This is a genomic window from Enterobacter sp. LM3 (genome assembly GCF_046622475.1).
Taxonomy (GTDB): Bacteria; Pseudomonadota; Gammaproteobacteria; order Enterobacterales; family Enterobacteriaceae; genus Enterobacter; species Enterobacter cloacae_P.
Map to the genome: position 1 here is coordinate 1 of NZ_JBJURN010000026.1, position 41,618 is coordinate 41,618.

General features: G+C 51.9%; 36 protein-coding genes, 2 tRNA genes and 3 pseudogenes. 14 read left to right on the forward strand and 27 right to left on the reverse strand.

The annotated features are described in order from the left end of the window. On the forward strand, window positions 1–246 hold a 246-nt coding region (locus ACJ9N4_RS19550; protein WP_411500728.1), incomplete at its 5' end, for an integrase core domain-containing protein. Between the two features lie 12 nt (window positions 247–258). On the opposite strand, the pseudogene ACJ9N4_RS19555 reads toward ACJ9N4_RS19550, so the two are convergent. The 4 genes and pseudogenes from ACJ9N4_RS19555 to proB all read right to left on the reverse strand — a co-directional run. Further along, a pseudogene (locus tag ACJ9N4_RS19555) lies at window positions 259–1,275 on the reverse strand (tyrosine-type recombinase/integrase); the annotation flags it as partial. A gap of 169 nt (window positions 1,276–1,444) precedes the next feature. Continuing rightward, window positions 1,445–1,520 (reverse strand) — tRNA-Thr (locus ACJ9N4_RS19560). Window positions 1,521–1,631: 111 nt separating this feature from the next. Continuing rightward, window positions 1,632–2,885: a glutamate-5-semialdehyde dehydrogenase gene (gene proA, locus ACJ9N4_RS19565; protein WP_182919452.1), complete on the reverse strand. Its 1,254-nt coding sequence runs from the start codon at window positions 2,883–2,885 to the stop codon at window positions 1,632–1,634. A gap of 11 nt (window positions 2,886–2,896) precedes the next feature. After that, a complete protein-coding gene (gene proB / locus ACJ9N4_RS19570) occupies window positions 2,897–4,000 on the reverse strand; it encodes a glutamate 5-kinase (RefSeq protein WP_182273867.1) in 1,104 nt (367 codons plus the stop codon). Window positions 4,001–4,303: 303 nt separating this feature from the next. Here proB and phoE point away from each other — a divergent pair, with 303 nt between their 5' ends. Next, window positions 4,304–5,356, forward strand: a complete 1,053-nt coding sequence (phoE, locus tag ACJ9N4_RS19575) for a phosphoporin PhoE (protein WP_182273866.1) — start codon at window positions 4,304–4,306, stop codon at window positions 5,354–5,356. Window positions 5,357–5,467: 111 nt separating this feature from the next. Here the strand turns inward: phoE and crl are convergent, their stop codons facing one another. The 3 genes from crl to gpt all read right to left on the reverse strand — a co-directional run bounded on the left by crl (window position 5,468) and on the right by gpt (window position 7,736). Continuing rightward, window positions 5,468–5,869 (reverse strand): sigma factor-binding protein Crl, encoded by a 402-nt coding sequence (crl, locus tag ACJ9N4_RS19580; protein ID WP_182273865.1) that lies wholly within the window; start codon window positions 5,867–5,869, stop codon window positions 5,468–5,470. A 57-nt stretch (window positions 5,870–5,926) separates the two neighbouring features. Then, window positions 5,927–7,171, reverse strand: coding sequence for an esterase FrsA (gene frsA / locus ACJ9N4_RS19585; RefSeq protein ID WP_182273864.1), 1,245 nt, complete (start codon window positions 7,169–7,171; stop codon window positions 5,927–5,929). A gap of 106 nt (window positions 7,172–7,277) precedes the next feature. Beyond that, window positions 7,278–7,736, reverse strand: coding sequence for a xanthine phosphoribosyltransferase (gene gpt / locus ACJ9N4_RS19590; RefSeq protein ID WP_182273863.1), 459 nt, complete (start codon window positions 7,734–7,736; stop codon window positions 7,278–7,280). Between the two features lie 260 nt (window positions 7,737–7,996). Here gpt and pepD point away from each other — a divergent pair, with 260 nt between their 5' ends. Further along, the gene (gene pepD, locus ACJ9N4_RS19595) at window positions 7,997–9,454 is read left to right on the forward strand and encodes a cytosol nonspecific dipeptidase (protein ID WP_182273862.1); all 1,458 of its coding nucleotides are present in this window, start codon (window positions 7,997–7,999) and stop codon (window positions 9,452–9,454) included. A 77-nt stretch (window positions 9,455–9,531) separates the two neighbouring features. On the opposite strand, the gene dinB is transcribed toward pepD, so the two are convergent. Further along, window positions 9,532–10,590, reverse strand: a complete 1,059-nt coding sequence (gene dinB / locus ACJ9N4_RS19600; protein WP_182273861.1) for a DNA polymerase IV — start codon at window positions 10,588–10,590, stop codon at window positions 9,532–9,534. Window positions 10,591–10,807: 217 nt separating this feature from the next. Between dinB and ACJ9N4_RS19605 the strand changes: the two genes are divergently transcribed. Further along, entirely contained in the window at window positions 10,808–12,547 is a 1,740-nt protein-coding gene (locus tag ACJ9N4_RS19605; RefSeq protein ID WP_182919451.1) for an ABC transporter permease, read from the forward strand. Between the two features lie 12 nt (window positions 12,548–12,559). Then, window positions 12,560–13,870: an AAA-associated domain-containing protein gene (locus ACJ9N4_RS19610; protein ID WP_182273859.1), complete on the forward strand. Its 1,311-nt coding sequence runs from the start codon at window positions 12,560–12,562 to the stop codon at window positions 13,868–13,870. Between the two features lie 271 nt (window positions 13,871–14,141). On the opposite strand, the gene nqrM is transcribed toward ACJ9N4_RS19610, so the two are convergent. From nqrM to ACJ9N4_RS19645, 7 genes are read right to left on the reverse strand one after another with little or no spacing between them, the layout of a single operon-like run. Then, complete coding sequence (nqrM, locus tag ACJ9N4_RS19615; protein ID WP_182273857.1) at window positions 14,142–14,342, reverse strand: (Na+)-NQR maturation NqrM; 201 nt, start codon at window positions 14,340–14,342, stop codon at window positions 14,142–14,144. Window positions 14,343–14,344: 2 nt separating this feature from the next. After that, complete coding sequence (gene nqrF / locus ACJ9N4_RS19620) at window positions 14,345–15,568, reverse strand: NADH:ubiquinone reductase (Na(+)-transporting) subunit F (protein ID WP_182273856.1); 1,224 nt, start codon at window positions 15,566–15,568, stop codon at window positions 14,345–14,347. Between the two features lie 10 nt (window positions 15,569–15,578). Then, complete coding sequence (gene nqrE, locus ACJ9N4_RS19625; protein WP_182273855.1) at window positions 15,579–16,175, reverse strand: NADH:ubiquinone reductase (Na(+)-transporting) subunit E; 597 nt, start codon at window positions 16,173–16,175, stop codon at window positions 15,579–15,581. Between the two features lie 6 nt (window positions 16,176–16,181). Beyond that, window positions 16,182–16,820, reverse strand: a complete 639-nt coding sequence (locus ACJ9N4_RS19630) for an NADH:ubiquinone reductase (Na(+)-transporting) subunit D (protein ID WP_014069019.1) — start codon at window positions 16,818–16,820, stop codon at window positions 16,182–16,184. Further along, window positions 16,813–17,607: a Na(+)-translocating NADH-quinone reductase subunit C gene (locus tag ACJ9N4_RS19635; protein WP_182273854.1), complete on the reverse strand. Its 795-nt coding sequence runs from the start codon at window positions 17,605–17,607 to the stop codon at window positions 16,813–16,815. Before ACJ9N4_RS19635 ends, ACJ9N4_RS19630 begins: the two co-directional genes overlap by 8 nt. Beyond that, on the reverse strand, window positions 17,600–18,835 hold the full coding sequence (locus ACJ9N4_RS19640) for an NADH:ubiquinone reductase (Na(+)-transporting) subunit B (RefSeq protein WP_182273853.1): 1,236 nt from the start codon (window positions 18,833–18,835) through the stop codon (window positions 17,600–17,602). The genes ACJ9N4_RS19635 and ACJ9N4_RS19640 overlap by 8 nt, the downstream gene beginning before the upstream one ends. A 3-nt stretch (window positions 18,836–18,838) precedes the next feature. Further along, on the reverse strand, window positions 18,839–20,182 hold the full coding sequence (locus ACJ9N4_RS19645) for a Na(+)-translocating NADH-quinone reductase subunit A (RefSeq protein WP_182919450.1): 1,344 nt from the start codon (window positions 20,180–20,182) through the stop codon (window positions 18,839–18,841). A gap of 298 nt (window positions 20,183–20,480) precedes the next feature. On the opposite strand from ACJ9N4_RS19645, the gene dpaA reads away from it, so the two are divergent. Continuing rightward, complete coding sequence (gene dpaA, locus ACJ9N4_RS19650; protein ID WP_182273851.1) at window positions 20,481–21,221, forward strand: peptidoglycan meso-diaminopimelic acid protein amidase; 741 nt, start codon at window positions 20,481–20,483, stop codon at window positions 21,219–21,221. Here the strand turns inward: dpaA and ACJ9N4_RS19655 are convergent. Together ACJ9N4_RS19655 and lpcA are read right to left on the reverse strand one after the other, a co-directional pair. Beyond that, window positions 21,192–21,959 carry a class II glutamine amidotransferase gene (locus ACJ9N4_RS19655; RefSeq protein ID WP_182273850.1) on the reverse strand — a complete coding sequence of 256 codons (768 nt, stop codon included), beginning with the start codon at window positions 21,957–21,959 and terminating at the stop codon, window positions 21,192–21,194. The two genes, dpaA and ACJ9N4_RS19655, sit on opposite strands and share 30 nt — an antisense overlap. A 46-nt stretch (window positions 21,960–22,005) precedes the next feature. After that, a complete protein-coding gene (gene lpcA, locus ACJ9N4_RS19660) occupies window positions 22,006–22,584 on the reverse strand; it encodes a D-sedoheptulose 7-phosphate isomerase (protein ID WP_028017728.1) in 579 nt (192 codons plus the stop codon). A gap of 239 nt (window positions 22,585–22,823) precedes the next feature. Here lpcA and fadE point away from each other — a divergent pair, with 239 nt between their 5' ends. Beyond that, window positions 22,824–25,268 carry an acyl-CoA dehydrogenase FadE gene (gene fadE / locus ACJ9N4_RS19665; RefSeq protein WP_182919449.1) on the forward strand — a complete coding sequence of 815 codons (2,445 nt, stop codon included), beginning with the start codon at window positions 22,824–22,826 and terminating at the stop codon, window positions 25,266–25,268. A 108-nt stretch (window positions 25,269–25,376) separates the two neighbouring features. Continuing rightward, window positions 25,377–26,147, forward strand: coding sequence for an amidohydrolase (locus ACJ9N4_RS19670; RefSeq protein ID WP_182273848.1), 771 nt, complete (start codon window positions 25,377–25,379; stop codon window positions 26,145–26,147). A 209-nt stretch (window positions 26,148–26,356) separates the two neighbouring features. Here ACJ9N4_RS19670 and ACJ9N4_RS19675 read toward each other — a convergent pair whose 3' ends face one another. The 3 genes from ACJ9N4_RS19675 to ACJ9N4_RS19685 all read right to left on the reverse strand — a co-directional run bounded on the left by ACJ9N4_RS19675 (window position 26,357) and on the right by ACJ9N4_RS19685 (window position 30,695). Further along, window positions 26,357–26,710, reverse strand: a complete 354-nt coding sequence (locus ACJ9N4_RS19675; protein ID WP_411500729.1) for a YcgJ family protein — start codon at window positions 26,708–26,710, stop codon at window positions 26,357–26,359. A 53-nt stretch (window positions 26,711–26,763) separates the two neighbouring features. Beyond that, a complete protein-coding gene (locus ACJ9N4_RS19680) occupies window positions 26,764–29,778 on the reverse strand; it encodes an autotransporter outer membrane beta-barrel domain-containing protein (protein WP_232105440.1) in 3,015 nt (1,004 codons plus the stop codon). A gap of 272 nt (window positions 29,779–30,050) precedes the next feature. Continuing rightward, the gene (locus ACJ9N4_RS19685; RefSeq protein ID WP_182273845.1) at window positions 30,051–30,695 is read right to left on the reverse strand and encodes a helix-turn-helix domain-containing protein; all 645 of its coding nucleotides are present in this window, start codon (window positions 30,693–30,695) and stop codon (window positions 30,051–30,053) included. Between the two features lie 104 nt (window positions 30,696–30,799). Between ACJ9N4_RS19685 and ACJ9N4_RS19690 the strand changes: the two are divergent. After that, a pseudogene (locus tag ACJ9N4_RS19690) lies at window positions 30,800–31,279 on the forward strand (IS1 family transposase). 494 nt (window positions 31,280–31,773) lie between these two features. Further along, window positions 31,774–32,027: pseudogene (locus tag ACJ9N4_RS19695) on the forward strand (DUF4942 domain-containing protein); the annotation flags it as partial. Window positions 32,028–32,111: 84 nt separating this feature from the next. On the opposite strand, the gene ACJ9N4_RS19700 reads toward ACJ9N4_RS19695, so the two are convergent. Beyond that, window positions 32,112–32,188: transfer RNA gene (locus tag ACJ9N4_RS19700), tRNA-Asp, on the reverse strand. 131 nt (window positions 32,189–32,319) lie between these two features. Continuing rightward, the gene (gene dnaQ, locus ACJ9N4_RS19705) at window positions 32,320–33,051 is read right to left on the reverse strand and encodes a DNA polymerase III subunit epsilon (protein WP_196390842.1); all 732 of its coding nucleotides are present in this window, start codon (window positions 33,049–33,051) and stop codon (window positions 32,320–32,322) included. Between the two features lie 64 nt (window positions 33,052–33,115). Here dnaQ and rnhA point away from each other — a divergent pair, with 64 nt between their 5' ends. Then, window positions 33,116–33,583: a ribonuclease HI gene (rnhA, locus tag ACJ9N4_RS19710; protein ID WP_182273843.1), complete on the forward strand. Its 468-nt coding sequence runs from the start codon at window positions 33,116–33,118 to the stop codon at window positions 33,581–33,583. Here rnhA and ACJ9N4_RS19715 read toward each other — a convergent pair whose 3' ends face one another. After that, the gene (locus ACJ9N4_RS19715) at window positions 33,584–34,300 is read right to left on the reverse strand and encodes a class I SAM-dependent methyltransferase (RefSeq protein ID WP_182919446.1); all 717 of its coding nucleotides are present in this window, start codon (window positions 34,298–34,300) and stop codon (window positions 33,584–33,586) included. Window positions 34,301–34,332: 32 nt separating this feature from the next. On the opposite strand from ACJ9N4_RS19715, the gene gloB reads away from it, so the two are divergent. After that, window positions 34,333–35,091 (forward strand): hydroxyacylglutathione hydrolase, encoded by a 759-nt coding sequence (gene gloB / locus ACJ9N4_RS19720; RefSeq protein ID WP_182919445.1) that lies wholly within the window; start codon window positions 34,333–34,335, stop codon window positions 35,089–35,091. A 68-nt stretch (window positions 35,092–35,159) separates the two neighbouring features. Continuing rightward, window positions 35,160–36,524, forward strand: a complete 1,365-nt coding sequence (mltD, locus tag ACJ9N4_RS19725) for a murein transglycosylase D (protein WP_182273840.1) — start codon at window positions 35,160–35,162, stop codon at window positions 36,522–36,524. Window positions 36,525–36,577: 53 nt separating this feature from the next. Here mltD and ACJ9N4_RS19730 read toward each other — a convergent pair whose 3' ends face one another. From ACJ9N4_RS19730 to ACJ9N4_RS19740, 3 genes are all read right to left on the reverse strand, one after another. Next, on the reverse strand, window positions 36,578–37,351 hold the full coding sequence (locus ACJ9N4_RS19730) for a class I SAM-dependent methyltransferase (protein WP_182273839.1): 774 nt from the start codon (window positions 37,349–37,351) through the stop codon (window positions 36,578–36,580). 77 nt (window positions 37,352–37,428) lie between these two features. Further along, the gene (locus ACJ9N4_RS19735; RefSeq protein ID WP_182273838.1) at window positions 37,429–38,229 is read right to left on the reverse strand and encodes an endonuclease/exonuclease/phosphatase family protein; all 801 of its coding nucleotides are present in this window, start codon (window positions 38,227–38,229) and stop codon (window positions 37,429–37,431) included. 137 nt (window positions 38,230–38,366) lie between these two features. Beyond that, the gene (locus ACJ9N4_RS19740) at window positions 38,367–39,542 is read right to left on the reverse strand and encodes an MFS transporter (RefSeq protein WP_182273837.1); all 1,176 of its coding nucleotides are present in this window, start codon (window positions 39,540–39,542) and stop codon (window positions 38,367–38,369) included. Between the two features lie 104 nt (window positions 39,543–39,646). Here ACJ9N4_RS19740 and yafC point away from each other — a divergent pair, with 104 nt between their 5' ends. Next, entirely contained in the window at window positions 39,647–40,552 is a 906-nt protein-coding gene (yafC, locus tag ACJ9N4_RS19745; RefSeq protein ID WP_182273836.1) for a DNA-binding transcriptional regulator YafC, read from the forward strand. 28 nt (window positions 40,553–40,580) lie between these two features. Here the strand turns inward: yafC and dkgB are convergent, their stop codons facing one another. Then, entirely contained in the window at window positions 40,581–41,384 is an 804-nt protein-coding gene (gene dkgB, locus ACJ9N4_RS19750) for a 2,5-didehydrogluconate reductase DkgB (RefSeq protein WP_182919444.1), read from the reverse strand. Window positions 41,385–41,618 lie beyond the last annotated feature (234 nt).

Here is a 41,618-nt window from a genome sequence, read left to right on the forward strand (position 1 = left end):
CTCGAATTTATCAAGCCGGGTAAACCAACACAGAATGCTTTTATCGAACGGTTCAACCGGACATACCGGACAGAAATTCTGGATTTTTACCTGTTCAGAACACTGAATGAAGCACGGGAAATTACCGAGCGCTGGCTGATGGAATATAACAACGAGCGGCCTCATGAATCCCTGAACAACCTTACTCCGGAAGAGTACCGGCTGATGGCTGAAAAACCGGAAATCTCAAAAAGTGCGTGGAACTAAAACAGGTGTGCTTACAGTACTCATCGTGCGGCGGAAACCATGCCCCGTTACCTTCCCCGTATATCCAATCCGCTTGAACACCTGATTTATACTCGCTTCGCTCATCGTTTTACGGGGGTCATTCCTTCCAGGAAACACAAGAGGATATTGCCCAGACATCACTTTGAGCAGCTGTACGATCTCCAGCGCTTGGGTAGAGAGGGGAACAAGGTGAGGCCGTTTCATCTTCATTCGCTCGGCAGGAATTTCCCACACCGCTTTTTCAAGATCAAACTCACTCCAGAAAGCACCTCGAAGCTCGCCGGTGCGAGCTCCCGTAAGGATCAGCAAACGTGCGGCAAGTACAACTAACGGGCTTCCTGTATAGCCTGTGAGAGCTTTAAAGAAGTCTGGTAACTCCTCTACAGTAAGGAAGGGATAATGCTTCGATTCATGCCCTGACATCGCGCTGGTTAGATCCGCGGCAGGATTATATTCCGCGCGGCCGGTAACGATGGCATAACGAAAAACTTCGCTGCAGCGCTGGCGAACCTTCTTGGCCTTCTCTGTCGCGCCACGGCTTTCCATTCGACGTAGCACATTCAGCAGAACCAAAGGCTTGATGTCATTCACCGGCAGTTGGCCAATATAAGGGAAAATATCTTTGTTGAAGGCTTCGATAATGTCGGAGGCATAACCTTCTGACCACCGGCTTACCTTCGTTTCGTGCCATTCAAGTGCCACAGCCTAAAACGTATTATTGAGCTGCACATCGCGAACCAACTTTTCTTCTTTCTTGGCAAACGATGGATCGATGCCTTCGACCAGCTTTTTCTTGGCTTCATCACGTAGTGCCCTCACTTGTGCAAGGGACACTGCCGGATAGACACCAAAAGCCATACGTTTCTCTTTTCCATTGAAGCGATATTTCATCCGCCAGTATCGAGAACCAGAAGGAACAACTTCAAGATACAAGCCTGCACCATCTGCTAGCTTGTAGGCTTTCTCTCTGGGTTTAGCAGCATCTACCTGTCGTGCATTAAGCTTCATTGGGGGCATCTCCCTGGACCGAACACAGAATGCCCCCACTTATGCCCCCAACTGCGACTTGATTTCGGTTGAGTCCAGTTGATAACAGGAGATAGGATGCGGGTTAAAAAAACACAGTATACACACGGGCTTTAAGTTGGGTTTCGGTAGACCAGGGAAGAGTTTGAAATGGTGCCGATAATAGGAGTCGAACCTACGACCTTCGCATTACGAATGCGCTGCTCTACCAACTGAGCTATATCGGCCCTGAGAGGCCGGTTACGAATGTAACCACGGGGCAGAAGGTTAGATCTAACCGGGTGATGCGTCAATGCCCTTTTGAATCAAACGGCTATTTTTGCATCACCCATGTTTATTTACGCACGAATCGTATCATCGCCGAAGCCGATCCACTTGTAGGTGGTCAGCGCTTCAAGACCCATCGGGCCACGCGCGTGCAGCTTCTGAGTGCTGACAGCCACTTCCGCGCCCAGGCCGAACTGGCCGCCGTCGGTGAAGCGCGTTGAAGCATTCACATACACGGCTGAAGAATCCACCTCATTCACAAAACGATCTGCGTTGCGCAGGGTACGCGTCAGGATTGCATCGGAATGCTGCGTACCATGCTCACGAATATGAGCGATGGCATCGTCGAGATCCGCCACAATCTTCACGTTCAGATCCAGAGAAAGGAACTCGTCGTCATACTGTTCTGCTTTTACTGGTACCACGGTAGCCGGGCCATCTTTCAATAACGCCAGGGCGTTAGCCTCAGCATGCAGCGTAACGCCGCTTTTCGCCATCTGTTTGCTCAGCGCAGGCAGGAAAGTGTTCGCGATACCCTGATGTACAAGCAGCGTTTCCACTGTGTTACAGGTGCTTGGACGCTGGGTTTTGGCATTAACGATGATCTTCAGCGCCGGTTCAATCTCGGCGCTGTCATCGACAACAATATGACACACGCCAATACCACCGGTGATCACCGGGATAGTCGACTGCTCACGACACAGCTTGTGCAGACCCGCGCCACCGCGTGGGATCAGCATGTCGATGTATTTATCCATGCGCAGCATCTCGTTCACCAGCGCGCGATCGGGGCTTTCAATCGCCTGCACGGCACCCGCCGGTAAGCCGCACTCTTCCAGCGCCTGCTGGATGACTTTTACCGTTGCACCGTTGGTGCGCCAGGTCTCTTTTCCGCCGCGCAGAATAGCCGCATTGCCGGTTTTCAGGCACAGAGACGCGACATCGACCGTCACGTTAGGACGGGCTTCATAAATCACGCCGATCACACCGAGCGGTACGCGGCGACGCTCAAGACGTAAACCGCTGTCGAGCAGTCCACCGTCAATCACCTGCCCGACAGGATCAGCCAGATTACACACCTGGCGAACATCGTCGGCGATACCTTTCAGACGTGCTGGCGTCAGCGCCAGGCGGTCGAGCATTGCTTCGCTCAGGCCGTTTTCACGCGCTTCAGCTAAGTCTTGTTCATTGGCACGCAAAATCTCAGCGGATTGCGATTCCAGATAATCAGCGATTTTTTCCAGCACGCGGTTTTTCTCGCGGCTGGAAAGGAGCGCCAGTTTGTAAGAGGCGGCCTTTGCGGCTGCACCCATTTGTTCCAGCATTTTCTGGCTCCTTAACGAATAATCATATCATCGCGATGCACGGCGACCGGGCCATATTCATAGCCCAGGATGGCGTCGATCTGCTGCGAGTGGTGACCCGCAATCCGGCGCAGAGCATCACTGTTATAACGGCTCACGCCGTGGGCGATGTCGCGACCTGCGAGGTTACGGATACGAATCACTTCACCACGAGAGAAGTTGCCTGTCACGCTTTTAATTCCTTTTGGAAGTAATGAACTCCCTCTTTCCAGAATAGCGGCAGTAGCCCCTTCATCGACGGTAATTTCACCTGCAGGCGGCGCACCGAAAATCCAGCGTTTGCGGTTTTCCAGTGGGGATTCCTGCGCATGGAAACGCGTGCCCACAGAGAGACCTTCCATGACATCGCCAATCACGCCAGGGCGGCTACCCGCAGCAATGATGGTGTCGATACCGGCACGGCACGCCACGTCCGCTGCCTGTAGCTTGGTACCCATTCCGCCCGTTCCCAGGCCAGAAACGCTATCACCCGCGATGGCGCGCAGCGCATCATCAATGCCGTAAACATCTTTAATCAGTTCAGCGTCCGGGTTGGAACGCGGATCGGCGGTGAACAGCCCCGGCTGATCGGTCAGGAGCAGTAATTTATCAGCACCGGCCAGAATCGCGGCCAGCGCAGAGAGGTTATCGTTATCGCCCACTTTGATTTCAGCGGTCGCCACGGCGTCGTTTTCGTTAATGACGGGGACGATATTGTTGTCCAGCAGCGCACGCAGCGTATCACGCGCATTCAGGAAACGTTCTCTGTCTTCCATATCCGCACGCGTCAGCAGCATCTGCCCGACATGAATGCCATAGATAGAAAACAGCTGTTCCCAGAGTTGAATCAGTCGGCTTTGTCCCACGGCGGCCAGCAACTGTTTAGAGGCTATCGTCGCGGGGAGTTCGGGGTAACCCAGGTGTTCACGCCCGGCGGCAATCGCCCCGGAAGTCACAATAACGATACGATGCCCTGCGGCATGCAGCTGAGCGCACTGACGTACAAGCTCAACAATGTGGGCGCGATTTAGGCGGCGCGATCCGCCTGTTAACACACTGGTACCGAGTTTTACCACCAGCGTCTGGCTATCACTCATGATTCTCTGCCGTTCAACGATAAGGGGAAATGATGTCAAACGAACGTTTTAGCAGGACTCAGCCCCGTTGCCAACTGCCTTAGCACATCACTAAACACTTTGTTGCGCCGGATCAGGGAGCGTAGTGGCAAATTTTGACAATTTTATTACAGAAATAATAAATCACAGTTTTTTAAAATTATTCTTATTTTGTCATAAAAGTTTAATTCCAGAACGTTAAAACCCTTCCTGTTTTTTCACGGGACTTAGGCATGAGCTTATCGTCCAGCGAATTTTAGCGCGTTTATAAAATCAGGATCGAAAATGAAAAAGAGCACACTGGCATTAGTGGTTATGGGCGTAGTTGCTTCTGCATCTGTACACGCGGCCGAAGTCTATAATAAAGATGGCAATAAACTGGACGTGTACGGCAAAGTAAAAGCAATGCACTACATCAGTGATGATGCCTCTAAAGACGGTGACCAGACCTACGTACGTTTCGGTTTTAAAGGTGAAACACAGATTAACGATCAGCTGACGGGCTATGGCCGTTGGGAATCCGAATTTGCCGGTAACAAAGCAGAGAGCGACTCCTCTCAGAAAACCCGTCTGGCATTCGCTGGCCTGAAACTGAAAAACATTGGTTCTCTGGATTACGGTCGTAACCTGGGTGCCCTGTATGACGTCGAAGCATGGACCGATATGTTCCCTGAGTTCGGCGGCGACTCTTCCGCGCAGACTGATAACTTCATGACCAAGCGTGCTACCGGTCTTGCCACCTACCGTAACACCGACTTCTTCGGCATGGTTGACGGCCTGGACATGACGCTGCAATACCAGGGTAAAAACGAAAACCGCGACGCCAAGAAACAGAACGGCGACGGTTTTGGTACTTCTCTGGCTTATGACTTCGGCGGCAGCCCTTTCGCTGTTAGCGGCGCATACACCAGCTCTGACCGTACCAATGCTCAGAACCTGCTGGCTCGCGGCCAGGGCGACAAAGCTGAAGCATGGGCAACCGGTCTGAAATATGACGCGAACAATATCTATCTGGCAACGATGTATTCTGAAACACGCAATATGACCCCAATTTCTGGTGGTTTTGCGAATAAAGCACAGAACTTTGAAGTCGTGGCGCAATATCAGTTCGATTTCGGTCTGCGTCCGTCCCTGGGCTATGTACAGTCTAAAGGCAAGGATATCGAAGGTATCGGTGATGCTGATATCGTGAAATACATTGATGTGGGCGCGACCTATTATTTCAACAAAAATATGTCCACGTTTGTTGATTATAAAATCAACCAGATTGATGACAAAAACAAACTGGGTGTCAGCAGCGATGACATCGTTGCACTGGGTATGACTTACCAGTTCTGATCACGCTGTTATAAAAAATCCCGGCCTGTGTGCCGGGATTTTTTTGTCGGGGATTCATGCGGTCTGATGCCCTCACCCCGGGCCCTCGCCCACAGGGAGAGAGAGAAACCATCAGGCCGTCAGCTTGACCGCTTCGCTGGAAAAGTCATCCGCAGGCTCCAGCTTCAGATCCAGAGTCGCCAGCAAAGCACGCGCCTTGTCGTGGAACTCTTTCAGCGTATATTCCAGACGGTCGATCACTTCCTGATCTTTAATAGCCGCCACCTGCCAGTTTCCGTCTTTATTAAACAGGCCAAACTGGTAGCTGTAAGTAAAACGCTTTTCTTGTGCTTCCATTTCCATCCACCAGCCCCAGAACTCACGTTTTTCGGGTGCAGGCTTCACGTTGACGCAAACAGCCAGGCAGTCGAAAAAAAAGCGATTATCTTCACACTGCTCCTCTCGAATATACGGGCCGAGAGCCATGAACTTCTTAATCAGTCTACTTTTCGGGTGTCCACTCGGTAACGTCATTGCGATCTCCTTTTGTGAAGTCACTGTTTTACCAAACCATCAAAATTTAGCAATCTATTAACACAATCTCTGATAGATCCAACCCGTAATCTCTTTTAACGCTTTGTCGAAGTTCTGATAGACCGGGCTGAACGGTACTTCAAGTAGTTTGCCATCTGCAGATGACGACGTGATTAAGCGAGATTCTTCTTCCGGGCTGAAAGGATCATTTTTCCAGAAACCTGACAGCATCGGCGTTGGGCACCGGCGTCCCAGCAAACCTTGCGTTTTTAACGAATAGCGATTGAGTTCAACACGCAGTGCTTCGTCTGATGCATCATGCATGCCAAGACGGCTGGCCAGTACATCAAGGTACATCTCCGGTACGCTGCTCTGCCGGGCAGGCTCGCTGAGCAACGCGTGAACCACCGGGCCAAGACAGGCCACGGCTCTCAGGCGTGGGGATTCAAGATAAGCCAGACGCACTGCAACGTTCGCCCCAAAGCGGAAACCAAATGCCGCCACACGCGTATGGTCAACCCACGGGACATTTTCAAGTGTTTTCAAAGCATGCTGGTGCAGCTGACTTGAATCCTGAGTGAGTTTCCATTTCGACGAGAAGCCGATCGAAGGCATATCGAGGGTCAGCATCGCGATCCCTTTTGGTGCAAAATAGCGCTCAAAAAGGTTGTAATAGTCGATTTGCAGCGAATCCAGACCGCCGCACATAAGCACCGTCGGGAACGGGCCTTCGCCTTCAGGCATATGCAGGAACCCGGTAACCGGCGCGCCGCCGGGGATCGTGAACTCAAGCTCACGCATCCGGCCAGGCAGACGTTGAGCAGCTTCTTCATAGGCACGATTCGCCAGCGCCTGAGCCTGCTCTGCCAGTTCATCCCCTTTAAGATGCGGGTATGCCGCAATGGCGTAAAGATTAGCCGCGTGCAGCCAGTGCTTGCCGCTCAGTGCAGCATCTTCTTCCTGCGTGGCCTTTTGCTGCCAGAGCATCGCCTGTTTAGACCATTCGTAGATCCAGTTACCACCACGGTAGCCCACCACCGTATCGTAGAGTTCGCTGTCGGTACGCTCGGACTCACTCATTACGATACGTGACTGCACGTCGAGGATTTCACGGGGATCAATACCACGCCAGATCCACATTAAACGATTGAGCATGCGATACCAGTGAGGCACATTTTTACCGTCTAACGCAGACTGCACTGAAGGCTGGGTACCTGGATTAAAACGACGCACCAGCGTCGACGTTTCTGGGTGTTTGAAACGGGGTTTGAAAAGAGTTTCGGTGAGATTCGCCTGCGTCATGACATAGCCTCCGTGAATACGTCGTATAAAGACTATTGTAACGCGCCGCAGACTAAAAAAAACAACGCCCGGTATCACCGGGCGTTAAAATAATTGCAGAACGGAATTAACGACCAGAAATTGGCGGTACAAATACCACGCCCATATCCCACGGTTGTTCAATCCAGGTCTCCTGCGGAATATCAATCACATAATCATCAACCAGCGGACGGCCGGCAGGTTTAGCGAAAATAGTGACGAAGTGTGCTTTTGGGTACATTTCGCGGATTGCCACCGCGGTACCACCGGTATCCACCAGGTCATCAATAACGATGAAGCCTTCACCGTCGCCTTCAGCGCGTTTCAGCACGGTCAGCTCACGCTGGTTGTCATGGTCATAGCTGGAGATGCATACGGTATCGACATGGCGAATACCCAGCTCACGAGCCAGCAGCGCCCCCGGTACCAGACCGCCACGACTAACGGCAATAATGCCTTTCCACTGCTCGGAAGGCATCAGACGCGCAGCCAGTTTGCGTGCGTGAATCTGCAACATGTCCCAGGTGACGACGTATTTTTCGCTCATGTGAAGTGTCCCAGCCTGTTTATATACGGCTTAAAAAGTGTTCAAGGGGGAAATAGGTTGCGCGAGATTATAGAGATCTGACGCACTAAAAACCAGTGTTTAGCGCCCTGAGCCAGGGTTTTTACATGCTTTATGCTACCAGCAACCAGAGAAAGTGGTATTCTCAGTTGCATCTCGCAAGCCTGACTTGTGGTAACTATTAACCTGCTAACCCTGTAACCTGCATCATTGTTTGCAGAGCATCGACAAGGAGACTTATCGTGTCTGAACTGTCTCAATTATCTCCACAGCCGCTGTGGGATATTTTTGCCAAAATCTGTTCCATTCCACACCCTTCCTATCATGAAGAACAGCTTGCCGAACATATTATGGGCTGGGCGAAGGAAAAAGGTCTGCACGTTGAGCGCGACCAGGTTGGCAATATTCTGATCCGTAAAGCGGCGACCGCAGGCATGGAAAACCGTAAACCGGTTGTGCTACAAGCTCACCTGGATATGGTTCCACAGAAAAACAACGACACCGTTCACGACTTCACCAAAGATCCTATCCAGCCTTACATTGATGGCGACTGGGTAAAAGCGCGCGGCACAACGCTGGGTGCAGATAACGGTATCGGTATGGCCTCTGCGCTGTCCGTACTGGCGGACGACAGCGTTGAGCATGGCCCGCTGGAAGTGCTGCTGACCATGACCGAAGAAGCGGGTATGGACGGTGCATTCGGTCTGCAGGCGAACTGGCTGCAGGCAGACATTCTGATCAACACCGACTCCGAAGAAGAGGGTGAGATCTACATGGGCTGCGCGGGCGGGATTGATTTCATCTCTACCCTGCCGTTGTCCCGTGAAGCGGTACCCGCTGGCTTCCAGACCTTCAAGCTGACGCTGAAAGGGCTGAAAGGTGGCCACTCCGGTGGTGATATTCACTTAGGTTTGGGTAACGCCAACAAACTGCTGGCGCGTTTCCTCGCGGGGCACGCGGCTGAGCTGGATCTGCGTCTGGTGGATTTCAACGGTGGTACACTGCGCAACGCCATTCCACGTGAAGCGTTCGCAACCGTGGCAGTGCCTGCAGCAAAAGCTGATGAGCTGAAAAAACTCTCCGGCATTTATCTGGATATCCTGAAAAACGAACTGTCTGCCAAAGAGAAGAACCTGACTGTAGTGCTGGAATCCTTCTCCACGGATAAAGCAGCGCTGACCGCGCAGTCTCGTGACAGCTTTGTTCAACTGCTGAACGCGACGCCAAACGGCGTGATCCGCAACTCTGACGTTGCGAAAGGCGTGGTAGAAACCTCACTGAACGTGGGCGTGGTCACCATGAGCGACGACAGCGCAGAGATCATCTGCCTGATCCGTTCGCTTATCGACAGCGGTAAAGAGTACGTGGTCAGCATGCTGGAATCTCTGGGTACCCTGGCGGGTGCGAAAACCTCCGCTAAAGGTAGCTACCCTGGCTGGCAGCCAGACGCCAGCTCTCCAGTAATGGCGCTGGTGCGTGAGACTTACCAGCGTCTGTTCAACAGCACGCCGAATATTCAGGTGATCCACGCGGGTCTGGAATGTGGTCTGTTCAAGAAACCGTATCCAAACATGGACATGGTCTCCATCGGGCCAACCATTACCGGGCCACACTCACCGGATGAGCAGGTTCATATCGAAAGCGTGGGCCATTACTGGACCCTGCTGACTGAACTGCTGAAGGCAATTCCTGTTAAGTAACGCCCTCACCCCAACCCTCTCCCACAGGGAGAGGGTGAAAAACGCAGGCCTGGTAAGCGAAGCGCTACCGGGCTTTTTTACAACCCCAACACCAGCTGACGTTCCAGTTGCGGATCCAGCAACGTTACGTGCAATCCCACCAGCCTGACTCCTCGCCCACCCCGTCGCTCTTCCCATGCCTTTTTCGCGGTAGCGATAAGATCCTCTTTATTCAGGCGCGGCCAGACGTGCTCCTGCGTCGTCTGCTGAAAGTCATTGAACTTTAATTTCACGCCCTGACGAGCAATCAGCAGATCCGGTTTCACTTTCGCTAACCTCCGCTCCAGCTCAGGATAAAGTTGTTCAGTGATAATGATTTCGCACTCAGGCCACTCATGAATATCTTCAATCAGCGTGCGTTCCACCCCAACGGATTTACGCAGGCGCTCGTTATTCACACCGCGCTCATCAATCCCCTGACTGCGCTCCCACAGCACGCGACCAAACTTGCCAAAGCGCTTAAGCAGCATTGCCAGGTCGCTTCGTTGCACATCTTCACACGTTCGTAATCCCATGCTTTCAAGCTTTGCTGCAGAGACTTTCCCCACCCCGGGAATTTTGCCGAGCGGCAACGTTTTTAAAAACGCCGGAACCTCTTCCGGGGTGATAACAAACTGGCCGTCCGGCTTATTTAAATCTGAGGCTATTTTGGCGAGGAATTTCACCGGGGCGACCCCCGCCGATGCGGTCAGATTAAGCTCGTGATAAATGGTCTGGCGGATCTCCTGCGCCATCAATGTGGCAGAGCCGTGGCAGTGAACGCTGTCGGTCACATCCAGATAGGCTTCGTCCAGCGACAGGGGCTCTATGAGCGAGGTATAGCGGGAGAAAATCTCCCGGATATGCAATGAGGCCTCTTTGTACGCCTCAAACCGACCAGGCAGAAGTGTGAGATGAGGACAAAGCTTTAACGCCATCGCGGTGGGCATCGCACTACGCACGCCAAATTTGCGCGCAGGGTAGTTGGCGGTACTGATCACGCCACGCTGGATGCGGCTGCCGCCAATAGCGATGGGGATATCCCGTAGCGCAGGATTGTCACGCATCTCCACTGCGGCAAAAAAGCAGTCCATATCAACATGGATTATTTTGCGCATAGTAAGCCCTCACTCATTACTGGATAAGTATACAGTAATAACGTAAGGATTGAGAAGCGTGAGAGGAAAAGGAGCAGGTCTGGCGAGCGGCTGCCGGTGCTTTTCCCCCGTTGCGTCATAAAATTTTCTTCAAAGATACCCGGCGTTTAAATGAAGTCACCCATAATAGAGGTATTAAAAAAACTGGCAGATTTTTTAGCATTCAGGGAGCAGTGTTATGAACCTGCATCTTTCGGCAAGCAATGCGTACCGACAACTCAAACCCAACGGCTGGGATGTTGTCGCTTTTCCTTTAATTCTCTGTCTGATAGCCCTGTTCGTCACCGGCTTTCATCAAACCCTGCAGCCCATCGCCAGCCTGAAAACCGAGGTTATCTCGCTGGATCCGATAATGCTGCCGGAATATGCCCTGCGTACCACGCTGCGAATGCTGGTCGCCATGCTCGCGGCACTACTGTTTACCCTGGTTTACGGTACGCTGGCTGCCCGCAGTCGACGGGCAGAAAAAATCCTCATCCCGGTGCTCGATATCCTGCAATCCGTGCCGGTACTGGGTTATATCGCTTTTACCGTAACGTTCTTTATCGCGCTGTTTCCGGGGCAGGTATTGGGTGTGGAGCTGGCGGCCATTTTTGCCATTTTTACCAGCCAGGCGTGGAATATGACCTTCAGCTTCTACCAGTCTCTGCGCACGGTGCCACGGGATCTGCTGGAAGTGTCCTGCGGATTTCATCTGACACCCTGGCAGCGTTTCTGGAAGCTGGACGTTCCGTTTTCAATGCCCGGACTTTTATGGAATATGATGATGTCGATGTCCGGCGGCTGGTTTTTCATCGTGGCTTCCGAAGCCATTACCGTTGGCAACAATACCTATACGCTGCCCGGTATCGGTGCCTATCTTGCTCAGGCCATTTTGCACAAAGATTTGCACGCAGTGGGCTGGGTCTTGCTGGCGATGACGCTGGTGATCCTGGCCTACGATCAGCTGCTGTTCAGGCCGTTGATCGCCTGGGCCGATAAATTCCGCATGGAGACCACGCAGTCTGGTAAAACACCCACGTCCTGGGTGCTAAATCTGATGCGCCGCACCCGGCTAATTCACAAGCTTCTGGCCCCCTTTGGCCTGCTATTGTCCGTGCTGGCACGTCTGCCTTTGCGTGTACCTACGCTACGCACCAGGCCCGTTCCAGCGAAGTTATCGCGGCAGATTTCCCGTACGATAGACATTATCTGGGGGGCTTTACTGGTTCTGCTGACGTTGTACATTGCCTGGCGGGTGGTCAGCTATGTGAAAACGGGCATCACCCTGGATGAAGTGGGGCATGTTTTGCTGCTGGGTGTGTTCACTCTGCTACGCGTGACGCTTCTGATCCTCATCTCTTCGGTTATCTGGGTACCTCTGGGGGTCATGATTGGGATGCGGCCTGCGCTTGCCGGAAAAATTCAGCCGATTGCGCAGTTTCTTGCCGCTTTCCCGGCGAATCTGATGTTCCCGATCTTCGTGATTACCATCGTTCATTACCATCTTAACCCGGATATCTGGCTCTCTCCGCTGATTGTGCTGGGTACGCAGTGGTACATCCTGTTTAACGTGATTGCGGGAACCGCCGCATTCCCGAATGACTATCGCGAAGCGGCCACAAATTTCCGTATCCGTGGCTGGCAGTGGTGGCGTCAGATCATGCTGCCGGGCATTTTTCCTTACTATATCACCGGTGCGATTACGGCATCGGGGGGAGCCTGGAACGCCAGTATCGTGGCTGAGTTTGTGCAATGGGGGAATATCCAGGTGACGGCGCACGGGCTGGGGGCCTATGTTGCACAGAACACGGCCGCGGGCGATTTTCCCAAAATTATTCTTGGTGTGGCGGTCATGTCGCTGTTCGTCACCGTGTTTAACCGCCTGCTGTGGCGGCCAATGTATGCTTATGCCGAATCCCGGTATCGTATTGATTAAAGGATTGCTCTCATGCAGCAAAGATATCGCACAGTGAAAACCGGTCAGGAAGTGTTAACGGTGAAACAGGTCAGCCATGGTTTTGACAAGGCGCATGGTGCAATACAGATCCTTGATAACGTTAACCTGACCTTATCCGAAGGGGAGATAGTCGGGCTGCTTGGACGTTCGGGTTCAGGAAAATCGACTCTGCTGCGGATCATCTCCGGCCTGATCACACCCACGTCCGGAGCGGTTAACTACAAAGGTACCCCGCTCAGTGGCCCCGCAGAGGGTATTGCGATGGTCTTTCAGACCTTTGCGCTCTTTCCGTGGCTGACTGTACTCCAGAATGTGGAAGCAGGACTGGAGGCGCTTGGTGTTGCCGCTTCGACACGCCGTACCAGAGCGCTCGCGGCAATCGATCTTATCGGGCTCGACGGCTTTGAGAACGCCTATCCTCGTGAGCTTTCCGGCGGTATGCGCCAGCGGGTGGGGTTTGCCCGCGCGCTGGTCGTCGACCCGACGCTGTTGCTGATGGATGAACCATTTTCCGCTCTCGACGTATTAACCGCTGAAACCCTGCGTACGGATCTGCTCGACCTGTGGAACGACGGTAAAATGCCGATCAAATCGATTCTGATTGTGACACATAACATTGAAGAAGCTGTTTTTATGTGCGATCGCATTCTGGTGCTCTCTTCCAATCCTGGCCGGGTGGTTGCCGAAATTAAAGTGCCGTTTTCCCATCCCCGCGATCGTCTCGATCCTGATTTCCGTCAGTTGGTTGACGATGTTTATGCCAGAATGACCGCGCGTCCGGTGAGTGAACACGTCAGAAAAACGCTGAAGGCAGGCACGCGGCTGCCGCAGGTTTCTATCAACCTGATTGCAGGGCTTATCGAGACGCTGGCGGCGGCACCTTATGAGGGACGGGCCGACATGCCGGACATTGCACATTCCCTGCATCTGGAGGTGGATGACCTGTTCCCGATTGCAGAGGTACTGCAGCTGATGGGGTTTGCCGATATTCGCGAAGGGGATATCTTCTTAACCCCAGCGGCAATAGCCTTTGCTCAGGCCGATACGCAACCACGAAAAGTGATGTTTGCCGAGCATCTTCTGCGCTTTATCCCGCTGGCGGCATTAATTAAAAATGTGCTTGATGAGAGGGTGGATCACCGTGCACCCCGCGTGCGCTTTGAACAGGAGCTGGAAGACACGCTCTCTGACAGCGCCGCCAAAGAGACGCTGGATACGGTCATTCACTGGGGACGCTACGCCGAGATATTCTCCTATAACGACCAGACGGCACTGTTCAGCCTGGAAGATGTGGAGTTTTAAACACCATAAACGCAGGTGTGAGTCTTTGCTTACGCCAAAACCGATCGGGATCCGCAGGGGAAGCCAGGCGAGCGAATGGCTGTTGCTGAACCTTAATGCGCCCACACCATGAAAAGACCGGGCTGGGTCGAGGCAGACAATAGCATCGTGGAGAACGCGTTGCGTGATGTCACTCTGGGGCGGAAAACGGGTTATGTGAAGCCGGTAAACGTATCGCGGATGCAGACGGCGTATGGCGTCCTGAAATCAGGACGCCATCTACAAAGGTAAATTAAAGAATGCGCTGCTGTTCCCGAGCCATCCGTTTTTTACGGGCATCGCACGGCTCCGGGCAGTCACAGACCTTTTCCATTCCGAGGGCAGAGATGCCGCCGCAGCTGCCCTGGATACTTTTACGCTTGATGATCCAGCCCAGGGACATACCGAATACCACCAGCATAAATACCGCGAAAGTTGCCAGAAACGTCAACATTTTCAGCCTCCGAAGTCATCCAGCATGATGTTCTCATCTTCCACGCCGAGATCTTTAAGCATCTTAATCACAGCGGCGTTCATCACTGGTGGGCCACACATATAGAACTCGCAGTCTTCCGGAGCCGAATGCTGTTTAAGGTAGTTCTCATACAACACGTTATGAATGAACCCTGTATAACCCGTCCAGTTGTCTTCCGGCTGCGGATCGGAGAGTGCCACATGGAAGGTAAAGTTAGGGTTTTCACGCGCCAGCTGTTCAAATTCATCGTCATAGAACATCTCTCGCCGCGAGCGGGCACCGTACCAGAAGCTAATTTTACGCTGACTGCCGAGCCGCTTGAGCTGGTCGAAAATGTGCGAACGCATCGGGGCCATACCCGCCCCACCACCGATAAAGACCATTTCGGCATCCGTTTCTTTAGCGAAGAACTCCCCGAACGGGCCAGAGATAGTCACCTTATCGCCCGGTTTCAGAGACCAGATGTACGATGACATCACACCCGGCGGTGCATCCGGCACATTCGGTGGTGGTGTGGCAATACGCACATTGAGCATAATCATGCCCTTCTCTTCCGGGTAGTTAGCCATTGAGTAAGCGCGCAGCGCCGGTTCTTTGACGCTGGAAGTAAAACGGAAAAGATTAAACTTATCCCAGTCGGTGCGATACTCATCCGGAACATCGAAGTCCGCATAAGTCACGGTGTGATCCGGACATTCAATCTGAATATAACCACCCGCACGGAACGGAACATCTTCACCTTCCGGTACGCGCAGCTTCAGCTCTTTAATAAAGGTGGCTTTGTTATCATTCGAGATAACCTCACACTCCCATTTTTTGACGCCGAAGATCTCTTCCGGTAGTTCAATTTTCATGTTCTGGCGCACTGCGACCTGGCAGGCCAGACGGCAGCCCTCTTTTGCCTCACGTTTTGTGATATGCGCCAGCTCGGTTGGCAGGATATCACCGCCCCCCTCTTTTACCGTTACGCGGCACTGCCCACAGGAGCCACCGCCGCCACAGGCTGAAGAGACAAAAATTCCGTTACCGGAGAGTGTATTAAGTAACTTGTCCCCTGCCGGAGTGCGGATCTGATTTTGCGGTTCATCATTGATATCAATGGTGACATCACCGGAGTTCACCAGCTTTGCGCGCGCGGCCAGAATCAACCCCGACAGTACCAGTACAATCAGCGTGAACATCACCACGCCAAGAATAATTTCCATCTTCTTTCCCTTACAGCTGCACACCAGAGAAGGACATAAAGCCCAACGCCATCAGTCCGGTGGTGATAAAGGTGATCCCTAAGCCACGCAGGCCCGCAGGCACGTTGGCATACTTCATTTTTTCGCGGATCCCCGCCATCGTCACGATAGCCAGCATCCAGCCGATCCCGGAACCGAAACCATACACAACGGATTCACTGAAGTTGTAATCACGCTGAACCATAAATGACACGCCACCAAAGATGGCGCAGTTCACCGCGATCAGCGGCAGGAAGATCCCCAGCGCGTTGTAAAGCGACGGGAAATACTTGTCGAGGATCATCTCCAGGATTTGTACCAGCGCCGCAATCACTCCAATAAAAGTAATAAAGTTCAGGAAGCTGAGATCAACACCGTCCACCAGCGCGCCGTCCCGCAGCACAAAGTTGTACACCAGGTTGTTAATGGGCACGGAAAGCCCCAGCACAACGGTCACCGCGACACCCAAACCAAATGCCGTCGACACTTTTTTGGACACCGCGAGGAACGTACACATGCCCAGGAAAAACGCGAGCGCCATGTTTTCAACGAACACCGCGCGCACAAACAAACTCAGGTAATGAGCCATTGTCGGTTACTCCTTTTCCTGCTGTTCAGGCTTCAGCGTACGAATCAGCCAGATCAGCAAACCGATAATGAAAAATGCGCTTGGAGCCAGAAGGAATAATCCGTTTGGCAGATACCAGCCACCGTTTTGTACCGTGTCCAGCACCGTGATACCAAACAGCTTACCGCTGCCGATTAACTCGCGCAGGAAACCTACCGTCAGCAGGATCACGCCGTAGCCCAGACCATTGCCGATGCCGTCCATAAAGCTCGCCAGTGGCGGCATTTTCATGGCGTAAGCTTCTGCGCGCCCCATCACAATACAGTTGGTGATAATCAGACCGACGAACACCGAAAGCTGTTTTGAGGTTTCATAGGCAAAGGCACGAAGCAGCTGATCGACCACGATCACCAGCGAGGCGATGATCGCCATCTGCACGATGATCCTCACGCTGTTCGGAATGTGGTGGCGGATCATTGAGATAAACATGCTGGAAAACGCCGTCACCAGCGTCACCGCAACGGTCATCACCAGCGCAGTTTCCAGCTTAGTGGTGACCGCCAGTGCCGAGCAGACACCCAGTACCTGCAGAGTAATGGGGTTATTGGCCAGCAGCGGGCCAATGAGCACCTTTTTGACTTCTTTTAGTTCACCTGCATCAGCCATTGTTCAGCGCTCCTTCACGTACGTTTTTCAGGAAGGGGCCAAAACCCAGTTCACCCATCCAGAAATCAAAACTATGCTGCACCCCGTTTGACGTGAGCGTTGCCCCGGAAAGCCCGTCGACAGCGTACTCATCTCCCTGACGCGCTGCCCCTTTCATCACTTTCAGCGCGGGTTTCCCGCTGTCATCCAGCACTTTCTTGCCGACAAACTGTGCCCGCCAGTTAGGGTTTTCAACTTCTCCGCCAAGCCCCGGCGTTTCGCCCTGGTCATAATACGTGATGCCTTTTACAGTGCGACCGTCCGTATCAAGCGCCACAAAGGCATACATCATTGACCACAAGCCGTTGCCGTATATCGGAAGCACGACCTCCTGCACCCGGTTTTGCGCATCATGCACCAGGTAGATCTCTGCGAGGTTGCTGCGTCGCTTAATCCCTGCCGGATCCTGTGATGCCTCGAGGGAAAGACTCATATGCGGATCTTTTAGCGCCTGAGCCTGGTTATATTTCGTCGGGTCTTTTTCCAGAAGTTCGCCATTTTTTAAATCCACCAGCCGCGCTGAAATGCGTTCAGCGAAGAGTGTCGAAACATCATCTGTACTCATTCCTTCCTGCATCAATCCGGCCACGGCCAGGATATTGCGTTGTTTATCCAGGGCGCGCTGCTTTTGCTGCAGCGGCTTTAGCCCCACAGCAGAACCCGCCACTACAATGGAACAGACCAGACAAAGCACCAGCACCACCAGCAGCGTTTTGCTGATGCTGTCGTTATTTTTGATTTCAGCCACGCGCCTTCCTCCGCTTAACGTTGGCGCGCACGACCAGATAATCGAAGAGTGGCGCAAACAGATTGGCAAACAGAATGGCCAACATCATCCCTTCCGGATACGCCGGGTTGACCACACGAATCAGGACACACATCGCGCCAATGAGCACGCCATAGCTCCATTTACCTTTGTCAGTAAATGAGGCAGAGACGGGATCCGTAGCCATAAACATCATCCCGAAGGCAAAACCGCCCAATACAAGATGCCAGTACCAGGGCATAGAGAACATCGGGTTGGTGGTAGAGCCAATCACGTTGAACATCGTGGCGGTCAGTATCATGCCAATCATCACACCGGCGACGATCCGCCATGAGGCGACACGTCCGAAGAGAATGATGGCTCCACCCAGTAAAATCATCAGCGTGGAGACTTCCCCGATGGAACCCGGAATGTTGCCGATAAAGGCATCAAACCAGGTGACAGGTTGGCCCGTCGCGTTATTCACCAGCGTTTCTCCGCCGTGTGCCGCCCACTGAGAGAGCGGCGTCGCGCCGGAAAAACCATCGGCCGCCGTCCACACCAGATCGCCCGAAATTTGAGCCGGGTAAGCAAAGAACAGGAACGCGCGCCCCGCCAGTGCCGGGTTGAGGAAGTTACGCCCGGTACCGCCGAAGATCTCTTTGGCTATCACGACACCAAAACTGATCCCCAGCGCCGCCTGCCAGAGCGGCAGCGTCGGTGGCACAATCAGCGCAAACAGAATGGAGGTAACAAAGAAGCCTTCATTAATTTCATGCTTGCGAATTATGGCAAACAGCACTTCCCAGAAGCCGCCCACGATAAATACCGTGAGGTAGACAGGCAGGAAGAAAACGGCCCCCAGCGTCATCATGCTGACCCAGCCCGCGTCTGCGGCAAAGCTCACGCCCAGCGACTGCGCCAGACGGTAGTGCCAGTCAGACTGAATCACCTGCGCCATCTGCGGTGCATCGTACAAATGGTGCAGCGCCGGAATGGTTTGCAAACCCACGTTGTACATGCCCCAGAACATCGCCGGGAAGACCGCGAACCAGACCAGAATCATCATCCGTTTAAGGTCGATGGCATCACGGACGTGCGCAGCCCCTTTCGTCACCAGCCCCGGGGTGTAGAAAATGGTCGCCGTCGCTTCAAACAGCGGGTAATACTTTTTCAGCTTACCTTCGGTAAAGTGCGGTTCTATTTTTTCAAAGAGGTGTTTTAAGCCCATCAGTTATCCTTCCTGCTCAATGCGGGTTAACACCTCGCGCAATACGGGTCCATATTCGTATTTACCTGGACAAACATAGGTACAGAGCGCCAGATCTTCTTCGTCAAGCTCAAGACAGCCCAGCGCCTGTGCGCTGTCGGTATCCCCGGCGAGTAAATCGCGCAGCAGCATGGTCGGCAGAATATCCAGCGGCATCACGCGCTCATAGTTACCAATGGGAACCATTGCGCGCTCACCACCATGTGTACTGGTAGAGAAGTTAAAAAGCTTGTGACGCAGGAAATGTCCAAGCGTCGTGCGGGTCACGGAGAATTTCTCCGCGCCAGGCAGAACCCAGCCGAACAGCTCTTTCTCACGCCCTTCCAGGACAACACTCACCTGCAGATGAAAACGACCAAGATAAGCCTGCGCACCAACCGCATGTCGGCCACTGAGAACCGAGCCGGAAATCAGGCGGTTTTCGCCCTCGTTTATTTCACCGTCCAGCAGTTCATTGATATCCGCCCCCAGCAGGGTACGCACCAGACGCGGATTTGCCGCCTGTGGCCCGCCGATGGCAACCACACGTTCAGCACACAGCTCACCTGTCGTAAAAAGCTTACCGATGGCAATGACGTCCTGATAGTTGAGATGCCAGACCTGCTTTGTCAGGCTTACCGGCTCAAGAAAGTGGATATGGGTGCCAGCCAGCCCAGCAGGATGGGGGCCTGCAAATTCGTTAAACGTGACCTGACCTTGCGGATGACCACCAAGCTTGCCTCCGCTGGCCTGGCAGACATGGACTTTACCCGACGTCAGGCGCGTTAACACGGTCAGCCCGGCATCAAAGGCTTTTCGCTGTGCCAGAATCACGGGCTGGGGGTCTACGCTGAGCGGGTTGGTGTCAATTGCCGTGACGAAAATCGCCGCAGGCACCGTGTCCGGTACGGGCGATTTACTGAAGGGACGCGTGCGAAACGCCGTCCACAGGCCTGATTCCAGCAGCTGCGCCTGTACGGCACCCCGGCTGAGGCTCGTCAGTTCGGTGGCATCAACATGAGCAAATGTACGCTGCTCGTCGCCTTCAATGCGGATAACCACCGACTGCATAACACGGCGTTCCCCACGATTGATCGCAACGATGGTACCGCAGGCTGGTGCGGTAAACATGACGCCAGGATTTTTTTTATCCTCAAAGAGCGCCTGTCCTTTGATGACGCGATCGCCCTCCTGTACCAGCATTGAGGGGCGCATTCCCAGATAATCGTCACCCAAAATGGCGACATGGCGAACACTAACGCCCGTCGAAACGTGCTGTTCCGGCACGCCTGAAATCGGCAAATTAAGCCCTTTTCTGATTTTAAACATGTAGTTAGGAAGTTTCCATGAACAACAATCCAGTGGGCAGAAGTGTACCATTTTCGCCCTTTCCAGGGCAGGGAATCCGCCGTTGCACACGCCAAAATGCGAGCGATTACGCAAAGTTCCTGGAGTCAACGCCTTTGGGATGGGTTATAAAGTAAAACTAATTTGTAAACTAACCGCTCTGCTCTTGCGAAAATCTATAGCGGTGCTAATGTGAGCGCTCCTAACCAGAATAATCTGATTTCGGGTCTCTTTTGCCGTCCTGGCAAGTTGGTCTTAGTTTTATCAAGGAACTAGTAGTATGCGTAAAATCGCATTGTTCATTGCGATGCTTCTGATTCCGTGCGTGTCGTTTGCCGGGTTGCTCAGCAGCAACAGTTCAACCACGCCGGTCAGCAAAGAATATAAACAGCAATTAATGGGATCACCGGTTTATATTCAAATATTCAAGGAAGAACGCACTCTCGATCTGTTTGTAAAAATGGGCGAGACGTATCAGCTGCTCGATAGCTACAAAATTTGTAACTACTCCGGTGGTCTGGGGCCAAAACAACGTCAGGGCGATTTCAAAAGCCCGGAAGGGTTTTACAACGTTCAGCGTAGCCAGCTAAAGCCTGACAGCCGCTTCTATAAAGCCATTAACATCGGCTTCCCTAATGCCTATGACCGTGCTCACGGTTATGAAGGTAAGTACCTGATGATCCACGGTGCCTGCGTGTCTATCGGCTGTTACGCGATGACCGATTCCGGCATTGATGAGATCTTCCAGTTTGTCACTGGCGCACTGGTCTTTGGTCAGCCAAGCGTTCAGGTCAGCATCTACCCGTTCCGCATGACCGATGCCAACATGGCGCGTCACAAGTATTCCTACTATGCGGATTTCTGGAAACAGATGAAACCGGGTTATGACTACTTTGAACAGACCCACAAGCCGCCGGTAGTGTCGGTGGTGGATGGCCGTTACGTGGTCAGCAAGCCACTGAGCCACGAAGTTGTCCAGCCACAGCTGGCGTCAAACTACACGGTCTCCCAGGCAAAATAACGCCCACTCACCTGGCATAATCTTTTGCCAGGTTTCGTTGCCCGTCAGCGGTTGCGTCGCTATCACAGAAACCACATCGTTTGGTGTGGTCTCTGTCTGAAAATCAATTTCCACATCCTGATCGAGCAGCGTTGCCACGCCAAACGGCGCACGACGGGTGATCCAGAACAGATTCGTCGAGCAGAACGCCATTACGTAGCGCCCGTCAGACAGGAGCATGTTAAACACGCCCTTTTCACGTAACTCTGAAGCCAGCGATGCGATGTATTTAAACACGGCGGTCATGTTGCTGGGGGTACGAGGATAACGCTCTGTCAGCTTGTGCAGCAGCCAGCAGAAGGCTTTTTCGCTGTCTGTCTCGCCTACCGGGCGGAAATTCCCCGTCTCCAGGGACTTATAGCCAGAGAGCTGACCATTGTGAGCATACGTCCAGTTACGTCCCCACAGCTCGCGGGTAAACGGATGGGTATTTTCCAGCGCCACTTCACCGCGATTCGCCTGGCGGATATGCGCAATAACAGAGTGGGACTTTATCGGATAGTCCTGCACCAGTTTGGCAATCGGTGAATTAAAGCTGGGCTGTGGATCTTTGAACGTGCGACACCCTTTGCCTTCGTAGAAGGTTATACCCCAGCCGTCTTTATGCGGCCCGGTTCCCCCACCGCGCTGAACCAGCCCGGTGAAACTAAAGCAGATATCGGTTGGCACATTGGCGCTCATCCCGAGCAGTTCGCACATACGTCACCTCCACAACAGCGGGGGCAATCATGCCCCCAGCGAAGTCTTACTTAACCATCTCTTTTTCGATCAGCTGGATCAGGATGTGGATCACTTTGATGTGAATTTCCTGAATGCGATCGGCATAACCGAAGTGCGGAACACGGATCTCAATGTCCGCGGTACCGGCCATTTTACCGCCATCTTTACCGGTCAGGGTGATAACTTTCATCCCTTTTTCACGCGCGGCAGCAATCGCTTTGATCACGTTACCAGAGTTACCGGAGGTAGAAATCCCCAGCAGCACATCACCTTCACGCCCCACGGCTTCAACATAGCGGGAGAAGACATAGTCGTAACCAAAATCGTTGCTCACGCAGGAGATGTGGCTCACGTCAGAAATCGCAATCGCCGGGTAGCCCGGACGGTTTTCGCGATAACGCCCGGTCAGCTCTTCTGCGAAGTGCATGGCGTCACAGTGGGAGCCACCGTTACCGCAGGAGAGCACTTTACCACCGGCTTTGAAGCTGTCGGCCAGCAGGACCGCCGCGCGCTGAATAGCGTGAATATTGGCATCATCTTTCAGAAAGTTCGCCAGCGTTTCCGCCGCTTCGTTCAGTTCGTTACGAATAAGATCCTGGTACATGAGGATAATCCTTCAGTATTGATGAAATAACACAGTGGAGTGTACCGGATAGCGTTAAAAGCGAGAAGCTAAAGCCATGTGAATCGTCCGGCGTTTTGATTTTTCGTGCCTGCTAAAACACGAACAATGTGAACCAGGTTGTAATTATTTTGTAAATTCATTGCTAAAAAAAATAACATCCACTACAACCATATCATCACAAGTGGTCAGACCTCCTACAAGCAAGGGAGCTTTTCTTTATGATGATTTTGAGCATTCTCGCAACCGTTGTTCTGCTCGGTGTGTTGTTCTATCACCGTGTAAGTTTATTCCTGAGCAGCCTGATTCTGCTGGTCTGGACGGCAGCATTTGGCGTCGCAGGTCTCTGGAATATCTGGCTTTTAGTTCCACTGGCCATCATTCTGCTGCCGTTTAACTTTGCCCCGATGCGTAAATCAATGATCTCCGCACCGGTGTTCAAAGGCTTCCGTAAAGTGATGCCGCCGATGTCGCGTACTGAGAAAGAAGCGATTGATGCGGGTACCACCTGGTGGGAAGGCGACCTGTTCCAGGGTAACCCGGACTGGAAAAAGCTGCATAACTATCCGCAGCCACGTCTGACCGCCGAAGAACAAGCCTTTATTGATGGCCCGGTGGAAGAAGCGTGCCGCATGGCAAACGACTTTGCCATCACCCACGAAATGGCCGACCTGCCGCCAGAACTGTGGGCCTACCTGAAAGAACATCGCTTCTTTGCGATGATCATTAAGAAAGAGTATGGCGGTCTGGAATTCTCCGCTTACGCTCAGGCTCGCGTGCTGCAAAAACTGGCAGGTGTCTCAGGGATCCTGGCGATCACCGTCGGTGTACCTAACTCCTTAGGCCCTGGTGAACTGCTGCAGCATTACGGTACTGAAGAGCAGAAAGATCACTACCTGCCGCGCCTGGCGCGTGGCCTGGAAATCCCATGCTTCGCGCTGACCAGCCCGGAAGCAGGCTCTGATGCGGGTGCGATCCCGGATACCGGCGTGGTCTGTATGGGGGAATGGCAGGGTGAGCAGGTGCTGGGTATGCGCCTGACCTGGAACAAACGCTATATCACTCTTGCACCTATCGCCACCGTGCTGGGTCTGGCCTTTAAACTCTCTGACCCGGAAAAACTGCTGGGTGGCGAAGAGGACCTGGGCATTACCTGTGCGCTGATCCCAACCTCTACCCCGGGCGTTGAAATTGGCCGTCGTCACTTCCCGCTGAACGTGCCGTTCCAGAACGGTCCGACACGTGGCCAGGATATCTTTGTACCGATTGATTACATCATCGGTGGCCCGAAAATGGCCGGTCAGGGCTGGCGTATGCTGGTGGAATGTCTGTCTGTTGGTCGCGGTATTACTCTGCCGTCGAACTCAACCGGTGGTCTGAAATCTGTGGCGATGGGAATTGGTGCTTACGCCCACATCCGCCGTCAGTTCAAAATCTCCATCGGCAAGATGGAAGGTATTGAAGAACCACTGGCGCGCATTGCAGGCAATGCTTACGTGATGGATGCTGCGGCTTCGCTGATTACCTACGGCATTATGCTGGGCGAAAAACCGGCCGTACTGTCGGCAATTGTGAAGTATCACTGCACCCACCGTGCACAGCAATCCATCATTGATGCGATGGACATTGCCGGGGGTAAAGGCATTATGCTCGGCGAAGGTAACTTCCTGGCGCGCGGCTATCAGGGCGCACCCATTGCTATCACCGTGGAAGGGGCAAACATCCTGACCCGCAGCATGATGATCTTCGGCCAGGGGGCAATTCGCTGCCATCCGTATGTGCTGGAAGAGATGGCCGCCGCGCAAAATAATGACGTTGATGCCTTCGATAAGCTGCTGTTTAAACATATTGGTCATGTCGGCAGCAACAAGGTGCGTAGTTTCTGGCTGGGTCTGACCAACGGTCGCACCAGCGCAACACCAACTGGTGATGCCACCCGACGTTATTACCAACAGCTGAACCGCCTGAGCGCCAACCTGGCTCTGCTGTCTGACGTCTCTATGGCCGTGCTGGGCGGTAGCCTGAAGCGTCGTGAGCGTATCTCTGCCCGTCTGGGGGATGTGCTGAGTCAGGTGTTCCTGGCTTCTGCGGTACTGAAGCGCTACGACGACGAAGGCCGTCAGGAAGCGGATCTGCCGCTGGTACACTGGGGCGTACAGGACGCCATGCACCAGGCAGAACAGGCGATTGACGATCTGCTGGCGAACTTCCCGAACCGTTTTGTCGCTGGTGCCCTGCGCGTGGTGATCTTCCCTACCGGTCGTCATCATCTGGCTCCGTCTGACAAACTGGATCATAAAGTGGCGAAGATCCTCCAGGTACCGAGTGCAACCCGCTCACGTATTGGTCGTGGTCAGTATCTGACTCCATCGCCACATAACCCGGTGGGTCTGCTGGAAGAGGCGCTGCTGGATGTCATGGCCGCCGACCCAATTCACCAGAAGATCTGCAAACAGCTGGGTAAAAATCTGTCCTTTACCCGCCTGGATGAACTGGCAAAACAGGCGCTGGCAGGTGGAATCATCGATAAGGATGAAGCCGCTATTCTGGTGAAAGCCGAAGAGAGCCGTCTGCGCAGCATTAACGTGGATGATTTCGAACCAGAGGAGCTGGCAACCCAGCCAGTAAAGCTGCCGGAGAAGGCCCGCAAACCTGAAGCCGCATAACGCATTTCGCGTGTACAAACCCCGCCCCGTGCGGGGTTTTTTATTGCCACATTTTCTCGTTGTGTCGTGCTACAGTGTCAAAAAGTGGTCGTTTGAGGAGTCTGAATTGTGCCTGGTCTGAAGATTTCGATTTTGCAGCAACCTTTAGTGTGGATGGATGGCCCCGCCAACCTGCGCCACTTTGATCGTCAACTGGAAGAGATTACCGGGCGTGATGTGATTGTCCTGCCGGAGATGTTCACCACCGGTTTCGCAATGGAAGCCGCTAAACAGTCGATGCCGCAGGAAGATGTGGTCGCCTGGATGCATGCCAAAGCACAACACACAAACGCGCTGATTGCCGGGAGCGCGGCCCTGCAAACCGAACGCGGGCCGGTGAACCGGTTCCTGTTGGTTGAACCAGAGGGGAAAGTGCATTTTTACGATAAACGCCACTTGTTCCGCATGGCGGATGAGCATCATCACTATGAAGCAGGTAACGAACGAGTGGTGTTTGAGTGGCGCGGCTGGCGTATTTTGCCGCTGGTGTGCTACGACCTGCGCTTCCCGGTTTGGTCGCGCAACCGCAATGATTACGATCTGGCGCTATATGTTGCCAACTGGCCTGCCCCACGCTCACTGCACTGGCAGTCACTGCTGGTAGCGCGTGCTATTGAGAACCAGGCGTATGTTGTGGGCTGTAATCGCGTGGGTACGGATGGCAACGGGCATCACTATCGTGGTGACAGCCGGGTAGTGAATCCGCAGGGTGAAATTATTGCGACTGCCGAGCCACATCAGGCGACACGTATTGATGCTGAGCTGTCGTTGACTGCGCTGAAGGAGTATCGCGAGAAGTTTCCCGCGTGGCAGGATGCAGACCCGTTTAATATCGAATGAATAAAACCGGGTGGTGGCAATGCCTCACCCGGGCTTTTATAAGTCAGAGCATAAAACACCCGGTATAGGGTTTTACGCTATGACGTTGAAGTTATGCAGTCCCGCAGTTCACAAATTGATCCAGAGAAGTGTCTTATTTCAATCAATTTCCGGTAAATCGCATTGTTAATTCAACAGCAGAAAACGGTGAATCTAACGACAAAAGAACGTTAAAAACCACCAAATACCACTTTGGTATAGTATTTGTTTATCTTACCGCTGCGCTTGCCATCGGCACCGTAATAGCGATCCTGACGACAGAGCTTTTCTTTCACGTCGCAGGAAAGACCGGTCACGAAGGTGAAAGAGGTGGTATCAAATTCGCCCATGGCTTTTAATTTATAAGCACGAGTTTTACCCACATATTTTTCAGTCAGTGGAATGGATACGCCGGTAGCATCGGCACAAATGTACTTATCGCACAGTACGCCTTTTCCCGGTGTCCATAGGGCGGCGGTTTCTGGAGTTGCCGCCAGCGCACCAAAACTGAATAACCCTAAAAAGATCCCAATTGCTAATTTCATATTGTCTCCAGAACCGGGCAAATAGATTGCCCGGTCTTTTCAATCTGGGTTTATCAGAAGGCGTATTTTACCCCAACGGTTCCCTGAGTGTCACTGTATCCCTTGTCACCGATCTGTTGTGCTACGTTCGCCCACAGCGTCGCCTGACGGTTAATTTTTCCCTCAACACCCAGCTTCAGCTCACCAATATTTCGTGTGCCGTCCATATAAGTGCTGACACCATCCATATTTACACCGTAGTTGTCAGTGTTATAAATCCAGTTCGCTTCCACGAAAGGTTCAAATTCACGCTGACTACCTTCATCCAGTTTGCTTTGTCCTTTAATAAAGGCTCTCACACCGAGACGGGTCTGGATATTATTATCACCGGTACCACTGACGCTTGTACCGTTAATCTCGGTATGGTTGTCGGCTTTCACCCCCATCCAGGTGACCTGCGCCTTCGGCTGGATAAAGACCTGGTTAACCATGCCATTCAGCGTCTGATATTCACCAGTTTTATGGGTGTAACCCGCTTCAACGGAGGCGGTAAAGCCATTGGATTTGTAGCTTTCAGACGGCAGACCCTGACCGCTGACGCTGTTGTTGAACCAGTTGTACAGGGCCCAGGTATCAACGTAGGTACCTTGTTTGGTGGTGTCGTTGGCATACCAGGTACCATAAACCCCGACGCTGTAGCCGTTCAGGCTGCCGCGAGAGTTGTAGCCGGAAGCGTGGGAAACGCTGTGGCTTTTCTGATTGGCGTAGCCTCCTATCAGACCGACCAGGTAGCGATCAAGACCATCATTTGACCAGTCGACGATATCACCGCCAATCTGTATGACGTAGCGATTCGCATTGGTCGCGATGGCATCATTGCCCACGTGCGAACCGGTATGCCCGCCGATGTTACGCATCCACATAGAGCTTACTTTGCCGTTACCGGACATATCGTCCAGATACTGGGTTTCACCCAGGCGGTCGTGTAAACGCATGGCGAAGATGGTGTTGGCAGCACGCAGGTTATCGATATAAGAACCTATTTCAGGACGTAATACCGGGGTCGACGGTGTTGCTGGTTCGGCTGGAGTGCTCGGGTCTGTAACCGGAGGGGTTACCGGACGCGGCGAACTCGGCGTCAGCGGAGTCATCGGCACTATCGGGTCAACCGACGGTTGATTGCCCTGGTCTGTAACCGGAGGGGTTACCGGACGTGGCGAGCTCGGCGTCAGCGGAGTCATCGGCTTCACTTCACGGGAAGTTAAGTACCAGGACTCCGGGTTACCTGCACTGCCATCTCCGCCTCTGGTCAGTGAGTAATCATAAGCACCTGCAGCGATGGTGCCGATATTCTGGCGGTAACCATCCGAAGAGGGTGACAGACGGAAGGCATCAGGCGTGGTGGTACTGCCGTTCTGGGCATCAATCAGCAGGATCCCGGTGTTAGTACGCGCGCCGGTACCGCCACCATGCTTGATGATAAGAGAGGTATTGCCGTCGGCTTTGGCGTTGTTCAGCACCAGGCGATCGCTTGCCGAGCTGTCATCACCCATATAAGTTTTCAGGATAAGCGTACCGTTGTTGCCGGTATATTGGTTGCTGACGGTCAGGGTATTACCCGGCTGTGCGCCCGCCAGGTTGATAATACCGTTGTTTTCGATACCACCTGCGAGCGTAAAGTTACTGTTTGGCTGACTTTCCTGACCGGAAAGCGTATTGAGCGAGGCAACCATGCCGTTGTTAACCACGTTGCCATTGACTACGCCTGTACCAGCCAGAGTGCCATTGCTACCCACCGTAACATCAGCGGCTTTGGCACCGTTCAGCACTGCCGTTGAATTGGCTGCATCGCCAACGATAAGCGCACCGCCATCGATAGTGGTGGTACCGATATAAGTATTCACACCGTTAATGACGGTAATGCCGCTCAGTTGGCTGACATTACCCAGGCCACTAATAACGGGTGCGAAAATATAGTTGCCGGAGGTGTCGGTATGGTTAAACACCAGATTGCTGTTGGTATTGGCTAAAATTATTTTTTTGGCATTGATAGTTCCTGCTGCCTTAGCCGTTTGCCCGGCTAAAGCACCGATTGCCACCGTGCCATTTTCGGCATCGACATTGATACTTTGGGCATTAAGTTGACCCTGGTTGGATACAATCAAGGTACCATTACCAGACGGTAACTTAGTTGCACTATTTTGAGCACCGATGCTCAGCTCTCGTGCGCCAATATCCCAAAGGGAGCCTGGACCGTCGATAATGACGTCACCTTTACCTGCGGCATCGTCGGCAGGGCTGCCCCCGGCAATCGCTCCGCCAGCGCTTTTCACTACACCGCCGTTAGTAACACTCATGCTACCGGTTCCGGCACCACCGACGTTCATCGGACCGCTGTTGATTACCCAGCCCGAACCCGAGCCGTCGACATTCACTATACCGTTAGAATTTTTTCCCCAGCCGACACCAGTGGAAGAATTACTAATGATAGAGCCGCCGTTACTGATGGTCACCGAACCGTTGCCATTGGTACCTACGGTTATCCCCGAAGAGGAGGTTGTCGTGGCTAACAACTGCGAATCGACACCATCCACCACAACAGTACCCGTGCTATTATCGTTCTGGCCGACGTTCATGAATACCAGTCCGACCTTTCCGCCATTGAAAACATTCAGCGTCCCTGTACCACCTCCGCCAACAGCAGTCGTACCGTTAGATAGCGTCTGATTAGAGGGATCTACACCATCGTACCAGGCACCGCCGTCAACGGTGAGGGTTCCGGTACTGCCCGAATTATATCCGAGAACAGAACCGCTGGTGCCGGAAGCGGTGGTGCCGGACTGAACAACGCCACCTTTAGTAATGGTCAGTGAACCTGTACTATTTTCCCCGGCGTAGATAGCTCCCGGTAAAATCCACGGACTACTTTGAGTGTCAGGAACGATTACCGTAGCACCGTTATCAATAACGGTCGCGTTAGACGCGGCAAATACAGGCACACTCAGCGGCGCGGTAAAAAGTAATGTCGTAATCGCATTTTTAAGAAATACGCGAGTGCCGTTATTGTTCGAAATTCGTTTTATAACCATGTCAGTACTTCTGTTCATCATTAACTCCAGTGGAAATTCAAAATGTCTTTTGTTAAAATTTTCGTTCAGTATTCAGGCGTACCGATGCAGCACAGCATTGTTAATTAAAGCTGCGTCATCCTCCGATATTTGCCCAATAAAACGGTGCCAATAGCGTTTATCCAAATTTTATATATGCGTGTGTAGTGCCTGTAAAATGGCAACGTGAACGATATCCCCATAAAGGGATCAAGAGTTTTTCAGAAAGGAAAAACAAAAAAATAATAGACGTATTAATAACCCGCAGGTAGGGGTTTCAAATCGACAAGTCTTCCACGATTAACGGTAATATATCCGCCATCAGAGAGATTTTTTAAGATTTTGTTTAATGTACTCCGTGACACGGACGTACGATTTAAAATAAAAGTAAATATCGAAACATCGTTTAAACTCTCTTGGTTATGCTCCCACAGCATTTCAAGATAGGGCTTAACAATGCTATAGCTATTGGTCGTTCTGGAATTCAACTCCTCCCTGAAACAGTAAATTTCAAGATACCATGTGAGTATCAATGAAACGTCTTTCCATAACTTTTTTTCTTCCACCAGTCGCATAAAATCATGCAGTTTGAGATACGACAACTTAACATCAGATACCGTGCGGATATAATAACATTCCCGCTTAGAAAGCATCGTTGATAAACCAAAAACGGCCTGGTGATTGATATTCGCTAATATAATGTTGTTATGCACATTGCAGAGTTCGACTTCTCCTGCAGTGAGTACATAAATCAACTTTGTGTCGTGGCGCTTTAAGCGCCAAATCTTTTTTGGTGAAGCAGTAACCTCTACTCTCTCTGAGTGGATTGAAATTTCCCTTCCTATATCGGACAGCGCTGTGCGGACCTGCTCATTAAGAGTGTACAGATCGCTATACATAACGACTCCTGAACTAGCCTACTTTGAAAATTAGAGTAACTCATGTTGATGATGCCTCTAATTGGTTGAATCTGATATATAATCTGGGGTTTTGAGATTTTCTCCTGGCACGCGTTAACGTTCATTGTTCCCGTTGTAATTCTGTTCTGGTTTATCACCATGACCGGAACATCCTAAAGGCCAAAGTTGTTTCCGTTGTCGTGAGTGTCGATGCGTATTCCCGCTCACCGACACCTGGCAGGCCAGAAAGCCGGTGTTAAAGAGCAAATCGTTGATATAACCTTCAACAGCACCGGGGTTCGCGATACGGCAAGGACGCTGAAAATCGGTATCAACACGGTTTTCCGTACTTAAAAAACTCACGCCGAAGCGAATAACGTCTTCGCCAGTCGCCCATTCCGGTGCGGCGCTTATCTACAAACTCGATGAGCAATGGAGCTTCGTTGGTGTAAGGCCCGACAGCTATGGCCGGGAAGTGCTAAAGGATAAGCATCTGACCGGCAAGATTTTTACGCAATGAGCATAGCAATATGACGTTGCGAACCCGTATCAAACGTCTGGCTCGTTTCTCGCGCTCTATATAAGTCCATGAAAAGTCATCGAAGCCTTCATCAAACAACATATACTCGACTAATTGGAGTCATAACCTTAATTTTTTTACACTTTATACAAAAGAATGAATATAAACAAGATCTTCATTTGTATAAAAATACACAGCTTTCATAGGCTTGCATGAATAATCTTCATATGAAATATCACATCACACTATAGTGCTAACATATTGTTTTTAAAAAAAATGGAACCAACCAATAGTTTTTTGTACTTTATAATTATGTAATGATGATGAATAAGATTATTAAGCTCTGAATCTGAATTGCGACTTACGTAACTATATAAACATTAAGTAAGTAGAATAACTTTGTATTTTTCGGAACATTGAAATACCGATTTTATTTAAGTTCTTGCAGGGTAGTTGGCATTGGTTGACCTTCTCATTCTCTATTTCTCCAGCCAGATGAAAATCCTCATGTGGCTAATGAAGACATTACTCACATCGCGGTGTGTTAATCAACAGGGAGGGAGGTCAAACGTGTTTAAGGGTCTTAGCTGGGATTACAAAAGCAACAGCCTGTGTAAGTCTGGAAGAAGATCATCATCAACGGGCTGGCAGACCTGGAGCGAATGCTGATGATCCTTGATGAGAAGCCTGTTCCCGCGAACCGCGCCGATGTCACCCGCTGTCTCAGCGATCATATTAATGAGAACAGGCACAGCATTCATGATGAGGATGAAATGTTTGTTATCAAATACTTTCAGAAGGGAACGGCACACCAGCGCCAGCCAAACGGTCATGGCATACCGTAAATTACAGACAAGAAAAAGGGCCATGTTAATCAATAACATGGCCCTGAATAGTGGCGGAACGGACGGGACTCGAACCCGCGACCCCCTGCGTGACAGGCAGGTATTCTAACCGACTGAACTACCGCTCCGCTGTGTTCCCGTGGGAACGAGGCGAATATTACGGTTTGCCTCCGAACTCGTCAACGCTTTTTCTCACGTTTTGAATCGTTTGCTGCAAAAATCACCCAGGCGGTGATTTTACAGCCATTCTGGCCCCTTTTTACGCGCGCCACATGCAGCTTCCGCCCTTCTTCTGCACGAGATCCAGACGGGATTCATGGTTTAGCAGTTCTTCATCGCTAGCTAAAACAACCCGTAGCCTGCTGCTCTGACGTACAAGGCGCTGAATTCCCGCGTCACCCTGCATCTGCTGAGCGTCGTTTTCCATGCTGAAGGCCATCGACGTCTGACCACCCGTCATCGTCAGATAGACATCGGCCAGTATCTGGGCATCGAGCAGTGCGCCGTGCAGCGTTCGCTTGGTGTTGTCTATCTCATAACGTGAACAGAGGGCATCGAGGCTGTTACGCTTGCCTGGAAACATTTTTCTGGCCAGTGCCAGACTATCGGTCACTTTACAGAACGTGTTCGTCTTCGGGATATCACGATTAAGCTTGCTGAATTCATAATCCATAAAGCCGATATCGAACGATGCGTTATGGATGACGAGCTCGGCACCTTTGATGTACTCCAGGAACTCGTCCGCCACATCCGCAAAAGTCGGCTTATCCAGCAAAAACTCATCGGCGATACCGTGAACGCCGAACGCTTCTGGATCCACCAGCCGATCGGGTTTGAGGTAAACGTGGAAGTTGTTCCCCGTAAGACGACGATTCACCACTTCAACAGCACCGATCTCAATGATCTTGTGTCCTTCGTAGTGTGCGCCGATCTGGTTCATACCGGTGGTTTCGGTATCGAGGACAATCTGGCGAGTAATTGCAGTGCTCATAGCGGTCATTTATGTCAGACTTATCGTTTAACTGAACGTTTCAAATACAGGAAGTCTACCAGAGATGCGTAAACAGGTAGAAATTTTCACCGATGGATCTTGTCTCGGCAACCCAGGACCTGGCGGTTATGGCGCGATTATGCGCTATCGCCAGCACGAAAAAACTTTTAGCGAAGGCTATTTCCTGACCACTAACAACCGCATGGAGTTGATGGCGGCCATCGTGGCGCTGGAAGCCCTGAAAGAGCACTGTGACGTGGTGCTGAGCACCGACAGTCAATACGTGCGTCAGGGCATCACCCAGTGGATCCACAACTGGAAAAAACGCGGCTGGAAAACAGCAGATAAAAAACCGGTCAAGAACGTCGACCTCTGGAAGCGTCTTGATGCGGCACTGGGTCAGCATGAAATCAAATGGGAATGGGTGAAAGGCCACGCGGGACACCCGGAAAACGAACGCTGTGACGAACTTGCCCGTACGGCTGCCTCTAACCCTGTCCATGAAGATACTGGCTATCAGCCAGAATCCTGATCAGGGTTTTCTGTACTGACGCGTTGCGCCAACGGTCTGACGGATCTGCGTTTGCGATTTGTTCTGTTTCATCGGGTTTAGCGTAAGGGGAATTGTCCGCTTACGCGCAACGATGAACTGCATGCAACCTAAAGCAGGCAGATGAGTGCTTAGCAGTACCCCACCCTGCCGCGCCCAGGGCAAGACCTGAAAACCGCCATAGCAAAGCACTTCAAAGTTCAGCAATGAAAGCCAGTCCAGCTGACGCATCATGGTGAACATTCGGCTGTTATAAGGTGATGTACGGCGTAGTACGGGCACCAGCTTACGTAGCCCCATCAGGCTAAGCGGATTGAAACCGCTGATAACCAGCCAGCCGTCATCGATCAACACGCGATCGGCTTCACGTAGCAGACGGTGAGGATCGCTACACCAGGGTAACGTATGTGCAAGCAGGCACGCATCAACCGATTTTTCGGCAAACGGCAAATGCAGGGGATCAGCCTTTACGTTAACGGGCGATCCATCAAGAGAAACATTGACCTGATGCGAGATAGCGCAGCTTTCGGTATTGATTTCCGCGCTGAGATTGCCAATCTTAAGCAGGTGGAAACCATACATTTTCGCGAGCCAGGGCTTCAGCTGCTGTTCTAACGCCTCGCGATAATATTCACCCCAGGGCAATTCCGCCCAACGTTCCGGTGCTGCGACAGTCTGAGGTACCCTTGCCGGTTTCATCAAAACACCCGCCACGCTAAAAGAGGTAATGTATGAATCTTATCAGTATTCCTGCTTTTCAGGACAATTACATCTGGGTTTTAGTTGATGACGCTCATCGATGCATCATTGTTGATCCCGGTGAGTCAACACCGGTTTTACACGCAATAAAAGAGAATGGCTGGCAGCCAGAAGCCATACTCCTGACCCACCATCATAACGATCACGTCGGTGGTGTTCCTGAACTGTGCGCCCATTTTCCGCATCTTGTGGTATATGGACCGAAGGAGACACAAGATAAGGGAGCGACACAGATAGTCGAAGATGGCGAAAAAATCCTCATTCCAGGGTGGGAGTTTTCTGTATTTGCCACACCAGGTCACACTTCTGGACATATTTGTTACTACAGTAATCCTTATCTTTTTTGCGGCGATACACTGTTTTCTGGCGGCTGCGGAAGGCTATTCGAAGGCACGCCAGCACAAATGCATCAATCTTTACAGGCAATTAACGCACTACCCGACGATACTCTCATTTGTTGCGCACATGAGTATACATTAGGAAATATGAAGTTTGCAGTCAGCCTCTTACCGGAGGATCGTGCGATTCAAGATTATTATCAGAAAGTGAAGGAGTTACGCGCAAAAAACCAAAAAACACTCCCCGTAATTCTGAAAAATGAGCGGGAAATAAATTTATTTTTACGAACAGATGATATTGATTTAATTAATAAAATTAACCAAGAAACAATTTTGAAACAACCTGAAGAACGATTTGCATGGTTAAGGTCAAAGAAAGATAACTTCCGATAATTCTGGGTTGCCTTTTCAAAATTTCGTCGTTATCATCGCTCGTCTTTTAAGCAACTATTGACACACACATGAAGGCAAAAGCGATATTACTCGCCTCTGTCCTGCTTGTAGGTTGCCAGTCACAAAACGGCAGCAACGTACAACAGCACGCACAGAGCCTTTCTGCAGCTGGTCAAGGGGAAGCAGGGAAGTTTACAAGTTCAGCGCGATGGATGGACGATGGGACATCATTCGCGCAGGATCAGGACTTGTGGGCCTCTATTGGCGACGAGCTAAAGATGGGAATTCCGGAAAACAGCCGGATTCGCGAACAGAAACAGAAGTATTTGAGAAATAAGAGCTATCTCCACGATGTAACGTTACGGGCAGAGCCGTATATGTACTGGATAGCCGGGCAAGTTAAGAAACGTAACATGCCTATGGAGCTGGTACTCCTACCCATAGTGGAGAGCGCTTTTGACCCACACGCAACGTCTGGTGCCAATGCCGCAGGTATTTGGCAGATCATTCCGAGCACAGGGCGCAATTATGGTTTGAAACAGACCCGCAGCTACGATGCGCGTCGAGATGTTGTCGCTTCAACGACAGCGGCTCTCGACATGATGCAACGTCTGAACAAGATGTTTGACGGTGACTGGTTGTTAACAGTTGCTGCGTATAACAGCGGTGAGGGTCGTGTACTGAAGGCAATGAAGGCGAATAAAGCGCGTGGTAAATCCACCGATTTCTGGTCGCTCTCACTGCCACAGGAAACGAAGATTTACGTACCGAAAATGCTGGCATTGAGCGATATTCTCAAGAACAGCAAGCGTTACGGTGTTCAACTGCCAACACCAGACGAAAGTCGTGCACTGGCGCGCGTTCGCCTCAGCAACCCGGTTGATATTCAACAGGTTGCTGATATGACGGGTATGTCGGTAAGTAAATTGAAAACCTTTAATGCAGGCGTTAAAGGCTCAACCCTGGGGGCTAGCGGCCCACAGTATGTAATGGTTCCGCAGAAACATGCCGAGCAGTTACGTGAGTCTTTAGCTTCTGGTGAAATTGCTGCTGTTCAGTCAACGCTGATAGCAGACACATCACCTGTAAGCAGTCGTAGTTACAAGGTTCGTTCAGGTGATACGCTTTCGGGCATTGCAACACGTCTTGGCGTGAATGCGAAAGATCTGCAGCAGTGGAATAATCTGCGCAGCTCAGGCCTGAAAGTGGGTCAGACTCTGACGGTGGGTGCAGGTAGCAGCGCACAGCGTCTCGCCAACAACAGCGATAGCATTACTTATCGCGTGCGTAAAGGCGATTCACTGTCCAGTATCGCAAAACGACACGGCGTGAACATCAAAGATGTGATGCGCTGGAATAATGATACTGACAATCTGCAACCAGGCGACCAGTTGACACTGTTTGTGAAGAACAGTGCCACGCCAGACTCCTGATAGTACAATCTAAAGATAAAAAGGCACCCGTTCCCCCGGGTGCCTTTTTTGTTTTATCCCGCTTTTTGCGCTTCAGCCATGATGGTATCGCTGGTAAACGAGCCATCGTCCTGCAATTCAAAGTAGGTTTTCACTTCCGCAGAAGCACTCTCCTGATACAGCCGAATAGCCTGGCTTAACGCTTCAGGTGTACGCATGCGCGCGATCCACGAACTGAACTCCAGCGGCAAACGGTCTGTCATTAATGAACGTGAAATTAAACCCGCATCGGTGATAAACGATAACCACTCTCCGCTGGAGTAGTTTTGCACATGAGAGGTGTCACGCAGCGCTTCAACCGTCTGCAGCCAGATATTGCGTACCGGATGCCCCGGGGACATCACATCCATAATGATGAAGATCCCGCCCGGCTTGAGCACGCGTTTGACTTCCCGTAATGCCTGCCCGACATCATGCCAGTGATGTGCAGAGTAGCGGCTGATGACTACGTCAAATGACGAATCCTCAAAGGGTAAGGATTCGGCATAACCCTGGCGCGTCGTAACATTACTCAGCCCTTTCGCTTTTGCCGCCTCCGCGACCACCTCCAGCATCTGGCTGGATAAATCATACGCCGTGACCTGAGCAACCTGCTGTGCAGCCGCAAAGCTGGCGTGGCCGGCCCCACAGCCTAAGTCCAGCACGTGCGCCTGCGGGAATGCTGCCAGGCGTTCACCGAGACGCACCAGGTCGCGTCCAGACGCGTGTACAGCGCTGCTCAGATAGGCACTTGCCTGCGAACCAAACTGTTTTTCTACGTTGTCATGATGAGAGTGTGTTGTTGTCATCGTACTGTCCTTTTGTTGGTAAAAAAATAAAGGGCAGCACCCGCGCAGGTCTGCCCCACGGCAGACCTGACACACCATTATTTATCAGGCTTGCCGGGACTGAATTCGACGAGTAGCGGATTGTGATCGGAAGCGCGCGTCACCAGAACGGAGGCGTCATGTACGCTCAAACCACGATAGAAGACAAAATCGAGAGGACGACCAAATGCCTTCTTGCGCTGGTCATCGGTAAAACGGACTTCACGCAGCGACATTTCACGCGCAAAGCGATACAGCGCATTCATGCGCGGACGGCTCCAGGCATTGAAATCCCCGGCCATAATGATCGGCCCACTGTGATGGGCAATCTGGTCGCCAATGGGAAGTAACTGCTTACTATACACATCCACGCCCAGACTGAAGTTTACCGCGTGGATATTCACCACCATCAGCAAACGGGTATCCGGCAGGGGATAAACCGTCACCAGCGCCGATTTTGCCAGACGCAGGATTGGCTCGCGCTCACGCAGCGGACAGCAATAGACCGGATGCGCAGCAGAGAGGGTCATCACACCAGAGGGATGTTGCGGTAAAACAAATGCGGGTACCTGATCAGCGGCAAGATAGTTAGTCGTCGCAAACCTCACCAGTTCAGGAGTGGTTTGCGCCTCCTGTAACAGAACCAGATGCGCATCCTTACCAAAATTCTTGAGCACGGATAACCATTCCGCACGCTGTTGCTTAAAGATATTCCAGACCAGTACCCGGATTTTTTCATCACTGCTTAACGGTGTACCAGCGGGCAATGCCTGGCTGATGCTCGCAAACGACCCCGGAGGCAAGATCCTCTCCGCGGGCAGTCCGGCAACATAACGCATGGCATAAGTATTTTTTCGCACTTTTGGAAACGACCTCTGTAACATGAACCAGCCCGGAAAACGGACTGGTTCTACTGTTATAGGGATTTTAGGTCACACTTTCAACGCCATTACGGAGAAACCGCTTTCCAGATTTGTAAGCAAGCACTTACTGCTGTTTATCCAAGAGCCACACGAGCCGGTTTATCAAGACGTCCGCTCCAGCCAATCAACAGGAAGGCAATAAGGACAATCACTGCGCCAATCCACGGCGTTTGTGTTAAGCCGAAGTGTTCAACGGTTTGCCCGCCGATGATAGAACCCAGCGCAATGCCAATATTGAATGCCGCAATATTAAGACCCGATGCTACATCCACCGCATTTGGCGTATAAAGCTCGGCTTTCTGCACAACGTACACCTGAAGACCCGGCACGTTGCCAAAAGCGAAGATCCCCATAACCAGTACCGTGACCAGCGCGGCGTATTGCATTGATGCCGTAAACTGGAAAACCATCAGCAGAACAACCAGCGCAGCGAAGATGAACTTCAGAGCAGGAACGGCTCCATGTTTATCGGCCAGTTTGCCCCCCCAGATATTACCGATCGCAACTGAGATACCGTAGCCCAGCAAAATCCAGCTCACCGTATTTGGCGAAAATCCTGCGAGATCCTGCATCATCGGAGCCAGGAAGGTGAAAGCAGTGAATACGCCACCATAACCCAGGGCCGTAACCGCATAGATGATCAGCAACCGCGGATGAGTAAGAACTTTCAGCTGATCGCTCAGGCTGGCACTGGCGCGTCCGTGGATATTTGATGGCACCAGCAACAGGCTGGCAACCAGGGCAATCACACCCAGCAAAGAGACCGCCAGGAAGGTTTCACGCCAGCCGAAATGTTGCCCGATAAACGTCCCTAGCGGCACACCGGTTACCAGTGCAACGGTCAAACCACCAAACATAATCGCAATAGCAGACGCCGCTTTCTCTTTTGGTACCAGGCTGGTTGCAATGGTGGAGCCGATGGAGAAGAACACGCCATGCGCGAGGCCGGTCAGTAGCCGGGCAATCACCAGCGTGGTGTAATCCGGGGCCTGCCAGGCCAGAATATTACCCGCGGTGAAGAGCACCATCAGGGCAACTAACAGCTGCTTACGCGGAAAGCGTCCGGTCAGCGCCGTCAGTACCGGTGCGCCAACCGCGACACCCAGCGCATAGATAGAAACCAGCAGCCCGGCAGAGGGCAGCGAAATAGCAAGTTGATTAGCAATAGCAGGAACCAGTCCTACAATAACGAATTCGGTCGTGCCAATTGCAAAGGCACTGATCGTCAGGGCAAGTAGCGCCAGTGGCATAAAATACTCCGTCTCTTCAGGATTAAGATGACAAGGAGTATGCGCCAGTGCTTAAATAACAAAAATGGTCAAAATCTCAATAGAATTTTGCAGGTGGTGCAACAATGAAAGCAACGTCGGAAGAGCTGACAATCTTTGTCGCCGTCGTCGAAAGCGGCAGCTTTAGCCGCGCGGCCGAACAGCTTGGACAAGCTAACTCTGCTATCAGCCGCTCGGTTAAAAAGCTGGAGATGAAGCTTGGGGTGAGCCTGCTCAACCGAACGACGCGTCAGCTGAGCCTGACGGAAGAAGGTGAGCGTTATTTCCGTCGCGTGCAGTCTGTTCTGCAGGAGATGGCTGCAGCGGAAACAGAGATAATGGAAACCCGCAGTACGCCGCGCGGATTGCTGCGTATTGATGCGTCCACCCCTGTCGTGCTGCATTTCCTGATGCCGCTGGTTAAACCATTTCGTGAACGCTATCCGGAAATGACGCTATCTCTGGTCTCCTCCGAGACGTTTATTAATCTTATTGAGCGGAAAGTCGATGTCGCGATTCGGGCTGGAACCTTAACGGACTCAAGCTTACGTGCCCGTCCTCTGTTTGCCAGTTACCGTAAAATCATCGCCTCACCACAGTATATTGCCGTGCATGGAAAGCCAGAGACGGTTGAAGAGCTGAAGCAGCATCTGTGTCTGGGCTTTACGGAACCCGTATCGCTGAATACCTGGCCCATCGCCTGTCATGATGGGCAACTTCATGAAATCACCAGCGGAATATCGTCCAACAGTGGGGAGACGCTAAAGCAGCTGTGCCTTGAAGGGAACGGGATCGCCTGTTTATCCGATTACATGATTGATAAAGAGATAGCACGCGGTGAGCTTGTAGAACTGATGGCAGATAAATGTCTGCCGGTAGAAATGCCTTTCAGCGCGGTGTATTACAGCGACAGGGCGGTAAGTACGCGCATACGTGCTTTTATCGACTTCCTGAGCGAGCATGTAAAAACAGCTCCAGGAGGAGCTGTGTGAGGGCTTAGGTTACAGAGGGTGGTCAATATTAATCCCAGTTCGGAGCTAAACCTTCCGGGCTAACCAGGCGATCGTTGCAATTCAGGGCTGCGATCGCTTTTTTGTCTTCATCATCCAGCAGGAGATCCAGAGCTAACAGATTGCTGGCCAGGTTTTCACGTTTGGTCGATGAAGGGATAACGGCATAACCTTCCCCCATCGCCCATGCCAGGATCACCTGTGCAGTTGTTGCGTTGTGCTTCTCTGCGATGCGTGTAATCACTTCATCTTTCAGAGCTTTACCGTAAGCCAGCGTCATGTAAGAGGTAATGTGAATACCGTGCTGTTTTGCCCAGTTCACGACTTTGCGGTTTTGCAGATATGGGGACAGTTCAATCTGGTTGGTCGCAATATTTTCTGCTCCAACAGCCGCAATCGCTTTTTCCATCAGTGGGATGGTGAAGTTGGAGATGCCAATTTCACGGGTCAGACCCTGCTCTTTCGCTTCCAGCAATGCCTTCATAAACTCTTCCACTGCCACGGCATCATTCGGTGATGGCCAGTGGACCAGAGTCAGATCCACGTAGTCGGTACGCAGTTTTTTCAGGCTCTCTTTCAGGCCTGGGATCAGTTTGTCTTTGCTGAGGTTCTCAATCCAGATTTTGGTGGTGATAAAAAGCTCGTTACGCGGCACGCCACTCTCTTCAATCGCCTGACCAACAGCAGCTTCATTTTCATAAATCTGTGCCGTATCAACAGTGCGATAGCCAAGCTCAAGTGCGGTTTTTACAGATGCGATAACAATGTCGTCTTTCAGGCGGAAAGTGCCCAGACCAAATGCAGGGATAGTCATGTCATTCCTCGTTAATCATAGTGTTCGTTAACTGAGGAGGATTATCACTGTTGCTGTTATGCTGAAAAAGAGCGTAAAACGCAGAGGATTTTTGCTAATTTAGCAATAAATATACAACAGACAAGAAAAAAGCCCTGAGCGTTAACTCAGGGCTTTCAATAAGTGGCGGAACGGACGGGACTCGAACCCGCGACCCCCTGCGTGACAGGCAGGTATTCTAACCGACTGAACTAC

Bases quoted from the DNA above. Each gene is read 5' to 3' on its own strand.
- proA (WP_182919452.1), bottom strand. From the start codon at position 2,885: ATGCTGGAACAAATGGGTGCAGCCGCAAAGGCCGCCTCTTACAAACTG.
- proB (WP_182273867.1), bottom strand. From the start codon at position 4,000: ATGAGTGATAGCCAGACGCTGGTGGTAAAACTCGGTACCAGTGTGTTA.
- phoE (WP_182273866.1), top strand. From the start codon at position 4,304: ATGAAAAAGAGCACACTGGCATTAGTGGTTATGGGCGTAGTTGCTTCT.
- crl (WP_182273865.1), bottom strand. From the start codon at position 5,869: ATGACGTTACCGAGTGGACACCCGAAAAGTAGACTGATTAAGAAGTTC.
- frsA (WP_182273864.1), bottom strand. From the start codon at position 7,171: ATGACGCAGGCGAATCTCACCGAAACTCTTTTCAAACCCCGTTTCAAA.
- gpt (WP_182273863.1), bottom strand. From the start codon at position 7,736: ATGAGCGAAAAATACGTCGTCACCTGGGACATGTTGCAGATTCACGCA.
- dinB (WP_182273861.1), bottom strand. From the start codon at position 10,590: ATGCGCAAAATAATCCATGTTGATATGGACTGCTTTTTTGCCGCAGTG.
- ACJ9N4_RS19605 (WP_182919451.1), top strand. From the start codon at position 10,808: ATGAACCTGCATCTTTCGGCAAGCAATGCGTACCGACAACTCAAACCC.
- ACJ9N4_RS19610 (WP_182273859.1), top strand. From the start codon at position 12,560: ATGCAGCAAAGATATCGCACAGTGAAAACCGGTCAGGAAGTGTTAACG.
- nqrM (WP_182273857.1), bottom strand. From the start codon at position 14,342: ATGTTGACGTTTCTGGCAACTTTCGCGGTATTTATGCTGGTGGTATTC.
- nqrF (WP_182273856.1), bottom strand. From the start codon at position 15,568: ATGGAAATTATTCTTGGCGTGGTGATGTTCACGCTGATTGTACTGGTA.
- nqrE (WP_182273855.1), bottom strand. From the start codon at position 16,175: ATGGCTCATTACCTGAGTTTGTTTGTGCGCGCGGTGTTCGTTGAAAAC.
- ACJ9N4_RS19630 (WP_014069019.1), bottom strand. From the start codon at position 16,820: ATGGCTGATGCAGGTGAACTAAAAGAAGTCAAAAAGGTGCTCATTGGC.
- ACJ9N4_RS19640 (WP_182273853.1), bottom strand. From the start codon at position 18,835: ATGGGCTTAAAACACCTCTTTGAAAAAATAGAACCGCACTTTACCGAA.
- ACJ9N4_RS19645 (WP_182919450.1), bottom strand. From the start codon at position 20,182: ATGTTTAAAATCAGAAAAGGGCTTAATTTGCCGATTTCAGGCGTGCCG.
- dpaA (WP_182273851.1), top strand. From the start codon at position 20,481: ATGCGTAAAATCGCATTGTTCATTGCGATGCTTCTGATTCCGTGCGTG.
- ACJ9N4_RS19655 (WP_182273850.1), bottom strand. From the start codon at position 21,959: ATGTGCGAACTGCTCGGGATGAGCGCCAATGTGCCAACCGATATCTGC.
- lpcA (WP_028017728.1), bottom strand. From the start codon at position 22,584: ATGTACCAGGATCTTATTCGTAACGAACTGAACGAAGCGGCGGAAACG.
- fadE (WP_182919449.1), top strand. From the start codon at position 22,824: ATGATGATTTTGAGCATTCTCGCAACCGTTGTTCTGCTCGGTGTGTTG.
- ACJ9N4_RS19675 (WP_411500729.1), bottom strand. From the start codon at position 26,710: ATGAAATTAGCAATTGGGATCTTTTTAGGGTTATTCAGTTTTGGTGCG.
- ACJ9N4_RS19680 (WP_232105440.1), bottom strand. From the start codon at position 29,778: ATGGTTATAAAACGAATTTCGAACAATAACGGCACTCGCGTATTTCTT.
- ACJ9N4_RS19685 (WP_182273845.1), bottom strand. From the start codon at position 30,695: ATGTATAGCGATCTGTACACTCTTAATGAGCAGGTCCGCACAGCGCTG.
- dnaQ (WP_196390842.1), bottom strand. From the start codon at position 33,051: ATGAGCACTGCAATTACTCGCCAGATTGTCCTCGATACCGAAACCACC.
- rnhA (WP_182273843.1), top strand. From the start codon at position 33,116: ATGCGTAAACAGGTAGAAATTTTCACCGATGGATCTTGTCTCGGCAAC.
- ACJ9N4_RS19715 (WP_182919446.1), bottom strand. From the start codon at position 34,300: ATGAAACCGGCAAGGGTACCTCAGACTGTCGCAGCACCGGAACGTTGG.
- gloB (WP_182919445.1), top strand. From the start codon at position 34,333: ATGAATCTTATCAGTATTCCTGCTTTTCAGGACAATTACATCTGGGTT.
- mltD (WP_182273840.1), top strand. From the start codon at position 35,160: ATGAAGGCAAAAGCGATATTACTCGCCTCTGTCCTGCTTGTAGGTTGC.
- ACJ9N4_RS19730 (WP_182273839.1), bottom strand. From the start codon at position 37,351: ATGACAACAACACACTCTCATCATGACAACGTAGAAAAACAGTTTGGT.
- ACJ9N4_RS19740 (WP_182273837.1), bottom strand. From the start codon at position 39,542: ATGCCACTGGCGCTACTTGCCCTGACGATCAGTGCCTTTGCAATTGGC.
- yafC (WP_182273836.1), top strand. From the start codon at position 39,647: ATGAAAGCAACGTCGGAAGAGCTGACAATCTTTGTCGCCGTCGTCGAA.
- dkgB (WP_182919444.1), bottom strand. From the start codon at position 41,384: ATGACTATCCCTGCATTTGGTCTGGGCACTTTCCGCCTGAAAGACGAC.